This window comes from Xanthomonas arboricola (genome assembly GCF_002940665.1).
In the GTDB taxonomy this organism is placed as follows: domain Bacteria; phylum Pseudomonadota; class Gammaproteobacteria; order Xanthomonadales; family Xanthomonadaceae; genus Xanthomonas; species Xanthomonas arboricola_B.
The window spans coordinates 1132959-1190238 of the sequence record NZ_MIGY01000003.1 but is presented as its reverse complement, the minus strand read 5'-3'; the positions used below and the strand labels follow the sequence as shown (position 1 = coordinate 1190238).

50 protein-coding genes are annotated in these 57280 nt (G+C 64.7%); 29 read left to right on the top strand and 21 right to left on the bottom strand.

Going from position 1 to position 57280, the window contains the following annotated elements; all coding sequences use genetic code 11:
• Window positions 1-576: 576 nt before the first annotated feature.
• Complete coding sequence (gene glnE / locus XarjCFBP7645_RS18895; RefSeq protein WP_104538675.1) at window positions 577-3402, top strand: bifunctional [glutamate--ammonia ligase]-adenylyl-L-tyrosine phosphorylase/[glutamate--ammonia-ligase] adenylyltransferase; 2826 nt, start codon at window positions 577-579, stop codon at window positions 3400-3402.
• A gap of 140 nt (window positions 3403-3542) precedes the next feature.
• Here glnE and XarjCFBP7645_RS18890 read toward each other — a convergent pair whose 3' ends face one another.
• The 5 genes from XarjCFBP7645_RS18890 to XarjCFBP7645_RS18870 form a co-directional block, all read right to left on the bottom strand.
• The gene (locus XarjCFBP7645_RS18890; RefSeq protein WP_104538674.1) at window positions 3543-4100 is read right to left on the bottom strand and encodes a VUT family protein; all 558 of its coding nucleotides are present in this window, start codon (window positions 4098-4100) and stop codon (window positions 3543-3545) included.
• A 30-nt stretch (window positions 4101-4130) separates the two neighbouring features.
• Window positions 4131-5585, bottom strand: a complete 1455-nt coding sequence (locus XarjCFBP7645_RS18885; RefSeq protein ID WP_104538673.1) for a carbon-nitrogen hydrolase family protein — start codon at window positions 5583-5585, stop codon at window positions 4131-4133.
• A gap of 228 nt (window positions 5586-5813) precedes the next feature.
• A complete protein-coding gene (locus XarjCFBP7645_RS18880) occupies window positions 5814-6317 on the bottom strand; it encodes a hypothetical protein (RefSeq protein ID WP_104538672.1) in 504 nt (167 codons plus the stop codon).
• Window positions 6314-7177 (bottom strand): DUF2145 domain-containing protein, encoded by an 864-nt coding sequence (locus XarjCFBP7645_RS18875; protein ID WP_104538671.1) that lies wholly within the window; start codon window positions 7175-7177, stop codon window positions 6314-6316. Before XarjCFBP7645_RS18875 ends, XarjCFBP7645_RS18880 begins: the two co-directional genes overlap by 4 nt.
• Window positions 7178-7227: 50 nt before the next feature.
• On the bottom strand, window positions 7228-8175 hold the full coding sequence (locus tag XarjCFBP7645_RS18870; protein WP_047126159.1) for a mitochondrial fission ELM1 family protein: 948 nt from the start codon (window positions 8173-8175) through the stop codon (window positions 7228-7230).
• Between the two features lie 136 nt (window positions 8176-8311).
• Here XarjCFBP7645_RS18870 and XarjCFBP7645_RS18865 point away from each other — a divergent pair, with 136 nt between their 5' ends.
• Together XarjCFBP7645_RS18865 and XarjCFBP7645_RS18860 are read left to right on the top strand one after the other, a co-directional pair.
• Entirely contained in the window at window positions 8312-8902 is a 591-nt protein-coding gene (locus XarjCFBP7645_RS18865; RefSeq protein ID WP_047126158.1) for a malonic semialdehyde reductase, read from the top strand.
• 233 nt (window positions 8903-9135) lie between these two features.
• The gene (locus XarjCFBP7645_RS18860) at window positions 9136-9867 is read left to right on the top strand and encodes a YceI family protein (RefSeq protein ID WP_080959941.1); all 732 of its coding nucleotides are present in this window, start codon (window positions 9136-9138) and stop codon (window positions 9865-9867) included.
• Between the two features lie 406 nt (window positions 9868-10273).
• Here XarjCFBP7645_RS18860 and XarjCFBP7645_RS18850 read toward each other — a convergent pair whose 3' ends face one another.
• Entirely contained in the window at window positions 10274-11062 is a 789-nt protein-coding gene (locus XarjCFBP7645_RS18850) for a siderophore-interacting protein (RefSeq protein WP_047126157.1), read from the bottom strand.
• A gap of 486 nt (window positions 11063-11548) precedes the next feature.
• Window positions 11549-12097: a PadR family transcriptional regulator gene (locus XarjCFBP7645_RS18845; RefSeq protein WP_047126156.1), complete on the bottom strand. Its 549-nt coding sequence runs from the start codon at window positions 12095-12097 to the stop codon at window positions 11549-11551.
• Window positions 12098-12284: 187 nt separating this feature from the next.
• Here XarjCFBP7645_RS18845 and mdcA point away from each other — a divergent pair, with 187 nt between their 5' ends.
• From mdcA to XarjCFBP7645_RS18795, 9 genes are all read left to right on the top strand, one after another.
• Window positions 12285-13931 carry a malonate decarboxylase subunit alpha gene (mdcA, locus tag XarjCFBP7645_RS18840; RefSeq protein WP_104538670.1) on the top strand — a complete coding sequence of 549 codons (1647 nt, stop codon included), beginning with the start codon at window positions 12285-12287 and terminating at the stop codon, window positions 13929-13931.
• Window positions 13932-13940: 9 nt separating this feature from the next.
• Entirely contained in the window at window positions 13941-14258 is a 318-nt protein-coding gene (mdcC, locus tag XarjCFBP7645_RS18835) for a malonate decarboxylase acyl carrier protein (protein WP_104538669.1), read from the top strand.
• A 547-nt stretch (window positions 14259-14805) separates the two neighbouring features.
• Window positions 14806-15708 carry a biotin-independent malonate decarboxylase subunit beta gene (locus XarjCFBP7645_RS18825; protein ID WP_181126423.1) on the top strand — a complete coding sequence of 301 codons (903 nt, stop codon included), beginning with the start codon at window positions 14806-14808 and terminating at the stop codon, window positions 15706-15708.
• Window positions 15699-16403 carry a biotin-independent malonate decarboxylase subunit gamma gene (gene mdcE, locus XarjCFBP7645_RS18820; RefSeq protein ID WP_104538668.1) on the top strand — a complete coding sequence of 235 codons (705 nt, stop codon included), beginning with the start codon at window positions 15699-15701 and terminating at the stop codon, window positions 16401-16403. The genes XarjCFBP7645_RS18825 and mdcE overlap by 10 nt, the downstream gene beginning before the upstream one ends.
• A 2-nt stretch (window positions 16404-16405) precedes the next feature.
• Window positions 16406-17047 carry a malonate decarboxylase holo-[acyl-carrier-protein] synthase gene (gene mdcG / locus XarjCFBP7645_RS18815; RefSeq protein WP_104538667.1) on the top strand — a complete coding sequence of 214 codons (642 nt, stop codon included), beginning with the start codon at window positions 16406-16408 and terminating at the stop codon, window positions 17045-17047.
• Window positions 17048-17370: 323 nt separating this feature from the next.
• Window positions 17371-18216 (top strand): triphosphoribosyl-dephospho-CoA synthase MdcB, encoded by an 846-nt coding sequence (gene mdcB / locus XarjCFBP7645_RS18810; RefSeq protein WP_104538872.1) that lies wholly within the window; start codon window positions 17371-17373, stop codon window positions 18214-18216.
• A 178-nt stretch (window positions 18217-18394) separates the two neighbouring features.
• A complete protein-coding gene (gene mdcH / locus XarjCFBP7645_RS18805) occupies window positions 18395-19315 on the top strand; it encodes a malonate decarboxylase subunit epsilon (protein WP_047126150.1) in 921 nt (306 codons plus the stop codon).
• Between the two features lie 84 nt (window positions 19316-19399).
• Entirely contained in the window at window positions 19400-20755 is a 1356-nt protein-coding gene (locus XarjCFBP7645_RS18800) for an SLC13 family permease (protein ID WP_104538666.1), read from the top strand.
• Window positions 20756-20834: 79 nt separating this feature from the next.
• On the top strand, window positions 20835-21554 hold the full coding sequence (locus XarjCFBP7645_RS18795) for a GntR family transcriptional regulator (RefSeq protein WP_104538665.1): 720 nt from the start codon (window positions 20835-20837) through the stop codon (window positions 21552-21554).
• 119 nt (window positions 21555-21673) lie between these two features.
• Here XarjCFBP7645_RS18795 and XarjCFBP7645_RS18790 read toward each other — a convergent pair whose 3' ends face one another.
• The 3 genes from XarjCFBP7645_RS18790 to XarjCFBP7645_RS18780 are packed head-to-tail and all read right to left on the bottom strand — an operon-like array spanning window position 21674 to window position 24470.
• Window positions 21674-22093 carry an STAS domain-containing protein gene (locus tag XarjCFBP7645_RS18790; protein WP_104538664.1) on the bottom strand — a complete coding sequence of 140 codons (420 nt, stop codon included), beginning with the start codon at window positions 22091-22093 and terminating at the stop codon, window positions 21674-21676.
• Window positions 22090-22521 carry an ATP-binding protein gene (locus tag XarjCFBP7645_RS18785; protein ID WP_047126146.1) on the bottom strand — a complete coding sequence of 144 codons (432 nt, stop codon included), beginning with the start codon at window positions 22519-22521 and terminating at the stop codon, window positions 22090-22092. Before XarjCFBP7645_RS18785 ends, XarjCFBP7645_RS18790 begins: the two co-directional genes overlap by 4 nt.
• Window positions 22521-24470: a SpoIIE family protein phosphatase gene (locus tag XarjCFBP7645_RS18780; RefSeq protein ID WP_258079588.1), complete on the bottom strand. Its 1950-nt coding sequence runs from the start codon at window positions 24468-24470 to the stop codon at window positions 22521-22523. Before XarjCFBP7645_RS18780 ends, XarjCFBP7645_RS18785 begins: the two co-directional genes overlap by 1 nt.
• Window positions 24471-24767: 297 nt before the next feature.
• Between XarjCFBP7645_RS18780 and XarjCFBP7645_RS18775 the strand changes: the two genes are divergently transcribed.
• The 4 genes from XarjCFBP7645_RS18775 (at window position 24768) to aceE (ending at window position 31615) form a co-directional block, all read left to right on the top strand.
• Entirely contained in the window at window positions 24768-25367 is a 600-nt protein-coding gene (locus XarjCFBP7645_RS18775; RefSeq protein ID WP_181126385.1) for a hypothetical protein, read from the top strand.
• Complete coding sequence (locus tag XarjCFBP7645_RS18770) at window positions 25364-26686, top strand: XVIPCD domain-containing protein (protein ID WP_104538662.1); 1323 nt, start codon at window positions 25364-25366, stop codon at window positions 26684-26686. Before XarjCFBP7645_RS18775 ends, XarjCFBP7645_RS18770 begins: the two co-directional genes overlap by 4 nt.
• A 950-nt stretch (window positions 26687-27636) precedes the next feature.
• Entirely contained in the window at window positions 27637-28635 is a 999-nt protein-coding gene (locus XarjCFBP7645_RS18765; RefSeq protein WP_047126143.1) for an arabinogalactan endo-1,4-beta-galactosidase, read from the top strand.
• Between the two features lie 292 nt (window positions 28636-28927).
• Window positions 28928-31615 carry a pyruvate dehydrogenase (acetyl-transferring), homodimeric type gene (aceE, locus tag XarjCFBP7645_RS18760; protein WP_104538661.1) on the top strand — a complete coding sequence of 896 codons (2688 nt, stop codon included), beginning with the start codon at window positions 28928-28930 and terminating at the stop codon, window positions 31613-31615.
• A gap of 71 nt (window positions 31616-31686) precedes the next feature.
• On the opposite strand, the gene XarjCFBP7645_RS21480 is transcribed toward aceE, so the two are convergent.
• The 4 genes from XarjCFBP7645_RS21480 to XarjCFBP7645_RS21470 all read right to left on the bottom strand — a co-directional run bounded on the left by XarjCFBP7645_RS21480 (window position 31687) and on the right by XarjCFBP7645_RS21470 (window position 36226).
• Window positions 31687-32775, bottom strand: a complete 1089-nt coding sequence (locus XarjCFBP7645_RS21480; RefSeq protein WP_146096369.1) for a hypothetical protein — start codon at window positions 32773-32775, stop codon at window positions 31687-31689.
• A gap of 751 nt (window positions 32776-33526) precedes the next feature.
• Window positions 33527-34225, bottom strand: a complete 699-nt coding sequence (locus XarjCFBP7645_RS18745; protein WP_181126384.1) for a transposase — start codon at window positions 34223-34225, stop codon at window positions 33527-33529.
• 124 nt (window positions 34226-34349) lie between these two features.
• A complete protein-coding gene (locus XarjCFBP7645_RS21475) occupies window positions 34350-35174 on the bottom strand; it encodes a hypothetical protein (protein WP_146096368.1) in 825 nt (274 codons plus the stop codon).
• A 98-nt stretch (window positions 35175-35272) separates the two neighbouring features.
• Complete coding sequence (locus tag XarjCFBP7645_RS21470; protein ID WP_146096367.1) at window positions 35273-36226, bottom strand: hypothetical protein; 954 nt, start codon at window positions 36224-36226, stop codon at window positions 35273-35275.
• A 435-nt stretch (window positions 36227-36661) separates the two neighbouring features.
• Between XarjCFBP7645_RS21470 and XarjCFBP7645_RS18735 the strand changes: the two genes are divergently transcribed.
• The 10 genes from XarjCFBP7645_RS18735 (at window position 36662) to XarjCFBP7645_RS18685 (ending at window position 47463) form a co-directional block, all read left to right on the top strand.
• On the top strand, window positions 36662-37006 hold the full coding sequence (locus tag XarjCFBP7645_RS18735; protein WP_219842102.1) for a hypothetical protein: 345 nt from the start codon (window positions 36662-36664) through the stop codon (window positions 37004-37006).
• Window positions 37003-37416 (top strand): SymE family type I addiction module toxin, encoded by a 414-nt coding sequence (locus XarjCFBP7645_RS18730; protein ID WP_039579119.1) that lies wholly within the window; start codon window positions 37003-37005, stop codon window positions 37414-37416. The genes XarjCFBP7645_RS18735 and XarjCFBP7645_RS18730 overlap by 4 nt, the downstream gene beginning before the upstream one ends.
• Before the next feature lie 89 nt (window positions 37417-37505).
• The gene (locus tag XarjCFBP7645_RS22005; RefSeq protein ID WP_104538868.1) at window positions 37506-38135 is read left to right on the top strand and encodes a hypothetical protein; all 630 of its coding nucleotides are present in this window, start codon (window positions 37506-37508) and stop codon (window positions 38133-38135) included.
• A gap of 14 nt (window positions 38136-38149) precedes the next feature.
• Window positions 38150-39616 (top strand): XVIPCD domain-containing protein, encoded by a 1467-nt coding sequence (locus XarjCFBP7645_RS18720; protein WP_181126383.1) that lies wholly within the window; start codon window positions 38150-38152, stop codon window positions 39614-39616.
• Between the two features lie 59 nt (window positions 39617-39675).
• Window positions 39676-40161, top strand: coding sequence for a hypothetical protein (locus tag XarjCFBP7645_RS18715; protein WP_244812197.1), 486 nt, complete (start codon window positions 39676-39678; stop codon window positions 40159-40161).
• Window positions 40162-40327: 166 nt separating this feature from the next.
• A complete protein-coding gene (locus XarjCFBP7645_RS18710; protein WP_104538656.1) occupies window positions 40328-40741 on the top strand; it encodes a hypothetical protein in 414 nt (137 codons plus the stop codon).
• 465 nt (window positions 40742-41206) lie between these two features.
• The gene (locus XarjCFBP7645_RS18705; RefSeq protein ID WP_258079587.1) at window positions 41207-41779 is read left to right on the top strand and encodes an RNA polymerase sigma factor; all 573 of its coding nucleotides are present in this window, start codon (window positions 41207-41209) and stop codon (window positions 41777-41779) included.
• Between the two features lie 94 nt (window positions 41780-41873).
• Window positions 41874-42197 carry a DUF4880 domain-containing protein gene (locus tag XarjCFBP7645_RS18700; RefSeq protein WP_104538654.1) on the top strand — a complete coding sequence of 108 codons (324 nt, stop codon included), beginning with the start codon at window positions 41874-41876 and terminating at the stop codon, window positions 42195-42197.
• Between the two features lie 673 nt (window positions 42198-42870).
• Window positions 42871-45318 (top strand): TonB-dependent receptor plug domain-containing protein, encoded by a 2448-nt coding sequence (locus XarjCFBP7645_RS18690; RefSeq protein WP_104538652.1) that lies wholly within the window; start codon window positions 42871-42873, stop codon window positions 45316-45318.
• 69 nt (window positions 45319-45387) lie between these two features.
• The gene (locus XarjCFBP7645_RS18685) at window positions 45388-47463 is read left to right on the top strand and encodes an Atxe2 family lasso peptide isopeptidase (RefSeq protein WP_258079586.1); all 2076 of its coding nucleotides are present in this window, start codon (window positions 45388-45390) and stop codon (window positions 47461-47463) included.
• Between the two features lie 70 nt (window positions 47464-47533).
• Here XarjCFBP7645_RS18685 and XarjCFBP7645_RS18680 read toward each other — a convergent pair whose 3' ends face one another.
• From XarjCFBP7645_RS18680 to XarjCFBP7645_RS18650, 7 genes are all read right to left on the bottom strand, one after another.
• Window positions 47534-49267, bottom strand: coding sequence for a lasso peptide isopeptide bond-forming cyclase (locus XarjCFBP7645_RS18680; RefSeq protein ID WP_104538650.1), 1734 nt, complete (start codon window positions 49265-49267; stop codon window positions 47534-47536).
• The gene (locus tag XarjCFBP7645_RS18675) at window positions 49267-49941 is read right to left on the bottom strand and encodes a lasso peptide biosynthesis B2 protein (RefSeq protein WP_104538649.1); all 675 of its coding nucleotides are present in this window, start codon (window positions 49939-49941) and stop codon (window positions 49267-49269) included. The genes XarjCFBP7645_RS18680 and XarjCFBP7645_RS18675 overlap by 1 nt, the downstream gene beginning before the upstream one ends.
• A gap of 110 nt (window positions 49942-50051) precedes the next feature.
• Entirely contained in the window at window positions 50052-50198 is a 147-nt protein-coding gene (locus XarjCFBP7645_RS18670; RefSeq protein ID WP_006452333.1) for a benenodin family lasso peptide, read from the bottom strand.
• Window positions 50199-50246: 48 nt separating this feature from the next.
• On the bottom strand, window positions 50247-50387 hold the full coding sequence (locus XarjCFBP7645_RS18665; protein ID WP_104538648.1) for a lasso peptide xanthomonin 1: 141 nt from the start codon (window positions 50385-50387) through the stop codon (window positions 50247-50249).
• 246 nt (window positions 50388-50633) lie between these two features.
• The gene (locus tag XarjCFBP7645_RS18660) at window positions 50634-51449 is read right to left on the bottom strand and encodes a GntR family transcriptional regulator (RefSeq protein ID WP_258079585.1); all 816 of its coding nucleotides are present in this window, start codon (window positions 51447-51449) and stop codon (window positions 50634-50636) included.
• Window positions 51450-51581: 132 nt separating this feature from the next.
• Window positions 51582-52607, bottom strand: coding sequence for an alpha/beta hydrolase (locus tag XarjCFBP7645_RS18655; protein WP_104538647.1), 1026 nt, complete (start codon window positions 52605-52607; stop codon window positions 51582-51584).
• A gap of 134 nt (window positions 52608-52741) precedes the next feature.
• Entirely contained in the window at window positions 52742-54328 is a 1587-nt protein-coding gene (locus XarjCFBP7645_RS18650) for an SDR family NAD(P)-dependent oxidoreductase (protein WP_047126124.1), read from the bottom strand.
• A gap of 419 nt (window positions 54329-54747) precedes the next feature.
• Here XarjCFBP7645_RS18650 and XarjCFBP7645_RS18645 point away from each other — a divergent pair, with 419 nt between their 5' ends.
• The 3 genes from XarjCFBP7645_RS18645 to XarjCFBP7645_RS18635 all read left to right on the top strand — a co-directional run bounded on the left by XarjCFBP7645_RS18645 (window position 54748) and on the right by XarjCFBP7645_RS18635 (window position 57159).
• Complete coding sequence (locus tag XarjCFBP7645_RS18645) at window positions 54748-55527, top strand: SPFH domain-containing protein (RefSeq protein ID WP_104538866.1); 780 nt, start codon at window positions 54748-54750, stop codon at window positions 55525-55527.
• Between the two features lie 173 nt (window positions 55528-55700).
• Window positions 55701-56672 carry a glutathione S-transferase family protein gene (locus XarjCFBP7645_RS18640; protein WP_104538646.1) on the top strand — a complete coding sequence of 324 codons (972 nt, stop codon included), beginning with the start codon at window positions 55701-55703 and terminating at the stop codon, window positions 56670-56672.
• A gap of 91 nt (window positions 56673-56763) precedes the next feature.
• Window positions 56764-57159 carry a VOC family protein gene (locus XarjCFBP7645_RS18635; protein ID WP_047126122.1) on the top strand — a complete coding sequence of 132 codons (396 nt, stop codon included), beginning with the start codon at window positions 56764-56766 and terminating at the stop codon, window positions 57157-57159.
• The last annotated feature ends 121 nt before the right edge of the window (window positions 57160-57280 follow it).

Here is a 57280-nt window from a genome sequence, read left to right as displayed (position 1 = left end):
AGGTTTGTCTGCCGCTCGGCTTGCGATCGAGAAATGGTGAAAGTTGGGCGAATGCCGAGTGATCCAACCAGCGCACATCGTGCATTTCTTGCACTGCCTGCAAATAAAAACACCGATCATCTCGACAGGTTCTTGGCCGTCTACCGTCGCGGGACCTTACGCGGCATGGATGCCGCGCCAGAGCCTACAAGGACGTACTTGCGGCGTGTCCTGGGATGGTGGGCGGGCAAGGGCCCTGCAAGGAAGCCACAGATCACATGCGTTGCCGCTGCTTATCCACCTTGCCCAACCTGAGCTCAAGACAGCCGCCTTTCGAGCCCTGACGCTGTTTCAACGCGCGATGCCTTCGCCACTTTTGGGATCCGTCGTAAATCATCCGTGCAGGTCCCACGGTGGCATCCATGCGGCCAAGAAGCCCACAACCAGCGAGGACATCACGCCCGCCGATATGACCGCGTGCTGATGGGGCCACACGCAGGGCGGCGTTGAACCCAGTAGTTGTATTGCTGTCTCTAGACACCGCTGGATCGCCCGCATGCACGTGCCGCTATCGTGCAGGGATGCCAGAATCGGCGCATGTCGCTGCCTACCCCATCCGTGTCTCCTGCGCTTACCGCCCTGATCGAGCGGACTGTGGCGCGTGTCCGTCATGCCGTGCCGGCCGACCAGCGCTGGCCGGGCGATGACTTCGATCGGCAACTCGAACAGGTTGCGCTTGCCAGCGAGTTTGCGCTCGATACCTTGGCGCGTCAGCCGGCCTTGCTGCAGCACCTGGCGCAGCCGGATCCACCGCCGCTGCCACTTCCGGTGCTCGACCCCGCACAGCCCCAGGCCTGGGCGGCGCAGTTGCGGTGCTACCGCAGTGCGGAATCCACGCGCCTGGTCTGGCGCGACGTGCTCGATCTGGACAGCGTCGATGCCACCCTGGCCGGTGCCACCCGCCTGGCCGAAACCTGCCTGCAATGCGGGCTGCAGGCGCTGGAGCAGCAATTCCGCGACCGCCACGGCCAGGTGATTGCCGAAGACGGCAGCGTGCAGCGGCTGGTGGTGTTCGGGCTGGGCAAGCTCGGTGGCGGCGAGCTGAATTTTTCCTCGGATGTGGATCTGGTCTATGCGTATCCGCAGGGTGGCCAGTCCGATGGTGCCCGCCCGCTGGCAGCGGAGGAATATTTTGCGCGTCTGGGCCAACAGCTGGCCAAGCTGCTCGACGAAACCACCGCCGATGGATTCAGCCATCGCGTGGATCTGCGCCTGCGTCCGTTCGGCACGGCCGGGCGCGTGGCCCTGTCGTTCACCGGCATGGACCAGTACTTCCAGCGCGAAGGGCGCGATTGGGAGCGTTATGCCTGGCTCAAGGCGCGCGCGGTGGCCGGCGATATCGACGCCGGCGAAGCCTGGCTGGAAACGCTGCGCCCCTTCGTCTACCGGCGTTATCTGGACTTCACCGCGCTGGACGGCTTGCGCGAGATGAAGGCGGCGATCACTGCCGAAGTCGCCCGCCACGATCGTCTGGACGACATCAAGCGCGGGCCGGGCGGCATCCGCGAGATCGAGTTCCTGGCGCAATCGCTGCAGCTGATCCGCGGTGGGCGCGAGCCGAGCCTGCGCCAGCGTCGCCTGCTGCCTGCCTTGCAGGCGCTGGTGGCGGCAGGCCAGATCGATGCGGACAACGGGCATGCATTGACCGAGGCGTATCGCTTCTTGCGCCGGCTCGAAAATCGTCTGCAGATGTTGCGCGACGCACAGACCCATGCCTTGCCGCAGGCACCGCTGGATCGCGAACGCATCGCGCTGGGCCTGGGTTATGCGGATTGGCCGGCGCTGCTGCAGGCACTCGCTCCGCAACGCGCGCGCGTTGCTGCCGAGTTTGCCGAGTTGCTGGCACCACGCGTGCGCGCCACCGCGCCCGACGCACTTGCCGATTACTGGCGCGCCTTGCCGGGAGGCGATGCCGCGCCGTTGGCCGGCATTGGATTGCACGATCCCGGCGGTGCGCATCAGGTGCTGGCCGATTTTGCGCAGTCTTCCGGAGTGCGCGCGCTCTCCGATACCGCATGCGCGCGGCTGGACCGCGTCATGCCGGCGCTGCTGCATGCAGCCACCCGCGCCAGCCAACCGGATGCCGCCGTGCGCCGCATGCTTGGCCTGTTGCAATCTACCTTGCGCCGCACCAGCTATCTGGCCTTGCTGGACGAACAACCCAGCGCCCTCGCACGCCTGGTCGATGTGCTCTCGCGCAGCGCCTTGCTGGCCGAGCGCCTGGCTGCGTATCCGCTGCTGCTGGACGAACTGCTCGACACCCGCATCAGCGGTCCATTGCCCGACCGCGACGCGTTGCACGCTGCGTGCCTGGGCACCTTGCAGATCGAGGATACCGAGGCGGCCCTGCGCGAACTCAACGAGCGCCGGCTCGCGCTGAGCTTCCGCGTTGCACTGGCCACGCTCGATGGCCGCCAGCAGGCCGTGGACAGCACCCGGCAACTGGCCTGGCTGGCCGAAGCGGTGGTGCAGACGGTGCTGCAGCTGGCGCGCCGCGAACTGATCGCCGCGCACGGGCAGGTGCCGGGCGGGGCATTCGCCATCATCGGCTACGGCAGCCTGGGCGGCCTGGAGCTGGGCTTCGGCTCGGACCTGGATCTGGTATTTCTCTACGACCATCCACGCGAGGTAGAAGCCTCCGATGGCAAGCGAGCGCTGGACGCCGGGCGCTGGTTTGCGCGGCTGGCGCAGAAAGTGATGACCTTGCTGGCTGCCGAGACCGGCGCCGGCCGTCTCTACGATATCGATGTGCGGCTGCGCCCGGACGGCGGCAAGGGCGCATTGGTGTCCTCGCTGGCCAGTTACCGCGACTACCAGCGCGAGCGTGCCTGGACCTGGGAGCATCAGGCGCTGGTGCGCGCGCGTGCGGTGGCCGGCGATGCCGCGCTTTGCGCGGCCTTCGCGCAGGTGCGTGCCGACACGCTGACACGCGTACGCGACACAGCGGTGCTGCACGAGGACGTGCGCAAGATGCGCGCGCGCATGCGCAGCGAACTGGATCGCAGCGATGCGGGGCGGCTGGATCTCAAGCAGGGCGCCGGCGGCCTGGTCGATCTGGAATTCGTCCTGCAGGCCGGCGTGCTCGGCCAGGCCGCACAGCACCCTGAGTTGCTGCCGGCCTGCGCCACGCCCGCCTTGATCGATGCGCTGGTACGGGCGCAGTGGCTACCGGCAGAGAGTGCAGCACCGCTGCATCAGGCCCACGCCGCGCTGGTGGAGGCGGGCCTGAGTTGCACCCTGGATCGCCGGCCGCGGTTGATCGCTCCGACCCCGGCCATCCAGCAGGCACGGCACAGCATCTTCACCACCGCACACGCGCAAGGACTGGAGTTTCCGGTCGGCAAGGATGTGGCAGCGCTGTAGCCTTGGTCGGCCGGTACCCGGGCATTGCGATGCGAGGCGAGTGTGGCGCGCAGACCGGGCTGGCAGACGTACAGGTGCTGGAATCACCTCCATTCACCGCGCCTGTCTTTGGCCTGGTTGCCGGTGCGTAGGCGCGCCCATCAGCCGTGGGGGCGCGGCGCACTGCGCCACAGCAGTGCGCGGAACGGGCCGAGCAGGAACACGCCCATGCCCAGCTTCACCGCCAGGTCGCCGGCCGCCCAGCTGATCCATGGCAGCCCGACGCCGGCAAAGGCGATGCTCCAGAAGATCGCCGTATCCAGCGTGGCGCTGCAGGTGGTGGCCACGATCGGCGCACGCCACCAGTTGCCACTACGCAGCCGGTCGAACACGCTGATATCCAGCAACTGCGCCGCGATGAAGGCGGTGCACGAGGCCGCCGCGATGCGTGGGGTGGCCAGCCAGAGCGACAACGCCACCGCAAGCGCAAAGCCGCACCAGGCGACCTTGCGCGCCGCGCGTGGGCCGAAGCGGCGATTGATCAGGTTGCTCACCAGAAACGCCAGCGGGTATGAGAACGCACCCCAGGTCAACCAAGCGTTGATCGGGTACTGCACCAGGATGTTGGACAACAGCACCACCGCGCCCATGGCCAAGATCGCCCATGCCAATGCGCGCGCGGTGAGTGGGGTGAACAGGGTGGGGGATGGGGCGGACATGGCGGTGCGGCAGTGAGCGATCAGCGCGAATTATCCGCGCGTTGACGCATGCAGGCCAGTGCGCCGACGCGCCGCCAGGGCCAGCACCAACATCGCAAGCACGCACACGCCACCGAAGACATCGCCGAGCTGCGTATACAACGTTGCCACTTGCGGGGCGACCAGCGCGCTGACACTTGCGCTCGTTCCAGGCATCGGCGCGCTCCGGGTCTGCAGCTGCACACGGCCGTACGCATCGGTGACGATCAACAGCCCTTCGCGCGCATTACGCACCACGGTGTAGCCGTTCTCCACGCCACGCAGCGCGGTCATATGCGCCGACATCCAGGCATCGCGATAGGCGAAGTCCCAGGCCGGCACCAGCATGAGTGCGGCGTTGCGTTGGCCATTGGCGCGTGCCAGCCGTGCAAACAGCATGTCCTTGCAGATCGCCAGCCCCCAGCGCAGGTCATCGACGTGACGGATGGCGTAGTCCTGCCCGTGTGCGTAGTGCTGCGCGCGCTCGGGCGGGGCGAGAAACTGTTTCTCGTAGCTCTCCACGCGCACGCCCTGCGGATCGAACAACCAGGCAAGGTTGCGCGGCTGCACGCCGTGTTCGGCAATCCCTACCAGCAGCCACAGCCGGTGCTGCCGGGCGAGCGCGCTGTAGTGCTGTTGCCACTGCGTCAGTTGCTGCGGTGGCAGCACTGCGATCTTTTCTGGCAACACCACCAGCTGCGCACCCTGCGCGGCGAGCGTGCCGATCAAGGCGTCGTAGCGATTGCGGATCGGTTGCCAGTACGCCGGTGCAGCCGTCGGGCCGATCGCATCGTCGATGGCCGCCAGGCCGATGCGCAGCGGCGTGCCGGCGACCGGCGTCTGCAGCCGCCACAGGCCATAGCCGGTGCTTGCGGCCAAGGTCAGCGCCACGGCAGCGACGATCAGCAGCGGACGGCGCACAGCGTTGCCACACCACACCAGCAACGCCAGCAACGAGGGCAGCAGACACACCACAAACAACAGCCCGGACACGCCGCTCAGTGCAGTGAGTTGCAGCAAAGGCAGCACATCGGCCTGCGAGTAAGCAGGGCTGCCCCAGTTACCGTCCGGCAGCAACCGTGCCATCAACAAATCGGCGCTGACCCACAGCAGCGGGTACGCCAGTACGCTCCAGCCGCTGCGCAGGCGCTGCACGATCCGGCGTGCGCCCATCACCACCGCATACCACACCAGCGCGATGCCGCAGGCGGCCATTACCACTGCAGGCAACGGCATCGCCAGGCGGAAGTAAGGCACATAGTGCGTCGCGGCCATGCTGGTGGCGATCAGCACCGCAATACGTGCGTGCGCAGTGCGCTCGATCGTGTAGGCCAGCCACAGCAGCGGCGCCGGCGCCAGCCACACCCACCACCATGGCGGCTGCAGACCGACCCCGAACCACAAGGCCGCACCGGCGAACAGGGCGGCCAGCAGCATGCGCATGGGCGACAGCGGCGTGTGGTGCATTGCAGATCCAGTGGAAGACACGCAAGGATCATGCACTGGCGTGCTGGCGATCAGACAGTGACGATCGTCATCCAACTGCAGCGGTCATCAACGAACGTGGTGTTGCACTTCGGTAGACAATGGCCGATGTATCTGCCCACGCCGTGCGCAATACCTTACCTGTACACGTGAGGCGCCGTCAGCAACGCCCCATCGCAACCGCGGGTGTCTGTACGGCGTCTTCCATTATCACCAGGTGGTGCTGCTGTTCTGCGCAGCGGATTCTGCGGTCGGCACGAACGCCAGCGCCTGGCCTTGTGGCGACTGTACCGTCCAGCCCGCACCGGCCGGGCTCGGCTGGAAGCTCACCGTCTCGCCAACGTGGAAGCCCGCAGTCGGGTCGTCCTGGCGAGCCGGCCAGCGCAGCAGTGCCGTGTTCTCCGCTTTTGCGGGATCCTGCAACTGCACCTGGCAGCCGCCATCGGTGGTTTTTTCCACCGACTTCACCCGCATCGGCGGCAACGGCCCGGCCGAGGCCTTGTGCGATGCCTCGCTGAGCGCTTCAGAGCCTGCGATCGCACTATGGCCCAGCGCCAACGACACGAAGTACGGCGCGGAGATCACCAGGATCGCCGACATCGCCGAGGCGTCGCCGCGGGTGATCGTGGTCAAGCCTGCGTTGGCCTGCATCGGCTGGCCAAACGAGACGGCCAGCAACAGCCCAAGGCCGGCAGATCGAAGAGGGATGTTCATGGAGACGCTCCGTGCGTGGTGACGCTGCGTGGAATGGAATGATCCTGCTGCAGCATGTGTTGCTGCTGCAGGAAGTCGAACACCGACTCGACCGTGATCACCGAATAATTGCCGGAGAGGCGCTCGCTGGCGGGATGGTCGGTCACTGCAGCATTGGCGATGAAAAAACGTGCGCCGATGCGCTTGCTCAGGTCCAGGTGCAGGCGGGTGGGTTGGTAGCCGTTGCGCTTGAGCCAGGCCTGTGCGCTGCGTCGATCGCTCACCGGCGCAGGTGTCGCATCTGCTGCATTGGTCGCCGCCAATGCAGCCGCCAGCACTTCGAGCACCCACTGGTTGGAATTCTGATACTCGGTGGAGAACGGATAGGCGATCATGCTGTAGCGCGCCTCGTGCAGCGTGTGCGCCAGCGTGGCCGGATCCTGCAGCAACGTGCGCAGTTGCTGCTGCAGCGCCGGTGCCGGCACGCCGACGCGCAGATCGGCAGCGAGGGCACTTTCGCCGATGAAGTTGCTCAGGCCTTCGTGGTACAGCGCGGAGTTGTCCGACCTGCAGTGGTTGAGCAGGTGCTTCACCCGCCAGGTGCCGTCGTCCTCGCGCAACGCGAAGGCCAGATGGCTGTGTTTCAAGCCATAGCGGCTCAGGTCCTGGCCGCCGCGTGCCAACAGCACGACCTGCGCACCGTCCACTGCGTCCAGCGCCTGCTGGGTGGATTTGGCCAGGTCGAACATCGCCGCCAGCGTGGCGGGCGCCGGATAGTGCGGGGTGCACACCGGCGCGGCGATGGCGGGGAGTGCGCACGTCAGGGATGCGAGCAACAGCGCTGCTGCAGGCCAACCGCGCCGTTTGTGTACAAGTCGCATGGGGGATGCATCGTCCTTGTGTCTGCCCCGTGACATCGGCGGCGGCACCATCATACGTGCAGGCGCGCACGCACCAGCGCGGCGATGCGCTGGGTTTCGCGCAGTGGTTGACGCTGCGACGGCGTTGCCAAGACATCGCCGGCATCGCACAGACGGCCATGCGCCTGCAGTGCCCGTAGGTACGTGGCCACCCGTCCCTGCGCCTGTGCGGCAAACGCCGCTGCCACCGGTGCCCGCGTGGCGCAGGCTTCGGAGAGCAGGTTGACCGAGTCGGCACTGGCCACGATCGCATCGGCCCAGCCCAGCAGGCCGGCGTACGGATTGGGCCCGTCGCGCTCGTCGCACCACAGCAGGCCTGGCAGGCCTGCATGCGTCTTGCGCAGCGTTGCAATCGCCTCGGGTGGGGTGCGCCGGGAGGTGGTGACCAGCAGGCTGCCGCCGGCCGCGAGCACCTGCGCGCGCAGTTGCGTGCACAGTGCCGCAAGCGCCTGGGTGGTCCAGGGCAGCTGCGCGGTGGGGCCGCCGATCAACAGCGCCACGCGCGGGCCGGGCAGCGCGCCGAGCGCGGCGAAGGCCGCGCGCCCGGCGGCCAGCCAGGCATCGTCCACCGGATGCAGGCTGCCGAGCAGGGTGAGCACGTTGGCGCCACGCAGCCCATCGTGCTCGGGCACGATCAACAGATCCCAGTGGCGCGGGTCCAGGCGTGGGTCCAGCAGTTGCACCACCCGGCTGCCGCGCGCGCGCAGCAGCCGGGTGGCCAGCGCGGCCTGGCGCCCGCAGCCGATCGCCAGCACCGGCGGCTGCTGCAATTGCCGGGCAAAGCCGGGTCCAAAAGCGGCCTGCGCCCCCGGCAACAGGCGCGGTGCGGCCCAGCGCCACGGCGTGCGGGCCTGCAGATGCAGCGCAGTGACCGGTGCGGCGTGCAGCGCCTGCGCCAAGGCCTCGGCCTGGCGGGCATTGCCGGCGCGGCCGTCGCTGACCGCCCAGGTCAGCGCCATCGTTTCAGATCCGACATAGATTTGTTTCAGATAGAGCGCGTGTTGCAGCAATCGCCTCACTCTACACTGCGGGTCTTCACGCTGGCGCCGGTGCTGCATCCTACTGTCGCCCATTCCCTTGCTTCCCGGAGTTTCCATGTCCGACTCGCTCGACGCTGCCGCGCTGGATCAGCTGTTCCGTACCGCCCGCACGCAAAACGCCTTTCTCGACAGGCCGGTCAGCCAAGCGCAGCTGCGCGAGCTCTACGATCTGCTGAAGTGGGGCCCGACCGCGGCCAACGGGTCGCCGGCGCGTTTCGTGTTCGTGGCCACGCCGGAGGGCAAGCAGAAGCTCAAGCCGGCGCTGTCCGAGGCCAATGCCGCCAAGACGCTGGCCGCGCCGGTCACGGTGATCGTCGGCTCCGATGAGGATTTTCACGAAAAGCTGCCATACCTGTTCCCGCATGCCGACGCCAAGAGCTGGTTCGAAGGCCCGCGTGTGGGGCGCGCGGCCGGCGCATTCCGTAACAGCTCGCTGCAGGGCGCCTACCTGATCCTGGCCGCACGTGCGCTGGGTCTGGATGCCGGCCCGATGTCCGGCTTCGACAATGCCAAGGTGGATGCGGCGTTCTTCGCCGGGACGCCGATCAAGTCCAATTTCCTGGTCAATCTTGGCTATGGCGATCCGGCCGGGCTGTTTGCGCGGCTGCCGCGGCTAAGCTTCGACGAAGCCGCACGTATCGAGTAACGGCGGCCGACACGGCGGCTGCGCGCACCGTCGGGCGCGCGCAGCCGGGCCCTCCGGCACGCAGGCAGCCACGTACACTCCGGCTGCGTAGCGCGCCACCCGCACCACCTGAACACCGTACGCCTTGTCCAATCCGCCCCAGGCGCACGTTTCCGCTTTGCTGCAGTCCTCGTCCGTCTGCGTCTGTTCCATCCGCGTTGATCCAATGCGGTCCCTCATCTCAAGGAGTTTCAATGAAGACCACCCACAAACTGTTGCTGCCGCTCGCCCTGACCCTGGCCATCGCCGCCTGCTCCAAGCCGGCCGACAATGCCGCCGCGCCGGCCACCGAAACCCCGGCCGCCACCGCACCGGCCGATGCCGCTGCCACCACTCCTGCCCCGGCTGCTGCGCCGGCCGCCTCGACCGCGCCGGCCGTGGAAGTGGCTTCGGGCACCTACACGCTGGACCCGAGCCACACCGACGTGCTGGCGCAGTGGAGCCACTTCGGCTTCTCCAACCCGACCGCGCACTTCGGCAATGTCGACGGCACCCTGGTGTACGACGCGGCCGACGTGACCAAGTCCACCGTGCAGGTCACCCTGCCGCTGTCTGGTCTGAACAGCTTCACCGCCAAGTTCGACGAACACCTCAAGAGCGGTGATTTCTTCGACGCGGCCAAGTTCCCGACCGCCACCTTCAAGAGCACCAAGGTCGAAGCGGCCGGCCCCAACAAGCTGACCGTCACCGGCGACCTGACCATCAAGGATCAGACCAAGCCGGTCGTGCTGGACGTCACCCTCAACGGTGCCGGCGAGCACCCGATGAAGAAGGTACCGGCAGCCGGTTTCGACGCCACCACCACCATCAAGCGCACCGACTTCGGCGTGGGCCAGTACGCCCCGAACGTCAGCGACGAAGTGAAGATCCGCATCACCACCGAAGCCCTGCAGGCCAAGGCCGGTGACGCTGCTGCTGCCAAGTAAGGCGCAGCGCAGTCGATGCATCGGTGCGAGCGATCGCACCGATGTGCGGAACGCAAACACCCGCCGATCGGCTTAAGGCTGTTCACTGAAGAAAACGGCGCCTCTCCACCTTGGTGGGAGGCGCCGTTTTTTTATGGGCGTTGCGATCGAGCGCGCGAGCGGCGGGCACACCGCACCAGACAGTTTGTTGATCGTTTTATTGAAAGCCATGCGCACCGATCGACTCGACTGGTCCTTGGCCGTCCACCGTCGCGGGGCCTTACGCGGCATGGATGCCGCGTAAGAGCCTACACGGACGTACTTGCGGCGTGCCCCGCGATGGTGGGCGGCCAAGGGCCCTGCGGAAAAGCGACGGATCAACTGCCGTTTGCGTGGAACCCTTCACCCAGCGCCGCCATGCTGTCAGTTAGTGCGGGGCTGATTCAGCCTTCCAGTAGCCCTTCGCGCGCACCGAGTCCTTGTCCACGCCCATGTGCTCTTCGAGAAACTTGCGCATCGCACGCGCGCGCATGGATTCGGTACCGATCCAGTAGAACGTGTCGCCGTCGTGCGGCTCGTAATCGCGCAGGCTGTCTTCCAGCAACGTGCTGCTGGCGGCATCGAAGCCGTTGCGTTCCAGCCAGTACACCTCTACCTCGGCGGCGCTGAGCAGCTCCTGGCGCTCGGCGGCATCGGCGATTTCGATAAAGACCTCTACATGCATGTCGGCGGGCATGGCTTCCAGCCAGCGGCCGATCGCGGGCAGCGCGGTTTCATCGCCGATCAGCACGTAGTGGTCGTAGTCGTCGGCAACCAGGAACGAGCCGCGCGGGCCACCGATCTTCAGCGTCTCGCCGGGCTGTGCCTGCGCCGCCCAGCTGGAGGCCACGCCGTCGCCGTGCAGCACGAAGTCGATGCTCAGCTCGCCGCTCTGCGGATCGAATGCGCGCGGGGTGTAATCGCGGCCGGGCGAGGGCAGCGCGCCTTCGGCATAGCGCGGACCGTCCGGCGTCATCGTCGGCAGCACGAAGGCGCCATCGGCATTGGGGAAGAACAGCTTGACGTGATCGTCCGGTGCCTCGCTCTGAAAGCCGGCAAGTTCGCTGCCGCCGAACACGATGCGGCGCATCTGCGGGGTGAGCGACTCGCAGCGCACCACCTGCACGGAGCGCAGGCGCGGATCGCGGCGGAGTTGGGTGTGGGTGTGGATGGCCATTGTGCTGCGATTCCTGGATATGGCGCGCAGATGCGCGGCGGGGGAGTGACTGCAAACGATGATGCGACGATCTAGCCAGCCGACTGGCGAAAAACAGCGGTTGTTGCCCACCCTGCTCCCATCGGAGAAGGTGCCCCGCAGGGGCGGATGAGGGGACGAGCGAAGCCTCGTGCAGTTGCAATGACACGTGGCTTCGCCCTTGACCCTCACCCCAATCCCTCTGCCGAGGGAGAGGGGCTCAGTTACCGACGCCTGAAGGTGTGTTGACTCTGAGACTGCATTTCGATCAGAACAGGCAGCTACGCCGCTGCAAAATAAGCAAGGTCGATGATCGGCAATTTGCAGACTCACGAATTCGCAGAACACTGCATGCATCGGGGCTGCACATCACTGCGCCTACAACGTCGACACTGCGATGACATGCAACTACCGCAAAGGGTGATCAGGCGGCATCGGCTTGTCTAGGAGTTGCAGCAGCACACGCACTCAGCCGTCGTCGTGCTCCATGCCGTCAGCGGCGGCGTTGAGTAGCGCGGCAATGCGTGTGGTTTCTGCATCCGTCCATTGCCCGTGCCGTGCAAACAGCCCGTGCTTGATGCGGTGGATGGCCTCGCGAATCGGCGCCGGTGTCTGCGCCTTGATCAGCGCGCGCGCGCGGCGGTGGGTGCGCGCCAGCGCCGCATCGAGTGCGTCGCGGTGCTGTGCCGCATGCATGCGGCCGGCCGCGCTGACCTGGTAGCGCTTGCGGCCCTCGTCCAGCACGGTCTGCACCCATCCCTCGGTTTCGAGTTGCGCCAGTGCCGGATAGATGGCGCCCGCACTGGGCGTGTAGAGGCCTTTGAACAGCGCAGTGATCTGCCGCATCAACTCATAGCCATGGCGCGGCTGTTGCTCGATCAGCGCCAGCAGCAGCAAGCGTAGGTCGCCATGTTCCAGTGGTCGCGCGCGCGCACCGCCGCCGCGGCGCGTGGCGCTGCGCGCAAGGGACGGATCGAGGTCATTCGGCAAGTCGTGGTGGCGAGAGCGCACTGTCATTCGATATAGCGAAGCATGGCGAAAAGATATATCGAAGTGGGATCGCCCGCAAGCACCTGCCGGTTGCCGGGCCGACCAGCCTGGCGGTTTCTGCGGCCCATGCTGCAACGCGGCTAGACACCACGGCTCTCCATAATTACGATGTAATTACTCCGACATTACGGGCTTTGCCCGGTGAGGCAGATGCATGAGTCGACAGTGGGACACCCAGGCCGAGAGCCGGCGCCAGCGCCTGCAGCGCGCCGCAGCCCTGGCACCGCACGGGCGCGTGGTGGCCGCCGACGACGTGGTGGCGCTGCTGGAAGCGGTGATCGAGCCGGGCGACCGCGTCTGCCTGGAAGGCAACAACCAGAAGCAGGCCGACTTCCTGGCGCGCTGCCTCACCGAGGTGGACCCGGCGCGCGTGCACGACCTGCATATGGTGCAATCGGTGTTGTCGCTGCCCGCGCATCTGGACGTGTTCGAGCGCGGCATCGCCAAGCGGCTGGATTTCTCGTTCTCCGGCCCGCAGGCCGCGCGCCTGGCCGGGCTGGTTGGCGAGGGCCGCATCGAGATCGGTGCCATCCACACCTATCTGGAATTGTTCGGCCGCTATTTCATCGACCTGACCCCGCGCATCGCGCTGGTCACCGCGCAGGCCGCCGACCGCCACGGCAATCTCTACACCGGCCCGAATACCGAAGACACCCCGGTGATCGTGGAGGCCACCGCGTTCAAGGGCGGCATCGTGATTGCGCAGGTCAACGAAATCGTCGACACGCTGCCGCGCGTGGATATTCCGGCCGACTGGGTGGACTTCGTCACCCAGGCACCCAGGCCCAACTACATCGAACCGCTGTTCACCCGCGACCCGGCGCAGATCTCCGAGATCCAGGTGCTGATGGCGATGATGGCAATCAAGGGCATCTATGCCGAATACGGCGTGGACCGGCTCAACCACGGCATCGGCTTCGACACCGCCGCGATCGAACTGCTGCTGCCCACCTACGCCGAGTCGCTGGGGCTGAAAGGCAAGATCTGCCGGCACTGGGCGCTCAATCCGCACCCGGCGCTGATCCCGGCGATCGAATCGGGCTTCGTGCACTCGGTGCACTCGTTCGGCTCGGAACTGGGCATGGAGGCCTACATCGCCGCGCGCCCGGACATCTTCTTTACCGGTGCCGACGGCAGCATGCGCTCCAATCGGGCGTTGTCGCAGACCGCCGGTTTGTATGCCTGCGACATGTTCATCGGCTCCACCCTGCAGATCGATCTGCAGGGCAACAGCTCCACCGCCACGCGCGACCGCATCGCCGGTTTCGGCGGCGCGCCCAACATGGGTTCGGATGCGCGCGGCCGCCGGCACGCCAGCGCCGCCTGGCTCAAGGCCGGGCGCGAGGCGGCGCGCCCCGGCGAGATGCCGCGCGGGCGCAAGCTGGTGGTGCAGATGGTGGAAACCTTCCGCGAACACATGGCGCCGGCCTTCGTCGACAAGCTCGATGCCTGGGAACTGGCCGAGCGCGCCAACATGCCGCTGCCGCCGGTGATGATCTATGGCGACGACGTCAGCCACGTGCTGACCGAAGAAGGCATCGCCAACCTGTTGCTGTGCCGCAGCGCCGAAGAGCGCGAACAGGCCATCCGTGGCGTGTCCGGTTACACCGCCGTCGGCCTGGGCCGCGACAAACGCGCGGTGGAAAACCTGCGCGATCGCGGCGTCATCAAGCGGCCGGAAGACCTGGGCATCCGTCCACGCGATGCCACGCGCGACCTGCTCGCCGCGCGCACGGTCAAGGACCTGGTGCGCTGGTCCGGAGGGTTGTACGACCCGCCGAAACGTTTTCGCAACTGGTAGGGGCACGGCATGGAAACCCTGCGGTATCGCTTCGATGGCCAGCATGGCGCGCGCGCCGGGCTGGACCATGCGCTGGTCGGCGTGGTCGCCTCCGGCAACCTGGAAGTGCTGGTCGAGCGCGTGCCGCTGGACGGCGCGATGGAGATCGAGATCCTCACCGCCGCACGCGGTTTCGGCACGATCTGGCAGGCGGTGCTGGACGATTTCGCCGCGCGCCATCCGTTGCGCGATGTGCGCATCAGCGTCAACGATGTCGGCGCCACGCCGGCGGTGGTGAGCCTGCGCCTGGAGCAGGCGCTGGACGTCCTGCAGGGAGCCGCCGCATGAGCCACCCGTCTCACCCCGTAGGAGCGCACCCGGGCGCGACGGGCGTTCCCGGTAACGCTTCGGTCGCGCCCAGGTGCGCTCCTACGCGAGTCGTCGGGAGCACCACTGTCGGTAGTGCCGAGCGCAGCCACGACAAACCGGCACACCACAGCGATTTCGTAGCAGCGCACCCGGGCGCGATGGGCGTTCCCGGTAACGCCGCAGTCGCGCCCAGGTGCGCTCCTACGCGAGTCGTCGGGAGCAGCACCGTCGATAGTGCCGAGCGCAGCCACGACGAACCGGCACACCACAGCGATTTCGTAGCAGCGCACCCGGGCGCGATGGGCGTTCTCGGTAACGCTGCAGTCGCGCCCAGGTGCGCTCCTACGCGAGTCGTCGGGAGCACCACCGTCGATAGTGCCGAGCGCAGCCACGACAAACCGGCACACCACAGCGATTTTGTAGGAGCGCACCCGGGCGCGATGGGCGTTCCCGGTAATGCCGCAGTCGCGCCCGGGTGCGCTCCTACGCATGTCATTGGAAGGCTTGTATGAGCACCACCATCCCCATGGCCGAGCGCAGCTATTACGAGGCCGATGCGCGCGAGCGCATCGATGGCGTGCTGGATGCCGGCAGCTTCGGCGAATTCGTCGGCCCGCGCCGTCGCCTGATCAGCCCGCATCTGGCCCAGCTCGACACCCCCGGCGCCTTCGATGACGGCATCGTCGTCGGCGAAGGCACGCTGCGTGGGCGCAACGTGCTGATCGCCGCGCAGCAAGGCGCCTTCCTGGGCGGCGGCGTCGGCGAGGTGCACGGTGCCAAGCTCATCGGCCTGCTCGAACGCGCCACCGCCACGCAGCCGGCGGCGGTGCTGTTGCTGCTCGACACCGGCGGCGTGCGCCTGCACGAAGCCAACGCCGGCCTGATTGCCATCTCCGAAATCATGCGCGCCACCTTGGACACGCGCGCCGCCGGCGTGCCGGTGCTGGCCTTGATCGGCAGCGGCAACGGCGCCTTCGGCGGCATGGGCATCGTGGCGCGCTGCTGCAGCGCGGTGATCATGTCCGAAGAAGGCCGCCTGTCGCTGTCCGGCCCGGACGTGATCGAAACCGTGCGCGGTGTGGAGGAGTTCGACGCACGCGACCGTGCCCTGGTGTGGCGCGTCACCGGCGGCAAGCACCGCTATCTGCTGGGCGAGGCGCAGACGCTGGTGGCCGACCGTATCGCCGCATTTGCAGATGCCGCCGTGCAGGCGCTGGACACGCTGACCGAGCCGGCAGGCGAGGCCGCGCTGCAGGCGCTGGAAGCTGCACATCAGCAATTGTCCAGCCGCATCGCCGCCTACGGCGATTGCCGCGACGGCCTGGAGATCTGGCAGCGCCAGGGCATTGTCGATGCGCAACGCCTGCCGTTGCTGGACACCGACGCCTTCCTCGCCGCCACCGCCGACCGGAGCACGCCATGGAACTGAGCCAACTGCTGGACCGGCTGTTTCCGCGCGGCCACGCCATCGCCCGCAACGACGATGTGCTCACCGGCAGTGCCACCACGGCCGCGGGCGAGGTCACCGTGATCGGCACCGCCAACAAGCTGGAAGTCGGCGTGGACCACGCGCTGGCACTGGCGGCGACCGTGTTGGCGAGCACGCGCGCGCATCCGCAGCGGCCGATCGTGATGCTGGCCGATACCGCCGGGCAACGGCTGGCGCGCCGCGACGAACTGCTTGGCATCAACGGCTATTTCGCGCATCTGGCACGCGCGCTGGACCTGGCGCGCAAGCGCGGCGCGCGGCTGGTCACGCTGGTGTACGGCGAATCGGTCAGTGGCGGCTTTCTGTCGTTCGGTCTGATGGCCGACCATATCCACGCATTGCCGGATGCACAGATCCGGGTGATGGATCTGCGCGCGATGGCGCGCGTCACCAAGCAGACCGTGGACACCCTGCAGGCGCTGAGCAGGAGTTCGCCGGTGTTCGCGCCTGGCGTGGAGAACTACGTGCGCATGGGCGCGGTGGAGTCGCTCTGGGAGGGCGATCTGGCGCAGGCGTTGCTCGATGCGCTGGCCGCGTCCAGCGATGGCGATCAACGCCGCGCACTCGGCGCGCAGCGTGGCGGGCGCACCCTGGCGCGCGATGTCGCTGCCGCAGTGGCTGCGGGCGAGGCCTGAGCATGCCCGGCCGCCACGCATTGGTGTGGTTGCAACCGGACGCGCGCTGGCAAGCGCTGACGCCGGGTGCGCAGCCACGGCTGCAGCAGTGGTTTGCAGCGGGTCTGCCGGCAGTGGTGGCACGCGGCGATGGCAGCGAGGCACCCGGCAGCCTGCGGCTCGGCGTGCCGTTGCCGCCAAGCGAAGGCAAACAGCGCCTGGCACTGAGCGCCGGCCTGGACGAGGTCGCGCGCAGCACCGCGCCATTGGCGCTGGACGCCGTGATCGCAGCCGCACCCTCCGCGACGCAGCCTGCACTGCAGGCCTTGCTGACCCAGTGCAATGCCAACGCCCTGCAGCCGCGCGTCTTCGGCAGCTTCGCATGGCAGGCCCTGACCGGGCTTGCGTATGTGCATGCGCAATCGGATCTGGACCTGTTGTGGTCCATCGCCACACCCGAGCAGGCGCAGGCAGTGGTGACAGTGCTGCAGCGTTGGGAACAGCGTCACCGGCTGCGCGCAGACGGCGAACTGTTGTTGCCCGACGACACCGCGGTGAACTGGCGCGAATACGCCGGCAGCGCACAGCAGGTACTGGTGAAGTCCACCAACGGCTGCCGCCTGCTGCCGCGCAGCGCGCTGTTTCCGGTATGGAGCGCGGCATGAGCACGCTGGCCGAACGCACCGCCGATGCCGGGCGCTCCGTGACGCATTGCAACGCGGTGGAGCGGCAGCGGCCAATGACAAGGGCGAAAGAGGCAGGCATCGCAGCATCCCTGGTTGGTACAGACAGCCAAGCGATGCATCTGGTTCGTGCGGACACCCAATCGACACCGACATCGACACTGGTACCGGCAGCACCGCACGACGTACCGTCGCAGCCGCTACTGCGCCTTGCCCCTGCAGGCACTGGTTCGAACCGCGTGCATGCGCCATCGCGCGCTGCACGCACACATGGCGAGCTGCAAGACAGTGCAGCGCGACAAGGCATATCGCATCCCGAAGCCGGCACCGCCAGCGCACTGGCGCATCGGCTGGGGCGGCTGGCGGTCGCCGCCCTGCATGCAGAACTCTGCTGCGCACCCAAGCCCGGCCTGGTCACTCCGTTCGACAGCGGCAGCCATGCCGATATGGATGCGTCGACGTTCCTGCGCAGCCTGTTCGCCTTGCGCGGCTACTTCGTCGCGATTGCACAGGCCGGTATCGACAACGCGCCGTTCGAGCAATTGCGCCAGCTCGGCATCGCGGCCGAAGCGGCGATGCTGCGCGCCACCGGCGGCATCAATACCCATCGTGGTGCGATCTTCAGCCTGGGCGTGCTCACTGCGCAGGCGGCGCGCGTGCGTGCCGTGCACGGGCATGCCCCTGCCGGAGAAGCAGTCTGCACTGCGGTGCAGGTCTGGCGCGATGCATTGCGGGCCGCGCCGCTGGATCCACACAGCAATGGCCAGCGCGTGCGCGCGGCATTTCGGATCAGTGGCGTGCGCGAACAGGCTGCAGCCGGGTATCCATTGCTGCGCGAGATCGCATTGCTATCTCTGCGTGGCGCACTGCACCGCGGCGCCACGCGCGAGGCCGCATTGGCGCAGACCTTGATGCACCTGATTGCCGAGGTCGACGATCTCAACCTGCTGCACCGCGGCGGGCAGGAAGGACTGGCTTACGCCAAGGCGCAGGCGCGTGCGTTTCTGGCCGATGGCGGCATCGCACACCCGCAGTGGCGCGCGGGCCTGCACGCCATAGGCGCGCAATTTGTTGCGCGTCGCCTGAGCCCGGGCGGCAGCGCCGATCTGCTGGCCTGTGCCTGGTTCCTGCACTGCCAGGAGATGGCATGAGCCGGTGTCGACCACTGGCAACTGCGAAAGCAACGTCCACGCAGGCGTGCGGCGGCGCCGCTCTCTTTATTGCCTCAGGCAACGGCCTGCTTCGCCTGGATACGGAACAAAAGGCTTGCAGCGCGAATAAGGGCTACGCTCGCACAAGGCATAGCATTTTCTGCAAGCAGGTCACCCAATGAGCCTGGCCGTGCTCTGTCCAGGCCAGGGTGGGCAGCACGCCGCGATGTTCGCGCGGGTTGCCGATGCGCCGGCCGCGGCCGAGGTGATCGCCGCCGCGAGCAAGGTGCTTGGCGCCTCGGCGCAAACGCTTGCCGCAGACAACTCCCGCTACACCAATGCCATCGCACAGCCGCTGGTCTGCGCCGGCACGCTGGCGCACTGGCAGGTGCTGCGTACACAGCTGCCCACGCCGGTGTTGGTGCTGGGCTACAGCGTCGGCGAGCTGGCCGCGCATGCGGTCGCCGGCAGCATGGAGATCGCCACCTGCTTGCAGCTGGCTGCCACCCGCGCGCGCCTGATGGATGCGGCCAGCCCGCAACAAGCCGGCTTGATGGCGGTGCTCGGGCTGCCGCTGCGCACGCTCGAGGCGCTGTGCCGGGCGCATGGCGCGGCCATCGCCATCGTCAATGGCGACGACCACGCCGTGCTCGGTGGCCCGCAGGCGGCGCTGCAGGCACTGGGCGATACAGCGCAGGCGCAGGGCGCACGCGTCACGCCGTTGCCGGTGAGCGTGCCGGCGCATACGCCGTGGTTGCGGGCGGCTGCCGACGCCTTCGCCGTCGAATTGAACAATGCAGCCGTGCAGGCGCCCAGGCTGCGCGTGCTGGCCGGCATCGATGCGCGTGCCGTCACCACGCAGGCCCTGGTGGTGGACACGCTGGCCGCACAGATCGCGCAGACCGTGCGCTGGTACGAGGTGCTGGTGCAGGCCGCCGAACGCGGCGCGCGCGTGTTTCTCGAACTGGGGCCCGGCAGCGCATTGGCGCGCATGGCACGCGAGCGCGTGCCCGGCTGCGAAGCGCGATCGGTCGACGAATTTCAGAGCACCCACGGGGTGGTCGAGTGGGTCAACGCCGCATGCGAGCGCGCGGCATGACGGTCGAGGTGGTGCACACGGCGTGACCCCTGGGTGGCGGGTGGCCATCCGTGATGTACGCGTATCAGGTGTCTGGGAGGGCGCATGACCCCGCAAATTGCAACGATTCTTGGCTTGGTGATCATGTTCATCGTCGCCACCGCATTGCCCATCAACATGGGCGCGGTGGCCTTCGCGCTGGCCTTCATCATCGGCGGCGTGTGGGTGGGGCTGGACGGCAAAGAGGTGCTGGCCGGCTTTCCGGGCGACCTGTTCCTGACCCTGGTCGGCATCACCTATCTGTTCGCTATCGCGCAGAAGAACGGCACCATCGATCTGCTGGTGCATTGGGCGGTGCGCGCGGTGCGCGGGCGCATCGTCGCCATTCCCTGGGTGATGTTCGTCATCACCGGCCTGCTCACCGCCTTCGGTGCGCTCGGGCCGGCGGCGGTGGCCATCATCGGCCCGGTGGCGCTGCGCTTTGCCAAGCAGTACCGCATCAATCCCTTGATGATGGGCCTGCTGGTGATCCATGGCGCGCAGGGCGGCGGGTTTTCGCCGATCAGCGTGTATGGCGGCATCACCAACAAGGTGGTGGAAAAGGCCGGGCTGGACGTCACCGAGATGGCGGTGTTCCTCACCAGCCTGGGCTTCAACCTGATGATGGCGATCATCTGCTTCTGCGCCTTCGGCGGGCTCAAGCTGATGCGCCGGCAGGAGGTCTCGCTGGCCGATGCGCAGTATGTGGCGGTGGCCGACGACCAGGCCTCCAAGCGCCCGTTCGCGATCGAAGGGCATGGTTCGCTGGTGGCCGCCGGTGGCGGCACCCTGTCGACCAATCCGCTGGCGCTGGAGGCGGTCGCCATCACGCGCGATCGGGTGATCACGCTGGTCGGCCTGCTCGGCCTGGGCATCGCCGCGCTGGTCTACAACCTCAACGTCGGGCTGGTGTCGATCACCGTGGCGGTGGCGCTGGCGCTGATCTCGCCCAGTGCGCAGAAGGGCGCGGTGGACGGCATCAGCTGGTCCACGGTGCTGTTGATCAGCGGCGTGGTGACCTACGTGGCGGTGCTGGAAAAGGCCGGCGCGGTGGACTACATCGGCACCGGCGTGTCGCAGATCGGCATGCCGTTGCTGGGGGCGTTGCTGGTCTGTTACGTCGGCGGCGTCGTTTCCGCGTTCGCCTCGTCGGCGGCGGTGCTGGGCGCCACCATCCCGCTGGCGGTACCGTTCCTGATGCAGGGCCAGCTCGGCGCGGCCGGGGTGATCTGCGCGCTGGCGGTGTCGTCCACCATCGTCGATGTCAGCCCGTTTTCCACCAACGGTGCGTTGGTGGTGGCCTCGGCCGCCAAGGAAGAACGCGACGCGCTGTTCCGCCGCTTCCTGGTCTACAGCGGGCTGGTGGTGTTGCTGGGGCCGCTGGTGGCCTGGCTGCTGTTCGTGGTGCCGGGCTGGCTGTGATCCGGCCCGCGTCCGGCAAGGTCTTGGGGCGCCCCAGTAGAATGGGCGCCCCCACGCCAGCATCGACGACCCGCCTGCCATGACCCTCGCCCCTGATTCGCGCAGCGCCAAGAAGCGCGTACCGCTGTACGAGGAAGTGGCCGAGCGCCTGCGCCAGAAGATCTACGACTACGCGCTGCCGCCGGGCGAATGGATCGACGAGCCGGCGCTGGCCGAGGAACTCGGCATCAGCCGCACCCCGCTGCGCGAGAGCCTCAAGCTGCTCGCCGCCGAAGGCCTGGTGCAACTGGACGCCGGCCGCGGCAGCCGGGTCACGCGGCTGACGCTGGAAGACCTCAACCAGTTGTTCCCGGTGATGGCGATGCTAGAAGGCCGCTGCGCGCACGATGCGGTCAAGCGCATCGACGCGGCCGGCGTGCAACGCCTGGAAGACCTGCACGCGGCGATGGAAGCCGCCGCCACCGCTGGCGACCTGGCCGAGTACTACCACAACAATTACCTGATCCACGAGACCGTGCAGCAGTACGCCGGCAATCCGTGGTTGATCCGCGTCACCCACGACCTGCACCGCATCCTCAAGATGCACCGCGGCCGGCAGCTGTTGACGCCCGGGCGCATGGCGCAGTCGCTGGCCGAGCATCGCGAGCTGATGGCATGCGTCCGCCGCAGCGACGCCGAAGGCGCGGAGCGCACGATGCACGGGCATCTGCTGAGCCAGGGCCAGGCGTTGGCGGCGTATGTGGCGGCCGGGGGCATGTTGAACGTGCCGGCGCCCTTGCCGAGGGTAGGCGGGAGGTAGGCGTTGGCGCTGTCCGGCGCATCATCACGTGCACCATCGCATTTGCCTTCTCCTGCCGGGGTGCACTGCTGCCGTCCGCATCCAGCCGGCGGCGCTTCGCTGCGCGGCGTTGGCCGTTCTCAGGCCTCGGCGAAATGCGGCACGATCGGCCTATCGCCTTGCGCATGCTGTTCGATGACCTTGCGCTGCATCGCCGCCAGGTAGGCATCCAGCTCTTCGGTGGAGGCGAAGACATCGCTCAGCGGCACTGCCTTGACCATGTCGAAGACCTTGCGGATCTGCGGCTGCGGGTTGGTCACCAGCACCTTGCCCTGGCGCGTGGCCAGTGCCTTGCGCGCCTTGAAGATGCAGCGGATACCGGCGCTGGAGATGTATTCCAGCGCGGTCAGGTCCAGCACCAGCGTGGTGATCAGGGTGCCCAGCAGCGGCGACAGCGCCGTATCCAGATCCTGAGAGGTGTGGGTGTCCAGGCGCCCGGTCAGGATGACGCGTTGACGGGTGTCCTGCGGCGGGTCGATCTGGATGGCGAGCGTGGTCATGACAGTGCCTCGGGGAGGGGGGCGTATGGGTGCAGCAAGGTGACGCGCACCACGTTGTATGCACCATCGCGGCGGTAGTCGATGTGATCGGCGAACTGATGCACCAGGAACAGCCCCAGCCCGCCGATCGCGCGCTCGTCGAGCTCGGCACTCAGGTCCGGCATCGTGGCGGTGCTGGGGTCGAACGCGCTGCCGGGGTCATGCATCTCCAACACCAGCGCCTGCGGGTCCAGCTGCAGTTGCAGGCGTAGCGGCTGCTCGGCGCACTGGCCGTGGGTGAGCGCATTGCAGCCGAGCTCTTCCACGATCAGCCGCACCTGGCCGATGCGCTCGGCGTGCAGGCCTTCCAGCGTGAGCGAGTGTTCCAGCGCGTCGTTGGCGCCGGCCAGCTGGGCCAGCGAGGGCGCGATGGCCAGGTCGAGCTTCATCAGGTCGTTGCCTTTCCGGGGGCATCCCGGCCAGCGTCTGCGACCGGTCCAGCATGCTCCTGGCGCAGCCGGATCGCCAGCAGGGTGATGTCGTCGTACGGGTCGGCCTGGCCGGTGAAGTGGGCAATACTGGCGATCACCGCCTTGCACTGCGCCGCCGCGCTGCGGCGTGGCCGCAATGCACCGAGCAGGCGCTCCAGCCCATAGCTGGCGCCCTGCTCGTCCATCGCCTCGGTCACCCCGTCGGTATAGCCCAGCAGCGTCTGCCCGGCGCACATGCGGCCCTGCAGCACCGGGTAGGCGACCTGCGGCTCGATCCCCAGTGGCGCACCGGTATCCAGCGGCAACGGCCGCGCGCTGCCGTCGATGTCGATCAACACCGGCGGCTCGTGGCCGGCACTGGCCAGCCAGTAGTCGCCGCTCACCACATTGATCACCCCGCACAGCACCGTGGCGAACATGCAGGTGTCGTTGTTTTCGGCCAGCCGCGTGGAGGCGGCGATCAGGATGCTGTCCGGGCGCGTATGCCGGCGCGCGGCGATTTCCAGCACGCTCACCGCGCGCGCCATGAACAAGGCGGCCGGCACACCCTTGTCGGACACATCGCCCACCACGAACCACAGTAGCCCCGGCTCGGTCTCGACGAAGTGGTAGAAGTCCCCGCCCACCGCCTTGGCCGGCTCCAGCCAGGCGCAGGTTTCCAGATGCGAACCGGCGCGGTCGAAGGTGCGCCCGGAAGGCAGCATCGCCTGCTGAATCTCGCGCGCAATCTGCAGTTCGCTGTGCATGCGCTCGCGGGCGGCGGTCATCTCGCCGATCTGCACGATGTGGTCGCGGATCGCATCGCGCGCGCTGTCGAACGCACGCGCCATCACGCCCACCTCGTCGCGGCGTTCGATGTGCGGCAGCGGGTATTCGAATTCGCCACGGCGAAAGTGCTCTGCGGTATCGGTCAATTCCTCGATCGGGCGCGTCAGCTTGCGGGTGATCCGCCCCATCAGCCACCACCACGCCACCGCACCCAGCAACGCCGCCAGCGCCACCCACGCGGCCAGCCAGTTCAGGCCCGCCAGCACATAGCCTTCCGAGGCGGACAGCACAAAGGTCCAGCCACTGCGCCCCACTACCGCGCTATGGGTCAGAAAGCGCTCGCCATCCGGCGCGGTGTGCGCAAACGAGATCGGCTGGCCCGCCGCCACCGCGCGCTGCAGCGGCAGCAGGTCGGGCCGCGAATGCGCCACGTAACGCTCCAGCGTGTAACGCAGGTTCAACGCCGGGTCGGGACCGAACAACAGCATGCCTTCGGGCGACAGCAGCATCGGCCGGATGCCGATGTCGCGCGGCAACTGGTCGATGATGTCGCGCAGGTGCTGCAGCGGCAGGTCCACGCTGACCATGCCCACCGGCGCGGCATCCACCGCATCGCCCGGCCGGCGCAGCGGCAGGTTGTAGCTGGTGTATAGCGCGCTGCCGCCATCGGTGGTGAGATACGGCTCGGACCACCACGCGCGCCCGTCCCGCTGCGTGCGCAGATACCACGGCATCGCGCGGTAGTCGTAGCCCAGGTCCTGCACCGATTTTTCCAGCACGCGCGCGCCGTCGCGATGCACGTACCAGACAAACCCGGCGTCGCGCGCCTTCTGCGTGCGCGGCTCGATGATCAAGCGCGCCGCACCGATATCCGGGTCGCCGCTGAGCGTGGCCAGCAGCAGGGCGCGCAGATTGAACGGCTGCAGCCCCACCGCGCTGCTGCTGGCCGCCAGCGTGCGGCCGCTCACCTGCACCGAGTCGAGCATCGCCGCCAGGCTGCGCGCGGTCTGCTCGGTCAGGCCATCCACCTCGGTGCGCGCCGCCTCCACCAGCTCGGCGCGTGCGCCCAGGTAGAACACCGTGCCCAGCAACGTCAGCAACACCACCAGCACCGCGGTGGCGGCCAGCAACACGCGCATGCGCAGGCTGTGCCGCCAGTGCACCCGCGCAGTGACGGCCACGCTGTCGGCTGGCGATGTGGGACCTGTGGCGATGGCGCGCTTCCGTGGTGGCGGATGGCCCCGATCATGGCAGTTTTGCGGCGGCCGGCAACCGGCTCACGGCCGCCTCATCCTCAGCTGCCGTAAATTGACCCCAGCGGGTCAAGCAAACTAGATTGACTCCCCCTATCGCCATGGAGGCCGGCCTTGCGCCAGATTCTGACCCCGAGCCTGCTGGCCCTTTTGCTTACGGCCTGTAACGCCCCGGAGACCAGCATGACCCAGACCCAATCCCCCGCAACCGAGGCCGCCGCAGAAGCCGACGTCGAGGCCGGTGGCCGCGGCCTTGCCAAGCTCAATCCCAACCCGCGCAAGGCCTACGAGGTCACGCTGACGCTGGACAAGGCGCCCGGTGCGTTCGGCCTGGTGCAGGGCGCGGCGCAGTACGACGTCAGCAACGAAGCCGAATGCGGCAAGATCCAGCCCGAAACCGGCACCGCCGGGCGCATCACCAGCCAGGAAGACTTCGCACTCAAGAAGATCTCCGACACCGAATACCGCGGCACCGTCTATCTGGACCTGATGCAGGACGAGGACTACTACGGCCGCGGCGTCTGCCACTGGGAATTCAGCGGCGCCAGCGTGCTCTTGAAAGCCACCGGTGCCGAGGAAGAAACCCGCTTCCTGTCGTTTATCGAAGGCAAGACGGTGACTGCGCAGCAGCCGCAGACAAAGCACTACTGGAAGAAAGGCTATCCGCGCTCGGAGTCCGAGAGCTTTCTGGACACCGGTGAGCTGAGCCCGGACAAGTTCAAGCCCGAGATCCGCGACAATCTCTTCACCATCACATTGGCTGCCAAGGAAGTTGCGCCATGACCGTCCCATCGCAGCACTACGCCAACTTGTCCGAGGACACGTACAAGAATCACGCGGTTGGGCGGCGCGCGCCGGGTCATGAGGAATTGGTTCCGGTCGGAAACGAGACGTACGCCATCCTGGAGCATGTCGACAACAAGGCCACCGGCTATCAGGGCACGATCTACCGCCGTGAAAGCACTGGCGAAATCGTTGTCGCGCATCGCGGCACCGAGGGCAAGATCGACGACATCCTGACCGATGCATCGATGGTGCGCAGCCGCCACAACCCGCAAGCCGACGATGCGCTGGCGCTGACCAAGCATGCACTCGACTACGCAAAGGACTACGGCAACCGGACCGGGCATCAGCCGGAAGTGACGATGACGGGCCATTCGCTCGGTGGTGCGCTCGCGCAGATTTCCGCACACCACTACGACCTCAAGGGCGAAACCTTCAATTCGTATGGTGCAGCCAGCCTGTCCTACCGGATTCCGGAGGGCGGTAACACCATGGTGAACCATGTGATGGCGTCCGACCCGGTGAGTGCAGCGTCGCCGCATTTCGGCCAGGTGCGCATCTACGCAAAACCGGACGAGATCAGTACGCTCGGTCACGCCGGTTACAGCAACAGCAGAGCGAACTTTCTGATTCCGGATTCTCCGGTGCTCGCTGCAGGAACCTCGTTAGGCGCGCACAAACTCGACAATTTCTTGAAGGAAGGTTCCGTCCTCAGCGATCCGAGTGCGCGTACGCTTGCGGAAACCAACAAGCGCATGATCAACGAGTACCGCACCGATCTGGATCAGATCCGTGCCGGCATCACCGTCATCAGCCGCAGCGGTCGCGGCCTCGGCCAGGACGCCATCGACGCCATCCGCGGCCCGCTTGCTCCAGGCGAGCCCGCCAAGCGCGACGCACGCGAACACGGCAACGACCACACCTCGCTGCGCATCGATCAGCCGGGGCATGTGGGCAACACCTTGTTCCAGGACGCGCAGCGTGGCGTGCACGCACAGGACGCACGCGCAGGGCGCACGCCCGACCAGCAAAGCGCCCAGTTGTCCGGCTCGCTCGCCTCGGAAATGCACGCCGTCGGCGGCCAGCGCATCGACGCGGTGATGATGAGCCCCGATGCCGCACGTACCTTCGCCGTGCAGGGCCGCGTGGACGACCCCGCGCAGCTGCGTGTCAGCGTGGAGACGGTGGCCGCCATGAACACCCCGCTGGAGCAGAGCAGCCAGCGCGTGGCCGACAACGCCGCACGCCAGTCGGTGGCGCTGGAACAGCAGCAAACCCAGACCCAGCAACAACAGCAGGGCGCACGCGCGCTGGGCTGAGTACGCTCATGCATGCGTGGCGTTGGGCAGCCGACAAGACGGCTGCGCAGCCGTCAGGCGGGCGCGGCTGCTCCTCGGAATCGGCGTGGACCACGCACGCACTGCGGTGCTGGGTGCGCCGCCCGCATCATCTGACGGCCGCTCGCTACGTGCTGGTAGGTTGCTCTTGATGCGGTGACTGCGCCCGACCTGCAGGCCTGACGCGGCGACGCTTCGAGTTGCCAATTGCCGCCATCGCGTGGTGCACAGGAAAAACGCCGGCTTGCCCGGCGTTTTTTCGTTCGGCCGCTGTCCATCTATGGCCGCTAGCTTGCCGAGTGCGCCGAGCGGGCAGGGCAGCTGGAAGGCGGGCGGTCTTCACCCGTCGGCTGCTGCTGTCGAGCTGGAATCGCAGCTTGCCGCGTAGCGCCGGTGACGGTGATCGAGCCAGGGGTGTCGTTCCAGAATCAGCTGTCAGCCACAGCCACAGCCACAGCCACAGCCACAGCTACAGCTACAGCGCGCGGTGAGCGGCGTACGTACGGCGAGGGTGTGCGCTTCCAGCAACGCGTCCCGGTGCCGGGAAGTCGGCAGCGCGTCATCGCAGCGAGCCCGGATACATGCGCTGTCGCTAACAGTCCACCACGCCACTCGCCGCAGCGACGGATCGCCAGTCGCAGACCCGCTGCGCACTAGCGCGCCGGTTTTCTGTTGCACCCGCACAACAATGCGCTGGCGGAAATATCGCCAGTTCGCTGGCGCAAGGTGTTTGCCGCCGCGAGATATGCCGCAATGGCGCAGCAGCTATAGCGAGCGCGGCCGCATTGCGCCGCCGTGCTGCAATCGCCACCGTTTCGCGGCGTGTCTGGCCGCTGCGGGCAGCGCCGCATCGCCACAGGCATGCGGCGAATTCAGGGGGATCAGGCAGGGCGCCACGTGGCGCGACATCCAACCATCAAGGGAGAGGGTTCATGCACGTTCTTCGCAAGGGGTACCACTGTGTGCTGCTGGTGCTGCTGGGCGGCCTCAGCGCCGGCGCCGGCGCACAGGGCATCGCCAAGGGCGCCGATGTCAGCTGGCTCAACCAGCAGGCCGCGGCCAACCCGCCGCAGGTGTTTCGCAATGCGGCCGGCAACACCACCGACTTCATCAAGCTGTTCAAGGACGTGGGCGGCAACGCAGTGCGCCTGCGCGTGTGGGTCAACCCGTCCGGCGGCTGGAACGATGGCCGCGACACCCTGGACAAGGCCAAGCGCGCTGCCGCGCAGGGCATGCGCATCATGATCGACTTCCACTACAGCGACAGCTGGGCCGACCCCGGCAAGCAGACCAAGCCGGCCGCCTGGGCGGGCCACTCCGTCGCCCAGCTCAATACCGATGTCTACAGCCACACCCAGGGCATCCTCAGCTACCTCAAGGACAACGGCATCACCGTCAGCTGGGTGCAGGTGGGCAACGAGATCAACAGCGGCATGCTGTGGAACGAGGGCAAGACGCCCAACTTCGCCACCCTGGGCCAGTTCATCAACAGCGGCTACAACGCCACCAAGGCGGTGTACCCCAACGCCAAGGTCATCGTGCACCTGGCCAACGGCTACGACAACGCCAACTTCCGCTGGTTCTTCGACAACCTGCGTTCGGCCGGCGGCAAGTGGGACGTCATCGGCATGTCGCATTACCCGCCGGTCGGCAGCTGGCAGGACTACAACAACCGCCTGGACACCAACATGCGCGACATGATCTCCCGCTACGGCAGCGACGTGATCGTGGCCGAGGTCGGCATGGACTGGCAGCAGGCCGCCACCACCCGCGCCATGCTCACCAACCTACTCAGCCGCAGCAGCGCCATCGGATCGCGCGTGCTCGGCATCTTCTACTGGGAGCCCAACGCCTACCCCGGCTGGCAGGGCTACACCATGGGCGCAGTCAACAACAACGGCCAGCTGACCGAAGCGCTACAAGCGTTCTGATCAACACCCCCACCGTAGGAGCGCACCCGGGCGCGACGGGCATTACCGATAAACCCCCTCGCGCCCAGGTGCGCTCCTACGGGGCATGCACGTCGCGCTGGCCTTATCCTTTGGTCGTACGCCGGCCGCGCCCGCAGCCGCGGCACCCGCCACCAGCACACCCACGCACGACACCGTCCCATTCCATACGCACCCGTAGCGAGGAATGGCAACAGGTGCGTGCGGTACACTTGGGGGTTCACGAATTCACGATGTCGACACACCCGCGGGGTGTGTCCCCCCGGGAGCGCTAATGAACTGGTTGAACGAAGTGCTGCACAACGATCCGAACCCGCTTGAGACGCAGGAGTGGCTCGAATCGATCAAGGCCGTCATCGACGTCGAAGGCCCGGAGCGCGCCCATCAGCTGCTGGAAGGCATGGTCGAACAGACCCGCCGCGCCGGCGCCTACCTGCCGTTCTCGCCCACCACCGAGTACGTCAACACCATCGCACCGGCCAACGAGGCCAAGAACCCCGGCGACTCTGCGCTGGAGTGGAAGATCCGCTCGATCATCCGCTGGAACGCCATGGCCACCGTCGTGCGGGCCAACCGCAAGCCGGGCGACCTGGGCGGCCACATCGCCTCGTTCGCCTCCAGCGCCACGCTGTACGACGTGGGCTTCAACCACTTCTGGCGCGCGCCCAGCGACCAGCACCCGGGCGATCTGCTGTTCGTCCAGGGCCACAGCGCACCGGGCATCTACGCCCGCGCCTTCCTGGAAGGCCGCATCAGCCAGGCCCAGCTGGACAACTTCCGCATGGAAGTGGACGGCCAGGGCATCTCGTCCTACCCGCACCCGTGGCTGATGCCCGAGTTCTGGCAGACCCCCACCGTGTCGATGGGCCTGGGCCCGCTGGCCGCCATCTACCAGGCGCAGTTCATGCGCTACCTGGAAAACCGCGGCCTGATCGAGAAGTCCGACCGCAAGGTGTGGTGCTTCATCGGCGACGGCGAGAGCGACGAGCCGGAAACCCTCGGCGCCATCGCGCTGGCCGGCCGTGAAGGCCTGGACAACCTGATTTTCGTGGTCAACTGCAACCTGCAGCGCCTGGACGGCCCGGTGCGCGGCAACGGCAAGATCATCCAGGAGCTGGAAGGCGTGTTCCGTGGCGGCGGCTGGAACGTCATCAAGCTGCTCTGGGGCGGCTACTGGGACGCGCTGCTGGCCAAGGACACCGACGGTGTGCTGCGCAAGCTGATGATGGAAACCGTCGACGGCGAATACCAGAACTGCAAGGCCTTCGGCGGCGCCTACACGCGCGCCAACTTCTTCGGCAAGTACCCGGAGACTGCGGCCATGGTCGCCGGCCTGTCCGACGACGACATCTGGCGCCTGAACCGTGGCGGCCACGACCCGCACAAGGTGTACGCCGCCTACCACCAGGCCGTGAACACCACCGGCATGCCCACCGTGATCCTGGCCAAGACGGTCAAGGGCTACGGCATGGGCTCGGCCGGTGAGGCGCTCAACCCCACCCACCAGACCAAGAAGCTGGACGACGCGGCGGTCAAGCACTTCCGCGACCGCTTCAACATTCCGGTGACCGACGCCCAGCTGGAAGACGGCCAGGTGCCGTTCTACCACCCCGGCGAAGACTCCCCGGAAGTGCAGTACCTGAAGGAGCGCCGCAACGTGCTGGGCGGCTTCCTGCCGTCGCGCCGTCCCAAGGCCAGCAAGTCGTTCGTCGCGCCCACGCTCGACAAGTTCGAGCGCCTGCTCAAGGACAGCGGCGAGCGCAGCTACTCCACCACCATGTCCTTCGTGCAGAGCCTCAACATCGCCCTGCGCGACAAGGAACTGGGCCCGCGCATCGTGCCGATCGTGGCCGATGAGGCGCGCACCTTCGGTATGGAAGGCATGTTCCGCCAGATCGGCATCTATGCCCCGTTCGGCCAGAAGTACAAGCCGGTCGACGCCGACCAGCTGATGTACTACCGCGAAGACCAGACCGGCCAGGTGCTGCAGCAGGGCATCAGCGAGCCGGGCGCCATCGCCTCGTGGATGGCCGCCGGCACCAGCTATTCGGTCTCCGACGTGCCGATGCTGCCGTTCTACATCTACTACTCCATGTTCGGCTTCCAGCGCGTGGGCGACATCGCCTGGCAGGCAGCGGACATGCGCACGCGTGGCTTCCTGCTCGGTGGTACTGCCGGCCGCACCACGCTCAACGGCGAAGGCCTGCAGCACGAAGACGGCTTCAGCCAGGTCATCGCCGGCTCCATCCCGAACGTGCGTAGCTTTGATCCGACCTTCGGCTTCGAAGTCACCGTCATCATGCAGCACGGCATGAAGGCGATGATGGAAGACCAGATCGACGAGTACTACTACATCACCCTGATGAACGAGAACTACGCCCACCCCGGCATGCCGGACGGCGCAGCCGAGGGCATCATCAAGGGCATGTACCTGCTCACCGACGCCGGCAAGCCCAAGAAGGGCGAGCTGCGCGTGCAGCTGCTGGGCAGCGGCACCATCCTGCGCGAGGCCATTGCCGCGGCCGAGCTGCTGGACAAGGACTTCGGCGTCACCGCCGACATCTGGTCCTGCCCCAGCCTCAACGAAGTGCGCCGCGACGGCTACGCCGTGGAACGCTGGAACCGCCTGCACCCGGAAGCCGAACAGCGCAAGCCCTACGTCACCCAGCTGCTGGAAGGCCGCCAGGGCCCGGCCATCGCCGCAACCGACTACGTGCGCGCCTTCGCCGACCAGATCCGCGCCTTCGTCCCGATGACCTACACCGTGCTCGGCACGGATGGGTTCGGTCGTTCGGATACGCGTGCCAACCTGCGCCGGTTCTTCGAGGTCGACCGTTACTACATCGCACACGCGGCGATTGCCGCGCTGGCGAAGGATGGCAAGATGACGGGCAAGGATGTGGCCCGGGCGATCAAGCAGTACAAGATCGATCCTGAGAAGGCGAATCCTGTAGGGGTTTGAGATTTACTTCTCGATTAACCAAAATGGGCGGCCCGATGGTCGCCCATTTTTGTGTGTGCCGAGAAATTTTTTCAGATAGAGCTGAAAAACTTAGTGAATATAACGTTTGAAAAAACTCCCGCCAAGATGCTCACTGCTACTGAAAGGTAGAACATCGCCCAGTCTCGACGAATTCGATCTAGCATCTTCTTGCGCCGTAGGTCGGCTTGTTTTGAAAGCAGAACGTAGCTGCAGGGGGTAGTATTAGCTTTGGCCTCGATCCATAGCCCGACGACAAGGCTTGCAATCAAGGAAATAAAAAGAAATATGACTGATGTAAATGTGAAGCGAGGCCATGCTCCCGTCGAAATTACTGTAAGAATAAGCTCGACCTGCTCGGATATAACTCTGTCGGCTTGAGCTCCTTTGGCTCCGGCTTTAATTGCATTAATTTTTTCAATGTAGGAGTTCGTGAAGTCCTTTGCTGTAAAGTAAACGCCAAAAATCGATCCGAGCATGAATATCGAGCTTGATAATATCCCAATTCCGCCGCTCCTTTTTCTTGCAAATCTCTTGGCCCAGGATTCTTGTTGAAGGAATGTTTTTACGTGCCCGGTAAGGAGTGATTCGATATCTATCCCCCATGTTCGTTCAGTGTGAGCAATCCGAAAAATACACGCGGCGGGCGTCCAGTGCTGTGATCTTTTTGTCGGAAAGCCATCGCCATAATTCATGGAGTCGATATCATTGCGAGTGCCTTGAAAGGAGAGGTTTATCTCCTGTTTCTCGGGAGTCGCCCTTCCCCGGAACTGGATGAGATATGTCCAGGATAGCGCGACGCCGACTGATGCGATTGGTCTGACTTCGGCATAATTCTCGAAATCATCGATACTATTAAGTAGAACGGAGGAGTCGTCATCGTAAAAGACACGGGTGGTAAACTGTATGAGTGTGGCTTGATTTTGATGGCTGATGCGTTGCTGAACTAAATGAAACGTGTTTATCACATCATTGCGCGTGATCTCGAATGCGCCAAATATTATTTTTTCAATTGTCTGTGGCTTTCCCAGAAGTCCGGATATGAAATCTCCAAATTCTGCAGGCGTGCATGGGACCATGACTTCGAATTCAGGCCGCACGTGATCGGCTCTGCCCCGCTCGGGTTCGATGTTTCCAGTCAAGTGATTTCTCCCCAGGTTGAATTTTAAGAATCTTTAGAAGCTTTCTTAGCTTCCACGGTAATGTACAAAAAAAGCGGAGGTAGGGCGAATAACGAGGTCAGGTTCACTTATCAGTCGACGACGCTCGACTTGTGTGGCCGATGAGCGGGCCTGACACTCGCAAAGCGGCCTGCCTTGGCTTCGACCATCGCGCGGAAGGCGTCGGATCGCTCAACCAAGTCGTTGCCAGGCGCAAGCCAACAGGGATGTGGCGTCAGTGCAGAGTGCCCGCGCTGGCCAAGATTGGCTTGATAACTGGACCAACGATACGCCACCGGGTCGGCGTCCAGGCGTGCACGTACCGGATTGGTTCTAGAAATTTGCTAAACCATTGGGGGACTAATGGCCTGAGCATCGGGTTCCATTGAAGGCTGCGCAGCAGCATGTTGAGCCAGCGCTGTACTGGAATGTTCGGGGATGGGCGGCTGCTCGCCAGCTAGTACCGATGCGCGGAATCTAGGAGTCGTCCCTACGACGAACACGTCGCCTTCGCGCTCAATGACCCGGCTCACCTTTGACATGTCATTGATTCCAGATTCGTATGCACGCTGAGCGGCGAACGCGACCCGCTCATCGGAAATGTACGGAGGTAATCCCTCCCTCGCAGTCCAGCGAAGAGGTGATTGCCAGCGTGCTCTGGATCAGTCATTGCCTTGGTTGAAGGACTGCTACCTTCTTCCGACGACTCGAATAACGGGGTCAGGTTAACTTATCAGTCGGCGGCGTTCGGTTTGCGTGGCCGATGAGCTGGCCTGACGCCTGCGAAGCGGTGGGTCTTGGCTTCGACCATTGCGCGGAAGGCGTCGTGGCCCAGGGCTCGCTGCTGCTGTAGATGAAGACGAATGCTGGTAAGCAGTTCGTCGGAGAGGGCTTCATCGAGCAGAGCACGGTAGGCGTTGGATCGCTCAATCGGGTCGCTGCCAAGCGCAAGCGAACAGGGATGTGGTGTCAGTGCGGAGTGCTTGCGCTGGCCTAGGTTGGCTGGGCAGCTGGACCAACGATACGCTGCCGGGTTGTCGGTCAGGCGAGCACGCACCGGATTGAGCTCAATGTAGCGATAGCAGCGAAGGACGTAGTCCGCACTGTCCACAAGACACGCTTTGTACCGCCCCTCCCATAGCGTACCAGTGCGCCCGTGGCGGCCATTGAACAATGCGACGTAGTTTCGCCCACGCCGCTGCATCAGTTGCCCGATCCGTCCTGTTGCAGGCGGCGTGGCAAGCAGGTGCACATGGTTGTCCATCAATACATAGGCATGCAGCTGGCAACCTGTGGCGTGCAGGGCTTCATGCAGCAAGTGCAGGTAGCGCAATCGGTCGCCATCATCCAGAAAGCACGGCAAGCGGTTGTCCGCGCGCTGCACGATGTGCTGCGAGATGCCAGGGAAGTCGATGCGGGGAAGTCCGGCCACTTGGCAAGACTCGCAGCAAGGCATTGGTTGTGATATCGAGGACACCCTCCCGAAAGATAAAGCCGCAGCCTGAAATATGTATAGTAAAGTGAACCTGACCCATTAGCGCCAATTAATGGCGCGGCTAATCCCTTGGTGTATCTGATAATCGCGAGATGGCGGGTGCCCAATCGCAAACAATATTTCCTGCTTTTGTTAAGCTCGTTTGTCCACAGCTTTCCAATTTTTCTATTTCAGAAAGGGAGTGGGCGGAAAATGAGCCGTCTTTAAAAACGCCACACCAAAGAGGGCTGCAGTCTATGACTATGGCTACCTCACTTTCCGATGATTTCCCTTTGATGTAGGCTAGCGTTTGATGCCCAAAATACGTGCCGTTTTTAGGGTTCATGAGCTCTTGTAGATGCTTGCTCGCATCCCTTTCTCCTGCATTTGAAGATATTCTAATTGGGACATAGACCGTAATTAGAAGGAGAAATATTGCATACATCGCTGTAACGCAAATAACTGCAGTAAGCTTGAAGCGCTCAATGAAAGTAAATATTTCTAGGATTATTCCATCGTTCCAATGACGCAAATAGAATGCTTTGCGCTCACTCCATTTTCGTGTGCGCTTTCCATTTCTTCTAAAAACAAGGAATTCAAGTGCTGTTGGTATAAGGACTATGAGCGCGAGGAGCATTACTAATGCAACAGGTAGCCCGCCAGGAATTTCACTAACTGTTTCTAGAAATGCGCTGAAGGCGACAATGAAACCCCAGCGGACATAGCTCTCTAGCGTGTACCCCGGAAGTTCGTTAAGGCCAAGCGTCAACCAAAATTTGTCACGATAGATCCACCCTACAAAGTAAAGTATCGGTATTGCAATAGCGCTTGTTTTAGCAAAAATCTCAAGGAGGCCTGTTATGTTGAGCTCGCTTAGAGAGCTGCGTTCGGTAAATTTATCTCGCAATTGATTTACTCATTGGTGGGGTGGGGAGTTAATGTTATAAGTTGAAAATATGTATCTTGGGTTCGGAAGTTTGAGGTGCCGCTCGGTTTCGCTTCAGGTCAAAGAAGCTTCGGTTGGTCTTGAGTATCAGTTTCGAGCTGAACTATTTGATGGATAATCAGTGTCGGCCGATGGTCTAGCCTTGTGAGTGAACCCACGTGACGATTTACTGTTACCTTTACACGGCAATGCAAAAACATTGCTGATTTGTACTTGCGTACATTTCCGGTCTCTGGTATGCAATTAAGAATATGCCCCATATACTGAAATCCGATGGAATTGGTCGATTGATTTCCTCGAGTTATCAGTCCTTCTAGTTCTATCTCGTCGGCGTGTTTAAGGTCAGGGAAAAGGAATTCGTCTTCTTCAGCCTCTTCGCCGCCGTCTAAAAGGTGGCATTCACTTGCGTTGATCGTGACTTCAAAGATGCTGCCGTCTGGCTGCCTTGATCCAATCTTCATAAATCTATTTTCAGCTATCGGCGCAGATAGCCTCTTTAATGTACTTTGTGGTATATCCCGATACCATTTCAAGTAGTCAGAGGGTATTTCTAATTCATTCCCGTTTTTGTCTGTAATGATTGCTTTTGTCGCATCTTTGGACCATCTTATTTTAGTTTTCTCCAAATCTAACGGTTTGCCTGTCTTTTTCATTATTTCAATAAGGTGGACGAGAGCATCCATGGAGCGCCTAGCAATATCTTTGAATCCAAGTTCAGAGAAATCGCGTTCCGCCATCTTCTCTGCGGCCTTTTTGGCGTACGCTGCCGCAAAGGTTGTAACTGGTACGCTTAAGATCCCGATCACGACGGCTAACCATGAGCCGTCCCCTGTACGAACTGGTATTTCGTAGTTCGTGGTGGACAGTGACTTTGCTTGACGGCGATTGAAATATCGTATGGCCTCATCGAGTCCGATCAGTGCTGTTCCACCTGCATACGCATCAATTACTCCGTCAGGTGCGCTGAGCCACTCATAACTTAAATATCCAACTTCTCCAAACTTATCTTCCATGCTCATCTCCGGAGGGGGGCGTAATTATTTTGGCGTATCGGCTTCGTACCCAATATCTTTAATGCTGAATAAGATGAAACTGCGATCCAGCTCACTTTTCCTGGCAATAGATTGCGTTGTTATCCAAAAAACATAGCTCCACTGTTGCTGCTAAGCCCGCTTGGGTGGGCAGAAGTAATTGAAGGTCCCTTCGAATGACGGGGGAATTCAGTTACTTAGTGTCTCTGCTTTTTTTGATGTTCCTCGGCTGTTGACATCAAGGCGCATCAGTAGCAACCTCCTGTGCAAGGAGCGTCGAAACTCCATACATAGCGGTACCCACCTCCGTCAAACCGGTGGGTTTTTTGTGCCTGCACTTCGCAGGTGCAACCGACGCGATGCTGCGTCGGGAGGGTGGCTAATACAACACCCGCAAGGGGAATATGCCCGCCGACTATGTACGGTTTCGAACCTCCCGACATCCCGTCGCCGTTGGCGGCGGTTCTTGGGTTGTTCCAGGAGGGCGTTGCCATGTCTATCGCACCATCCATGCCGGCATTTGTGCCGGTTGATCTGTTGCCAACCTTCGCTCACCGCCTGCGGTGGGATGTGCGTGAGGTGCTGCGCCGGCTCGCCGCACGCGCAGCTGCTAAGCAGGTGAGCGAGCATCTCGCGCATCCGCTGAGTCGCCAGCTTGGTGCGTTGCTGCACACCTTGCGCCGCCGGTTCGCGCGCAGTGCCATGGAGTTGCAGCAGCGCGTTGCCGCATCCACCACCCACCATCACCCGGAGGTGCCATGACACGCCGCCGCCCACCCACGGCATCTGCCAGCGCACGACCCACCCGCACGCGTACGCGCCCCACGCCGCCCAAGCGGGTGCAGTGGGTTGTTGTGGAACCCGACCGCACCAAGCTGCCACCGATGCTGCCACCCGACCCGGACGCCTCCCCACAAGGCCCCGGCACGCTACGCGCACCCCGCCGAGCCCGCCGCCCGCGCCAATGCACCGTCAGCTACACCCATTACCCCGGTGCCCACGACCACGCCGGCGACCAGCACGTGCCCCATGTCCGCCTCAGCGGCCTATGGCTGGAACAACTGGGCTTTGCCATCGGCACCAAGCTACGCATCACCGCCAGCGAAGGGCAGTTGCTGATGGAGGTGTTGCCGCCGGTGGAGGTGCCGGCCAAGGCGCGCAGCGTGCGGTGATGATGGTGCGGCTGCCAGACCCCTTGCGATTGACCTCGGTGCCGGATGCCACTAGCGTCGCAGCCACACCAGCGCACAACGGACGCTTCATGATCGCGCGCCCCCTCTACGCCTTGCTCGCCACCCTCGCTCTGGGCGCATGCGCCCACACGGCGGCCACCCCAGCACCGGCAACCGTCACGGAGACATCTGCCATGAGTTCCTCAGCCGATCACGTACCTGCAGATCCTTCCAAAGGTGGACCACGTACCGCGCAGGAAGCATTGGAGCGGGTACTGGAGCTGATTCGCACAAGCACCAGTATTGAATCGTTCACCGCCGACCATGTGTCTCGAGCGATGGGCCAGTCGGTACAGCACCGCAGTGATGGTTCCGGCCGGTTCGGTGCCAGCGGAGTGCTGACCCAAAACTGGAACTACGGGTTTGGTGTCAACAAAACTGAAATAAAGGGTGCATGGTTCGAGTTCCTGTTCCTGCCTAATCCGCCAGAAGTGTCTCCGTCTATGTCGGATATCTGCCAGATCGACTTCGAGGCATTTGCGGCGCACCTCGAAAAAATGGGTTTCTCGCGACAACGCAATCTTGTCGAAGATGGGCGATGGATGAGCGATATCTTTCAACGCCCAGGGATGCGCGTAGAGCTCTTCCCGCGTGGAGAGGCTGACGAACCTTTAGCGCGCACCACTCATCAGTGCGTCGAGTGGGTTCAAATTCGCTAGTCCAAGGAGCGGACATGTTGAGCCAAGAAGCAAGTGCTGTGGTGGCGTCATTCGGTCAGCAACCAGGTGTCACACGTGAGCATCTGGACAACTTCAACCGGGTCCTGAACGATTCGCCCGAGTTGACCCGGCAGATCAACGAGGCGGTGCAGAAAAAGGTGCTGAAAGGCTTCGCGCCGTTGAACGATCCGCATGCGGGAGGCACCTATGATCCACGCGATCAGGAAATTCACCTGCCGCTTGCAGCGCTGGTGAATGATGCCAACGGCAAGCATGCAGCAGCAGGCGATTTGACTTTCGTCTTGGGACATGAAATTCAGCATAGCCTTTACAGTCCCACTGCTGCGCTTGCGCGGGAACAGTTCAAAACAGAGGCAATAAAAATTGCCCGTAGCACGCACGATTACACTGCTGCTGGCGAGAAGGTGCTGGCCAGTAACCGTGCGGACGAAGCAACGGCCGAAATAGCCGGATGGAACGCTATCGTGAGCGCGACCAAGAGTCGTAACCCTAATCCTACGCTTGAAGATGTGTACCTATTTGCGGATGGTCGGGCCAGAGATTTTGTCACGCGCAGCGGTTATCCAAGTGTCTATACGCCCAAGGCAAACCTGACGTTCAATAGCGACCTGACGTTGTCGCCCACGGCGGGTAATGTCGAGGCAATGGGAGTGAATTACTTCGACAAATCGGTCAAGGACACCCGTATCGGTCATGCGGGCCAGTCCGACTACGTCAACCATTACGGTCCGTGGGTGGTCGGCACAGCCGCCATCTACGAGCGACACTACAACAAGTCAAAGCCCGGCGAGCCGGAGCAGCCAATGATCCTGGACATGCAGCGCCTGGGATTCAAAGAAGAAATTTTGGAGCACAACGGCATTGACCTGGGCAGCGATACCCGCCCCATGCCATACCTGGACAGTAGTACGCAGCCGCCAACCCCTGGGCTTTTCCAGCACAGCAAGGACACTCACCTGCACGTCTCGCCGATTTCTGCCCAGTCGCTGGAGCAGGAGCTGCGAGAGCGCGACCCACAATCGCCACGTCCCCCAGCGCAGACGCCCTCACAGCCAGGCCACCCAGACCACGCGCTGTATCAGCAGATCAAAAGTGGTGTGATGCAGCTCGACGCCCAGCACGGCAAAGAGTGGGACGGGGCAAGCCAGCGCATGACTGCCAGCCTGCTTGCGCTGGCAAAAGAGGAAGGGTTGTCGCGGGTGGATCATGTAGTGCTCAACAACCCAACAGGTCAGCTGGCCGGCGGCGAGAAGGTCTTTGTCGTCCAGGGTGCGCTCAATGACCCGGCCCACCAGCGTGCCTATATGCCGACCCTGGACGCCGTGCAGGCGCCAGAGACCCAGTCGTTCGATCGCCTGCAGGCAATCAACCAGACTCAGGCCCAGGCGCGCGAACAGCAGCAGGCGCTGGAGCAGTCGCAGCAAGCTGTTACTCAGACAGGACCATCAATAGCGCGCTGAGACATTCCATGTCGTCGGTATTGGCTGTAACCGAATACGACGGAGGCTGAGAGGTGCCCGTGAAAAATTCACTGACTAATGTCGTGTTCTGGTTCCTCGCTACAACGGGTTGCACCTGGATATTCGCTCAGATTGGTGTGGACAAGCCGTCCGGCTCATCGCTGTGTGCGGAGGTCTTGGACTGGGAGAGCGCAAACACAACTCAGGCGCTGCGAGTGACACCGCAGATTTTCGAAGACGAGAACGGGCGCTCTTATCACTTTGATCTGGATGGGCGAGGCGGGCTGCGCTACCTGGATGCCAGCTGTGGCTTCGGTGCATACGCCGAATGTAGCTTTGACGTTATTCAATCTAATGGAGAAATTTTCCGATTTTCAGAGATGTCGACGTTTGGTCTTTGGGAAACTCGGCAAGGGTTCTATCTCGTCTACCGTGTGGTTGCACCGAAAGAGAAATATGAGAAGGGGCTACGGAGAGTCGTCAAGGTGGGTAACCCGCCGTCACAGATATGCAATCAGATCGGCGACTACTCAAATCTCCTGTAATTGCCTGATCAGAACCTCAACGGCTCCACAGCACCCTGCATTCGTGCATCCGTTATGTGGGTAGGGCTAGCGTTTAGTGGAATAGGGAGTTGCCACCTTTGCAATGATGCGGAGGCTGGCCGCTTCTGGTAGACCATCGCTCTACCGCTGGAAGGAGCCGCGTCATATGCGATTTGCTATCTTCCCTTGTCACTTTTCCGCATCGGCTGCACTTGTAGTTGCCACCTTTGCGGGATGCGCCAAGATCGAGCCGCCGATTTCCGAGGAGCGGTTTTCCGAGCAAGTTGTGGCGCTGCTGGCCGGCAAGGATTCGGCTGTGGTCGAAGCCGGCGGGCTGACCGATTTCGCGTGGAAGCGGCTGTGCTTCGAGCGTGATGACAGGCTGTTGCTGAAATTCGATCGCGGCAAGGAGACGTCCGTGCTGCCCTTGCCTTACGAAGAGTTCTTCGTGGATGAGGCACATGTGGCCGGTTCGCTGCAGGACAGCTGTGTCAGGCCGTCCGATCGCATCTTGATCAAGAAGAAGTATCCGGGCGCTCACGGGCCCGTCAAGTTTCAAAAGGCGACACACAGAAGCTGAGTAGTGGTCGACGTTGCAGACACGCACGCGCCAGTCGTCAGGTGAGCACATGCATTGGCCTGGTACACCTTTCGCAGCAAGCGGCGTATTCGTTGTAAGTAACTGCTGCAGCGTTCCGCTTTGCTGTTTGCATGGAGTGCGCGGGGGAAAAGCGTTGTAACCGTGCGATGCCGCGGGCAGGACCGCGCCTCCAGCGACCAGGTGTGGAGTGCGTGGTGATCTCGACCGAGGCTGACTAACGCGCAAGACGTAGGGGGTTAGCATCGCTTGCCGTCATAGAGGAAGAGGTGGGGCTGCGGTTCGGGGTGCGGCGCCCACCACCCACTCTCCCTCTTTCGGCTGCACTGCTCATGTTCAGATCCACTTGCATGACCCTCGCGCGCGCGTTGCGCTGGTGCGTCGTGTCGCAAGATGCGTGGGGGAGTTGGTGGGCAGCGGCACTTGGCCGAAGGCGCGGCGATCACAATGAGCTCGCGTGACGGGCCGCCCATGGCGCGCGGGCAGCCGTCGCTCGCCGAGAGGGACCGTCTCCGCGCCGAGTTCGACCAGGCATTGGCCGCACTGCATGCCGAGCTGTTGGTGTACCTGCGCCGCCGTACGCGCGATGCCGAGACCGCTGCAGACCTGGCGCAGGAGACCTTCTCGCGAATGATGGTGTACCGCGATGCGCCCAACATCGGCGACCGCCGGCTGCTGATGTACCGCATCGCGCACAACCTGGTGATCGAGCTGCGGCGCTCGCGTCAGCGGCGGCTGGCGGCGCTGCACGTGTCGCTGGACCAGGTTGCGCCGATCCGCGCCGACGAGGCCGGCGTGGACGAAATCGCCGATGCGCGCCAGACACTCGATGTGCTGCTCAAGCGCACCTTGCTCGAACTGCCGCCGAAGTGCCGGCTTGCGTTCAAGCTCAGCCGGTTCGACGGGCTCACCTATCCGCAGATCGCCGCGACGATGGGGATTTCCACCAAGATGGTGGAGAAGCACATCAGCCGTGCGCTACTGGCGTGCCGTGCGGCCGTGGGGAAATTGCCGCAGTAACCGGGCTGCAAGGCTGCTGGCTGGCGCCGCCGGAAGATGCTGGTAGCATCGTGTACGAGGGCGCAGGCAGACGGCCCGTCGGGAGTGACCAGCCATGCGTGCAGAGTCCGGGCGCATCCACGCGCAGGCGGCCGCCTATCTCGTTCGACGCGGCAGCGAGACTGCTGCCGAGCGCGCTGCGCGTGAGGCATGGCTGGCTGCCGATCCGCGCCACCGTGTGGCCTACCAGCAGTTGCTCGACGTGGACGAACACGCGTCGGCGGTGCTGGATGGTGCCGAGTTGCAGGCCGCTACTGCACGCGATCTGGAACTGCTGACGCCGCCCTCTGGCCGGCGGCGTCGCTGGCCCTGGCTGTTGCTGGCAGCGATGCTGGTTGCCGCAGTTGGCTATGCGGTGCATCACCTGCTGAGGCAGTAGCGCGCCCTCCGCACGCCGCACTGCGTGTTGCATAGACCGTTGGATGTGCGCGCTGTTGCAGCGCTGCCTGCATGTTGCAGACGTCGTTGGTAGGGCATTGCGCTTGTGCAACGTCACTTGTTGTCGGGGGACGCAATGGCGATGGTGCCGCGCCCAGGACGCGAAGGATGCACATGCAAGCACGACGGGCAGTATCGGGGAGCAGTGCCGGTTTGGATCATGCACGCAGCAGACTGGCATTGGCGGTTGTCTCGCTGGTGTCGCTGCACAACCTTGGGGCACAGCAACGCACGGCCACGCAAGGCGTGCAAACCCCTGCAGGTCACGTCGATGCGCAGCGCGGTGATGCGCTTGTGCCCGTGGCCACGGCAAGGCGCGCACGGGTGATGGCGATGCGGGTGTAGCGCGTCGGACGCGTAGCAGGGGGTAGGAGCAGGGCGACCGCGGACACAGCGATGACGTGTCGGACCCGGATGGGTACCGAGCCACTTTGCGTGCGCGATGGTTGCCAGAAAATCAAACAGTTAGCGATACTGGTCACTGCCTGCCGCGTTGCGGTGCCCGTGTTTCAGCAGTCGGGTGCAGGACCGATCTTGCTCAGCTGACGATGCGCGCCGGGTCGCCCCGGCGTGCGCCGCCGGCGGGCCAACCCAGGCAAGCCAAAGGATGCAGCATGAAGACACGCACGTTACGCAACGCCATTTCCCTCGCCCTGCTAGCCGCGGCGAGCGGGGCGGCAGGTGCGGTGGGGGCACAGGCCGCGACAGCGCAGGTGGCGACGCAACCTCCGGCAGCGGCGCAGAAAACGCCGGCAGCCGTAGCACCGGACGCCGGCGAGCCGCCCAGGCCCGGCTCGCCGGAGGCTGCGGTTGCGGCGGGCCCGCCGGCGCCAACCGCCACGACCGAGTTGGAGTCCATCGAAGTCACCGGCACGCGCATCAAGGGCGGTGCCGTTCCGTCGCCGGTGATTTCGATCAGCGCGGCGCGTATCCAGGAAGAGGATTTCAGCGATCTGGGCGAGGTAATCCGCAGCGTGCCGCAGAACTTTTCCGGCGGGCAGAACCCGGGCGTGCTGAGCGGCAATCTGGCCGGGGCCGGCAATGCGAACCAGAACATGACCGGCGGCGCGAGCCTCAACCTGCGCGGGCTGGGCGCCGATGCCACGCTCACCCTGCTCAATGGGCGCCGGCTGGCCTATGGCGGATTCACCCAGGCGGTGGACCTCAGCGCGATCCCGGTGGAGGCAGTGGAGCGGCTGGAGATCGTGGCCGACGGTGCGTCGGCAATCTATGGGTCGGACGCGGTGGGTGGCGTCGGTAATGTGATCCTCAAGCGCGACTACGACGGGGTGAGCGTTGGCACGCGCTTCGGGCGGGCCACGCAAGGCGGGCTCACCTCGCGGCAATATAACGTTACTGCAGGCACCACCTGGCGCAGTGGTGGGGTGATCGCGACCTATCAGGACGTGTCCGCTGACCCCATCTACAGCCATCAGCGTGGTTACACCGCACAGCTGGTGGACCCGTCCACGCTGTATCCGGGCAGCGACCTGCGCAGCGGGCTGCTGAGTGCCTACCAGGCGCTGGGCGACAACGCCGAATTGCGCCTGGATGCGTTACGCACTGAACGCGACCAACTGCACTTCTACGCTGTCAGTGGCCGCAACAGCCGGGTCACTCCGACCACCACCAGCCTGCTGCTGTCGCCAAGCCTTGCGCTGTGGTTGCCCAACGACTGGACGCTGACATTGGGCGCCACCGACGGCAACAGCAAGCACGATCAATACCGCCAGGAAACGGCGCTGGCCAGCGGTGCGGTGAGCGTGACCGACCTGTGCTACTGCAACGACAGCCGCAGTTACGAGCTGGGCGCCGAAGGGCCGCTGTTCGCGCTGCCGGCAGGCGATGCGCGCCTGGCCACCGGGGTGGGGTATCGCAGCAACACGTTCCGTAACGTCGACCACGTCAGTGGCGTGGAGACGATCGACGGCAGCGAAAGCGCGCGCTTCGCCTATGCGGAGCTGAACCTGCCGGTGGTGGGCCCGGCGCAGGGCGTGCCTGGTGTGCAGCGGCTGACGCTGACAGCGGCGGTACGCGGGGAGGACTACAGCAGCTTCGGCGGGGTGACAACGCCCAAGTTCGGTGTGCTGTATGCGCCTGGCAGCGATGTGACGCTCAAGGCTTCGTGGGGCAAGTCGTTCAAGGCGCCCACGCTGTTCGAGCGCAACTACGCGCAGGAGGTGTGGCTGTTCCAGCCGGGCGCGTTCGGCGGGGTGGGCTTTCCTGCCGGCACGACGGTGCTGGTGGCCGATGGCGGCAACCAGGATCTGCAGCCGGAGCGCGCCATCACACGCTCGGTGTCGCTGGCCTGGCACCCCGAGGCGCTGGATGGCCTGGAGGCGGAGCTGACCTGGTTCGGGGTGGACTACAGCAACCGTGTGCTGCAGCCGATCGCCAATGCCAGCCAGGCCTTGCGCAACCCGATCTACGCGCCTTTCGTGGACCGCACGCCGACGCCGCAGGCGCAGGCCGATGTGATCGCGCTCGCCAGCCGGTTCTCCAACTTTGCCGGCGTCGCCTACGACCCGAGCCGGGTGGCGGCAATCATCTACACGCAGTACGCCAACGTGGCGCAGCAGGACATCGAGGGTCTGGACCTGAGCGGTAGCTACCAGGTGGCGTTGGCGCGCGGCACGCTGACCCTGCGCGGCTCGGCGAGCTGGCTGGACAGCACGCAGCAGACGTTGCCCATGCAACCGGCGTTCGATCTGGCCGGCACGCTGTTCAACCCGCCCAAGCTGAGCAGCCGCGTGGGTGCGGTGTGGAAGCAGGGCGGGCTCACTGCCTCGCTGTTCGGCAACTATCGCGGCGGGGTGCGCGACCGCGCCGATGGGGTGGAGTCGGCATCGTTCACCACATTCGATATCGCGTTGCGCTACGCCACCGGCACACGCCGCGGTGCGTGGGCCGGGCTGGAGTTCGGCGCGTCGGTGGACAACGCCTTCGATCGCGATCCGCCGTTGTATCGGGTGACCTCGCCACTGTACGTGGCGCCGTACGACTCCACCAACTATTCGGCGATTGGTCGCTTCGTGAGCGTGTCGGTGTCCAAGCACTGGTGATGCGTCGGCTGGCTGCTGCAGCCGCTGTACTGGCGATGGGCCTTGAGCGTTGCTGAGAGGAGTGTGAGCGTGAGGAATCACAAACCATGGCGCCTGCTGTTTGCAGGCGTGCTGATGGCGGCCGGTGCGTGCGTGGGCCACGCGCAAACGGTGTCGCCCCAACGATTGCTGGAAGTGGTGGATATCGGTAGCCCCACGCTGTCGCCGGATGGCCGCAGCGTGGCCTTTCGCACCGAGCAGGCAGCGGTGCAGCGCAATACCTACGACAGCGTCTGGTATGTGCAGGGCCTGCAGGACGCTGCGCCCAGACGCGTCGCCGACGGTGGCGTGCCGTTGCGGGACTCGGCTGGCGGGTCCTTGCCTGCAAAGGTGCTGTGGTCGCCGGATGGCCGCTGGCTGTACTACCGCGCATTGATCGATGGCGTGATCGCGGTGTGGCGCGCGGCAGCGGACGGTTCCGGCGCGCAAGCGGTGACCCACGATGCGGCGGACGTGCAGGAGTTTTCGCTGGACGCGGATGGGCGGGTGCTGCGTTACCGCGTCGGTGCCACGCGCGCGCAGGTCATGGCGGCCGAACAGGACGAGTATGCGCGGGGCATCCGGATCGACGAGACGGTGCCGCTCGGGCAAGGCCTGTTCCGCTCGGGCAATGTGCAAGGACGGCTGGCGACGCAGCGCTTCGGCACGGTGTGGTTCGATCGCACCGGGTTGTCGGCGGATGTGCCGGAGCACTGGCTGGCGCTGGATCTGGCGACGGCAACTACGCGGCCACTCGCCGCTGCGCCGGTGCCCGCGCAGGAATCGCCCGTCAGTACGCACGGTGTCGACGGTGACGTGTGGCAATCCGTGCCTGCGCCCGGTGGGGCGGTGGCGGTGCTGTCGCGTGTGGGCGATGGCAACGGCCAGCTATTCCGTCCGCAGGTGGCGCTGTCAGTCTTGCCCGGTGCACATGCGCCTAAGGCCGTGCGCTGCACGGCGGCGGCCTGCGTGGGCAAGGCAATCAGTGCAGTGCAGTGGCGCCCGGGGAGTGCGGAGGTGCTTTTCACCATCACCGATCCTGCATTGGGCCTGGCGCAATCCATTCAGCGCTGGAATCCGGCCACCGGGCAGGTGCGGTTGGTGGTGCAGGGGCGCGGTTTGATCAATGGCGGCCGTGACCCGGCGGCACGCTGCGGTGCCTCGGCCGTTGCGCTGGTGTGCGTGACAGCCGAAGCCGATCGCCCGCCGCGTCTGGAACGTCTCGGCCTGGACGATGGCACGCGGCAGGTGCTGTTCGATCCCAACGCGGAGCTTGCGGCGGACATGGCGCGTGCAACGCCTGCGCGGTTGTTGCAGTGGAGCGATGCACGCGGGCGGCGATACAGCGGCCAGTTCTTCGCGGCACACGGTACCGGCGCGGGCAAGCTGCCGTTGTTCGTCACCTACTACAGCTGCCCGGGCTTCGTGCGCGGTGGCGTGGGCGATGAGTGGCCGCTGGCCACTTTGGCGCAAGTAGGCATCGCAGCGTTGTGCATCAATCAGCTGCCCGGCTACACCATGGATGCGGTGGAACGGCACGGCGAAGGGCTGGCGGCGGTGGAAAGCGCGGTGGCGTTGTTGTCGTCGCAGGCCGGCATCGACCGCACGCGGGTGGGCATGGGCGGGCTGAGCTTCGGCGGTGCGGTGACCCTGTGGACGGCCACCGAGTCGAACCTGCTGGCGGCCGCTTCGGTGGCCAACCCGGTGGTGTCGCCGTCGTACTACCTGTTCGGCAGCATGAAGGGCGAGCCCTTCCTCAAGGGGCTGCGCGACATGTGGGGCCTGGGTGCACCGGAGCAGACGCCCGAGCGCTGGAAGGCGCTGTCGCCGGCGTTCAAGCTGGAGCGGATTCGCGCGCCCATCCTGTTCCAGCATTCCGAGCAGGAATATCTGTACGCGCTGGATTACCTGATTCCACTGCTGCGTGCGCAACGCGCCGAGTTGTACGTGTTTGCGAACGAGCCGCACCAGAAGTTCCAGCCGCAGCACAAGTTGGCCGTGTATGCGCGCAACGTCGATTGGTTCCGCTTCTGGTTGCAGGACTATCAGGACGCTGCGCCGGAAAAGGCCGCGCAGTACGCGCGCTGGCGCGCAATCAAGGCGGCACTGCCGGCGCGTGGCCACTAGTGTGCGTGGTGCAGTTTCCGTGTGGCATGTTGGCACGCCGACGGCACGCATCTACGCAGTGCAGGCAATGTCAGCGCTGATGACGAACCCAGTTCTCGACTGCACACAGCTCGAAGATGCGCATGACGCTGTGGTCGCCGTCGGCCAAGGTGTGGTCGAAATGGTGGCGCAGGGCATCGGCGTCCAGCAGCCCCTGGGCTGCAAGCCGACCCTGCAGCAGATAATCGCGGATCTGCTGCCTGCCCTGACGATAGACCGCGCCGGAGTAGTTCATGAAGGTGCCTTTGCTGCGGCGATGCAGGATCTGCGCAGGCAGCACGTCAGCAAACGCATCGCGTGCGACGGCGCGATTGCGGCCGCCAGCGATCCACATCCAGCTCGGCACTGTCAGGCAGGCTTCCACCACCGGTTGCGACAGCAGCGGCATGCGCAGGTGCCACGACGCACTGCGCGCCAGCCCATCGCGGAACACCTGGGTGCCGGCCAGATCGACGATACGTTCGCGGTCACCGGGCAGGCTGTCGGGCGGGGCATCGAACCAGGGATGCGATTGCAATGGAACCGCAGCCTGCGTGCTTGGCAGAAACGATCGCTCCGGCTTGCGCGGCGGTCCGGCCTTGGCGAGGAGTTTTTTGATCGTCAACCTGCCTGCTTTCCAGAGCGTGCACTGGTGCAGTTCGGCAAGCGCATGGACTGCGCTGAAGCCGGCGCGCAGGCCACCTGCACGGAAGGCATCTGCGGCGGGCGCGGCGGTTCTGGTGTTGCAGAACACGGTGTCGCCGCCGCCGCCGGAAAAGAAACTGGCGATGGCCAGCTGCGTGCCGACCGCTTCTTTCAGCGCATTGGAGGCATGCTGCAGAAACCAGGTACTGGGCGCGACCGCATGTGCCGGCGGTGCGAAATCGACCGGTGCAGCGTCGAATCCCAGGGTGCGTATGATCAGCTCGGTGCCCAACAGATCGCTCATCTGCCGGGCATAGCGCCGCTCGTCGGCGCCAGGCACCGGCGTGACCAGATTGCAGCATGCCACGCGCGCGGTGGTGTCTTTCAGGCATGCGGCGAGGATGGAAGAGTCCAGGCCACCAGACAGTTCCAGTAGCACGGACGCATCGGTCCGCGCCCAACACGTGACGCTGGAGGCCACCGCCTGACGCACCTGTGCCTGTGCGTCGAGTGGGTCGTGCCGGCGCCGAGCGGCTGCGACAAAATCCCAGGGGTTCCAGACCTGTTCGACACTGCTGCGGTTGGACTGCAGACACAGCTGGCTGCCCGGCAGCAATTCGCGCACGCCGACAAGCCCGGTGCGCTCGGTCTTGAGGTGCGGGTAGTGCAGATGATGGGCGATGGAGTCCCAGTCGATCTCACGCGCGTACACACCCGCATGCGTGGCGATCGAGATATCCGAAGTGATGAAGCCATGCGGCAGCGCGTAGACGCATGCCACGCCGCCGGAAGGCTCGCGCATGACGGTGACGGTGTACGGATCCGCGTGCGGTGCATGCAACAGCAGGTACTCGCCCCAGTGCGTATCGATCAGGTGCCGCGTGCGCTGTGCTGCGGACAACGCATGCAGCGATGCGCCGTCCACCAAGCGGGCGTTGTCACGCTGCGAGAAGACATGGCCGATCAGTGCGCCACCACCAGGGATGGCAAGCACGGGCGTGTCGTCCGATGCATACAGATCGATGTGCCCAGTGCGCTGCCGTAGGTGTAACCCGATCTGTCGCAGCGACGCATCGACACCGGCGCGGTCGCCATCGCGGTGTGCCTGCGCATGGTTGAGCAAGGCGATGTAGCGGTACATCACACCACCCGGATGGGGGTATGCGCGTGGACGTTGCCGACCGTGTCGTTCAAGACCAGATCGCCTGTCTGTACCCAGCAATGGGCCGAAAACGGATCGAGCGCGACCCCGAACACAACCTGGGCGTCGAGCTGGCGCCTGTGCAGGAATCTTGCCAATGCGACCGAATCGAGCAGGCAGCGCATCTCCACCGGCACCCACACGCGGGAGCGCCGGAAGACGGCTGCCGCATCGGTGAGCCGTTGCTCGAGTCCGGCAAGCGAGCATTGCTGCATCCCCCGACGCTGTGCTCCAGCGGAGAGGCTGCCAAGTACCCTGCCAAGCGGGGTGCGCTTCAACGCCAGGCGTGTGGACAGCACAAGTGCCAGCACTTCGAGCGTTTCAAACAGCTGTGGTCGCCGCGCTGGTATGCGCATTTCCATCGCGCTACGCGCAACAGGCATGACGGAAGGCTGTGGGCCGGCGGTCGCTTGCGACCGTTCCACCAGCAGGCCCCGTTCGACAAGGTCGTTGATCTCCAGGTCCGGCACCGGGTCTTGCGCCAGGTAGGCAAGCAGGGCGTGCTCCAGTGCCTGGGGCAGACGGAAGTAGCGGTCGTTGCCGACATCCAGAAACACCAGGCGCTGGCCAATGCGGCAGAACGCTAGGTCGTCGCGCAATGTGTAGCGGTGCATGGCGCTGTCCTTGAGAGAGAAGGGGCGCACCGTTGCAGTGCGCCCCGTGGCCTGGGAAGTTGCCCGTCGGCATGTACAGCCCAGCGGCGACTGTCGCGCGTTGGCAATGCCTAGTCCTGGCTGATGCCCAGCGTGGTGATGCCGCCCATTTCTTCGCCTGCCAATGGCCCGCCCTGTGTGTCCAGGCTTGCGACGCCGAGCACGATGAGATCCTGATCCAACGCCGTGGTACGAGCGTCGTTGTTGCTGGTATCCATGGTCTCTACTCCTGGTGGGAGAGGCGTGCACATAGGCACGCCCCGGGTTCACTCTTCGGAAATGCCAGGCACATTGAAGCCGCCGATCTCTTCGCCAGCCAGCGGGCCGCCTTTGGTATCGGTGCTGGCGACGCCAAGCACCGTGATCTCGCTGGACGCATCGCTGTAGGTGGTGTCATTGATGTTCATCGCTGTCTCCTGGTTGCGTCATGGGGATCCATGACGCAGACAAGGTAAAAAGCGGGCTTATTGATTTTCAAATGATTAAGTCGTAACACCGTCATAATTAAATGCACTGTGTGACCGCCATCGAAGATGGCTGTGGAAACCTGGCCGGTGGCGTCGCATCGCACCTTTCACGCCACATCAGGCACACGTTGCCGGCAGCTCGCAAGCACAGCATGCAGGTCCCGCAATGTGCTGCGCTGACGACACTCAGTCGCCGAAGCTGGAAGCCTGATTGATGCGCTCATTCATAATCGCCACGATGCGCGGCACGGCCTGGATGCGGCGTACGTGATAGGCATGCAACGCTGTTTGCAACGTCGCAAGGTCGCGCCGCTGCCAGTGCAGCGTGAGCTCTACCAGTTCTTCTTCGAGGGAGTCGAGCAGGCCATGTTTGGCACGTCGCACCGGTGCCAGCCGGTCGTTGGCCTGCCTGACGGCATGATGCAGCGACCAATGCGCAGTGGCGTGGGCAATGGCGTCGAAGAGCTTCCAGGTTTGCTTGACCATGTCCGCAGGTGCGGTGGTGGGCTCCAACTGGCCAGGGGCATGCGGCGTCGATGCAACGCCGATATCGCAGGCCATCCGCAACAGGCGGTCCATCCAGTCGTAAAGATCCCGCAGCGCGACCTCGGTGAGCAGCGGTACCTGCAAGCCAAAGCGTGCGTGATCGATGACCAGGCCTTCGCCGACCAGGCGATACAGGGCAAAGCGCACCGGCGTGGGGCTGATCTTGAACTCGGTAGCCAGCTTTGCCGGGTCGATGCGCTGACCGGGCGGATACTGCCCGGATTGCAATGCGCGCCTGACCTGCGCATAGGCAACTGCACGTTTGGAGTGGATTTCACTCATGACGAACTCCTTGTCTGACCGCGACGCCTCCCTGGCTGGATCGTACATGCAATGGCTGCGGCAGGAGCTGCTGCGGTAGTCCTTTTTAGTCCCAGGCTTGTCACATCGTGCCGTGTACGAGGCAGGCTTCGAGCCAATACCTGTCCCGGCAGTAATAGTTTTAATAACGTACAAATTGAGGCCAGAAAAAACACAAGGGCCGCCTGGTATGCCAGGCGGCCCTCGTCTTTGTACGTTATCTGTTTTGTACGTTATCTGTCCCTGCTATCGCGGGGCATAACGGTCGTGCCAAACAGTGTGCCCTGCTTAGCGAAACGACTCACGCAGCCGCTTGCCCGCATATTCCTGCGCGGCCTTCGCCTTGGCAACCACTGCCGCACAACCGAAGAACTCGTGCGTCACGCCGGTGTAGACCTCGCGCTCGACCGGTACGTTGGCCTCCTTGAGGGCGTCTTCCAGCTTGGCGCCGTCGCTGCGCAGCGGGTCGATGGTGGCGTTGATGATTGTCACCGGTGCCAGGCCGCGCAGGTTGGCATTGACCAGGTCCAGACGCGTATCCGCCTTGTCGGCGTCGCTGCGGATCAGGTGCCCCACGAACCATTCGATCATGGCCTTGTTCAGGGGCTTGGCGATGGCGTTCTCGATGTAGGACTCGGTGTGCAGGCTGCCGGTCTGCCCGACCGGGTAGACCGCCAGGATATGCGTCGGTGCCTGCAGCCCCTTGTCGCGCGCGGCTACCGCCGTGGCGATGGCCAGGTTGCCGCCAGCGCTCTCGCCGGCCAGGGCAACGCGCTGCGGGTTGCCGCCGATGCTTGCCGCGTTTGCCAGCACCCATTCGTAGGCGGCGAGCGCGTCGTCCCAGGCGGCGGGGAACTTGTGTTCGGGCGCCTGGCGATAGTCGACCGAGACCACGATGGCGCCGGTTTCCTTGGCCAGCCCGCGCGCGCCGCCGTCATAGACTTCGGCATTGGCGATCACCCAGCCACCGCCGTGGAAATAGACGATGACCGGCAGTGCGGTACCGCCCTGCGGGGTATAGACGAAGGCCGGGAGATTGCCGGCGGGCGTTTCCAGGATGTGGGAGGTGCGCTTGACGCCGGGCACCAGCACTTCCGGGTCGGCGGACTTGTCTTGGTCATGCAGGAGCTTCTTGACCGCATCGGCGATGGTCGGCTGCTGCCGGGCTTCGGCTGGCGTCAGCTTTTCGATGGCCTTGGGTTCGAGCGCATCGTGCGCCTGGGCCAGGTCGTGCATGTCGTCATCGGTACGGATGGCGCCGATGACGTTGGAGATGGTGTCGATGATCGGATTGGGCTTGCCGTGCTCTGTCATGTGTGCGCCTCGGTTGATTGACCCCGACGCTAGCGGTGGCACAGTCAATGGGGCGACAAGGGAGCTCGGCCATTCTGCACATGGCGGCAACATTTGCGGCAGACGCCGGTACAGGCGCCTGCCGCTGAAAGCCCTTACCAATCCGTCGGCGCATAGTCCTTGAGGAACTGTCCCCACACATGCTCGCCGGTGTTGGCGCCGTGGATGATCGGGTCGACGATGCGGGCGGCGCCGTCGACGATGTCCAGCGGCGGGTGGAAGCGTTCCTGCTGGACCTTGAGCGCGGCGATGTCGGCCGGATCCTCGTCGGTGACCCAGCCGGTGTCGACGCTGTTCATGTGGATGCCGTCGTTCTGGTAATCGGCCGCCGAGGTGCGCGTCATCATGTTCAACGCGGCCTTGGCCATGTTGGTATGCGGATGCCGGGTGGTCTTGAAGTTGCGGTAGAACTGCCCTTCCATCGCCGAGACGTTGACGATGTGCTTGTCGCGCTCGGGCGTGCGCAGCATCAGCGGCTTCAGCCGCGCGTTGATGATGAAGGGCGCGATGGCGTTGACCAGCTGGGTCTCCAGCAGCTCCACCGAAGGCACTTCGTCCAGCAGCAGGCGCCAGGAGTTGCGCCCGCGCAGATCCACCTGCTGCAGGTCCTGGTCCAGCCGTCCTTCCGGGAACAGATGCTGCTGGCCAACCAGCTCGTCGTCCAGCAGCGCCACCTGCGACAGCTCGGCGGCGCGGGTGAGGCCGTCGGCGCCGTCCAGGCCGCGGCCATGCACCGCCGGCAGCGCCATCGCCGAGGCATCGCGCAGCGGTTCGGGCGTGCGCAGGCCTTCGTAATGGCCGACCAGGTTGCGTACGGTGTCCGGCAACTCATGCAGCGCGGCGGTTTCGCCGGCCATCATGTGCGCGTAGAACTGCGGCGGGCGGCGCACGGTCTGGCAGGCGTTGTTGATGATGAAGTCCAGGCGGTCGCGGGTGGCCAGCAGCTGGCTGCAGAACGCTTCCACGCTGGGGGTGTGGCGCAGATCCAGGCCGAACACCTGCAGGCGATGGCCCCATTGGCTGAAGTCCGGCTCCTGCGCATACCGCGCGGCCGAATCGCGCGGGAAACGTGTGGTGACGATCAGTTCCGCACCGGCGCGCAGCAGCTTCAGGCCGGCCTGATAGCCGATCTTGACCCGTCCGCCGGTCAGCAGCGCCACGCGTCCGCGCAGGTCGGCGGTTTCGGTGCGCTTGAAGAAATTGAGCTCGGCGCAGGCCGGGCACATCTGGTCGTAGAAGTGATGCAGCTGGGTGAACTTCTGCTTGCACACGTAGCAGTGGCGCAACTCCGGCGAATGCGTGGGCTCCGGTGCGGCAGTGGCGTTGTGGCCGTTGTGCGCGTCGTGCAGGCCGGCGGCATGTGGCGGGAAGAAGTTCGGCGTGCTGAACACCGGTTTGCGCCGAAGTGCGCGGATGCCGCGCTGCTCGAGCAGCGCCTCGGCCTTGCGCACCTTCTCCTGGTGCCGCTCGCGCTCGCGCTGCTTGAGCAACTGTCGCCGCGCCTTCGGCTCGGGGTGATAGACCCTGGCCACCACCTGGTGCAGCCGCACGCGGTCGGCCTCGGGCAGCGTGTCGAGCACGCTGCGGTCGGCCTCGATGGCCTCCAGCAGGTCCAGCGCCGCGCGCAGGCGGTCGGTCAGGGGCAGGTCGTCGGCGGGCAGGGGCGGGGCGTTGGTGTTCAAGATGGATCCGGAAAAGAGCGGCAGAAGGCGAAGCGCATGCAGCGGGCGGCGCGGTGGACACGATGGATGGCGGCCAGCGGCCGCGCTGGCCAGGACCGCTGCCGCCGCAGGCCGGAGCGTCCGGACCGCGGCTATTTTCGCCGATCCTTGGGTGCGCGCGCCAATGACAGGGCTGGACAGGTTGCGGCGGTGAGGGCGTCGCTGCTGCGGATGCAGCCAATTGCCGCGCAGGGCGTGCGCCAGGTTCAGCTCTCAGCACACGGCTGGAAGATCTGTGTGCACGTGTTTGCATGCAGCGGCGTGTTGCCGCCCGTCATGCGGGAGGCCGGGGTGCGATCGCATCCAGGATTGGATAATCTTCCCCACACACGGAAGGGCATCATGCCCGTCCATTCAAGGGGACCTTGATGAAGAATTCCATGCTGGCTTTCGGGCTGGCCGGCTTGCTCTGTGCGTGTACGGTGGTCTCGCCTGACCCTGGTCAACAGGCTGTGCTGGTGGATAAGCCCCTGTTCTTCGGCAAGGGGGGCATCCGCCTGGACGATGTGCGCGATCCCGGGCGCACGTACACCTGGGTGACCACCTCTGCGTCGTATGTGGATGTCACCCCGCAAACCGTGCAGGTGGCGTTCGACGATTTCTCCTCCAGCGACAATATCCTGTTGGACTTCTCGACCCAGATCCAGTACCGGATCACCGCGCCGGCCTTGCTGCTGTCCGGGTTTGGGCAGGACTGGTTCAAGAACAATGTCGCCAGCCAGTACGCTTCCATCGTGCGCGATCAGGTCAAGCGCTATGACATGACCAAGATGATGAGCGACCCGGATACCGCCAGGAAAATCGACGAGTCGGTCACCCAGAACGTCAGTGCGCTGGTCAAGCAACAAGGCTTGCCGATCCAGATCCAGAACATCACCCTCGGCCGTGCGCGCCCCAACCCGGACGTGTTGCAGCAGATGAACCTCACCGCTGCGCAGCAACAGCGCGTCAAGACGCTGGTCGAGGCGACGACCGCAGAGCGGCAGCGCGAGCAGGAACAGGTCGCCAAGGCCGATGCCGATAATGCATACCGCAACCGCATGGGCCTGACGCCCGAGCAGTACCTGGCCAGCCAGATCGCCGAACTCAATGCCGATGCCTGCAGAAAAGCGCAGGCCTGCTACATGGTGCCTTCCGGTACGTCGGTGATTGCCAGGTAGCGTGCGCTGCCGGCCGGCTGCACGGCGGGGCAATCGTTGCCTGGCAATGGTTGGTTGTTGGTCTGCAGGCGCTGCTGGCTGCTCGCGTCCACTCACGCCAGCAAGGCCGCTCACGCACTCTCCAGACCGGCTGGGCTAGGGTTGCGGCCTACTGTTGTAGCGGAGAAGGCAGCATGGGCCTGTTGGTCGACGGCAAGTGGCAGGACAGTTGGTACGACACCGACAAGAGCGGTGGGCGTTTCGAGCGCTCGCAATCGCAGTTCCGCAACTGGGTGACGCGCGACGGCAGCCCCGGCCCGCACGGGGAGGGTGGCTTTCCGGCCGCTCCCGGGCGCTATCACCTGTATGTGTCGCTGGCCTGCCCGTGGGCGCATCGCACGCTGATCTTCCGGCGCCTGAAAGGTCTGGAGTCGATGCTCGACGTGTCGGTGGTGCACTGGCTGATGGGCAAGCAGGGCTGGACATTTGCGCCAGGGCCGGACCTGGTGGGCGATGCGCTCTACCAGGCGCAGCATCTGTACGAGGTCTATCTGAAGGCGGATCCGCGGTACTCCGGGCGCGTGACCGTGCCGGTGCTATGGGATCGCGAGCGCAATACGGTGGTCAGCAACGAGTCGGCCGACATCATCCGCATGTTCAATAGCGCCTTCGACGAAGTCGGTGCTGCGGCTGGCGATTTCTATCCGGCGTCGCTGCGCGAGCAGATCGATGCGATCAATGCGCGCGTGTACGACACCGTCAACAATGGCGTATACAAGGCGGGCTTTGCCACCACGCAGGCTGCGTACGAAGAGGCGGTACTGCCGTTATTCGAGAGTCTGGATTGGCTCGATGCGCGCCTTGGCCAGCAGCGCTACCTGTGCGGCGACCGGCTCACCGAAGCGGACTGGCGCCTGTTCACCACGCTGGTGCGTTTCGATGCGGTGTATGTCGGTCATTTCAAATGCAATCTGCGGCGCATTGCCGATTATCCGCAGTTGTCCGGCTACCTGCGCGAGCTGTATCAGATGCCCGGTATCGCAGACACGGTGAACTTTCAGCACATCAAGCATCATTATTACCAGAGTCACGACATGATCAATCCCACCGGCATCGTGCCGCTGGGGCCGGTGCTGGATCTGCAGGCACCGCATGGGCGTGGCTGATGCGGCTGTCCGCCGGACGCTGCCGCGCTTACGTACGCTACTGCGTGGCTTGCACTAAGCTGTGCGCCTTCGATACGAACAGGAGCGAGGCGTGCTGAATCATGTGATGGTGGGATCGAACGATATTGCGCGATCCAGGCAGTTCTACGACGCAGTACTGGGCGGCGTCCTCGGTGCCGCCGAACCGTTGGTCAACCCTGCCGGCTCAGGCCATGTGCGCCTGTTCTATCGCCATGCCGGCAGCACCTTCGCCGTCAGCGAACCGATCGACGATGCGCCCGCGACCAGCGGTAACGGCGCCACCGTGGGCTTCAGCTGCGGCTCGCCCGAGCAGGTGCAGGCCTTCCACGACGCTGCGGTGGCGGCAGGTGGCGTGTCCATCGAGGATCCGCCGGGCTTGCGTGAGAGCCGCATGGGGCCGGTCTGGCTGGCCTACGTCCGCGATCCGGATGGCAACAAGCTCTGTGCGATCTATCGGCCTGCGTAGGCTGTGAGACTTGCGCCGCTGCGACTGCCGCAGCGCGACCGCGCACCGGGTTATCGCTTCGCTATGGCGACGGTGGAACAGCCGTCGCCATAGCACGCCCTGTGGTTGCAGTGGGCGACAG

Bases quoted from the DNA above. Each gene is read 5' to 3' on its own strand.
- glnE (WP_104538675.1), top strand. From the start codon at position 577: ATGTCGCTGCCTACCCCATCCGTGTCTCCTGCGCTTACCGCCCTGATC.
- XarjCFBP7645_RS18890 (WP_104538674.1), bottom strand. From the start codon at position 4,100: ATGTCCGCCCCATCCCCCACCCTGTTCACCCCACTCACCGCGCGCGCA.
- XarjCFBP7645_RS18885 (WP_104538673.1), bottom strand. From the start codon at position 5,585: ATGCACCACACGCCGCTGTCGCCCATGCGCATGCTGCTGGCCGCCCTG.
- XarjCFBP7645_RS18880 (WP_104538672.1), bottom strand. From the start codon at position 6,317: ATGAACATCCCTCTTCGATCTGCCGGCCTTGGGCTGTTGCTGGCCGTC.
- XarjCFBP7645_RS18875 (WP_104538671.1), bottom strand. From the start codon at position 7,177: ATGCGACTTGTACACAAACGGCGCGGTTGGCCTGCAGCAGCGCTGTTG.
- XarjCFBP7645_RS18870 (WP_047126159.1), bottom strand. From the start codon at position 8,175: ATGGCGCTGACCTGGGCGGTCAGCGACGGCCGCGCCGGCAATGCCCGC.
- XarjCFBP7645_RS18865 (WP_047126158.1), top strand. From the start codon at position 8,312: ATGTCCGACTCGCTCGACGCTGCCGCGCTGGATCAGCTGTTCCGTACC.
- XarjCFBP7645_RS18860 (WP_080959941.1), top strand. From the start codon at position 9,136: ATGAAGACCACCCACAAACTGTTGCTGCCGCTCGCCCTGACCCTGGCC.
- XarjCFBP7645_RS18850 (WP_047126157.1), bottom strand. From the start codon at position 11,062: ATGGCCATCCACACCCACACCCAACTCCGCCGCGATCCGCGCCTGCGC.
- XarjCFBP7645_RS18845 (WP_047126156.1), bottom strand. From the start codon at position 12,097: ATGACAGTGCGCTCTCGCCACCACGACTTGCCGAATGACCTCGATCCG.
- mdcA (WP_104538670.1), top strand. From the start codon at position 12,285: ATGAGTCGACAGTGGGACACCCAGGCCGAGAGCCGGCGCCAGCGCCTG.
- mdcC (WP_104538669.1), top strand. From the start codon at position 13,941: ATGGAAACCCTGCGGTATCGCTTCGATGGCCAGCATGGCGCGCGCGCC.
- XarjCFBP7645_RS18825 (WP_181126423.1), top strand. From the start codon at position 14,806: ATGGCCGAGCGCAGCTATTACGAGGCCGATGCGCGCGAGCGCATCGAT.
- mdcE (WP_104538668.1), top strand. From the start codon at position 15,699: ATGGAACTGAGCCAACTGCTGGACCGGCTGTTTCCGCGCGGCCACGCC.
- mdcG (WP_104538667.1), top strand. From the start codon at position 16,406: ATGCCCGGCCGCCACGCATTGGTGTGGTTGCAACCGGACGCGCGCTGG.
- mdcH (WP_047126150.1), top strand. From the start codon at position 18,395: ATGAGCCTGGCCGTGCTCTGTCCAGGCCAGGGTGGGCAGCACGCCGCG.
- XarjCFBP7645_RS18800 (WP_104538666.1), top strand. From the start codon at position 19,400: ATGACCCCGCAAATTGCAACGATTCTTGGCTTGGTGATCATGTTCATC.
- XarjCFBP7645_RS18795 (WP_104538665.1), top strand. From the start codon at position 20,835: ATGACCCTCGCCCCTGATTCGCGCAGCGCCAAGAAGCGCGTACCGCTG.
- XarjCFBP7645_RS18790 (WP_104538664.1), bottom strand. From the start codon at position 22,093: ATGACCACGCTCGCCATCCAGATCGACCCGCCGCAGGACACCCGTCAA.
- XarjCFBP7645_RS18785 (WP_047126146.1), bottom strand. From the start codon at position 22,521: ATGAAGCTCGACCTGGCCATCGCGCCCTCGCTGGCCCAGCTGGCCGGC.
- XarjCFBP7645_RS18780 (WP_258079588.1), bottom strand. From the start codon at position 24,470: ATGCGCGTGTTGCTGGCCGCCACCGCGGTGCTGGTGGTGTTGCTGACG.
- XarjCFBP7645_RS18775 (WP_181126385.1), top strand. From the start codon at position 24,768: ATGACCCAGACCCAATCCCCCGCAACCGAGGCCGCCGCAGAAGCCGAC.
- XarjCFBP7645_RS18770 (WP_104538662.1), top strand. From the start codon at position 25,364: ATGACCGTCCCATCGCAGCACTACGCCAACTTGTCCGAGGACACGTAC.
- XarjCFBP7645_RS18765 (WP_047126143.1), top strand. From the start codon at position 27,637: ATGCACGTTCTTCGCAAGGGGTACCACTGTGTGCTGCTGGTGCTGCTG.
- aceE (WP_104538661.1), top strand. From the start codon at position 28,928: ATGAACTGGTTGAACGAAGTGCTGCACAACGATCCGAACCCGCTTGAG.
- XarjCFBP7645_RS21470 (WP_146096367.1), bottom strand. From the start codon at position 36,226: ATGGAAGATAAGTTTGGAGAAGTTGGATATTTAAGTTATGAGTGGCTC.
- XarjCFBP7645_RS18735 (WP_219842102.1), top strand. From the start codon at position 36,662: ATGTACGGTTTCGAACCTCCCGACATCCCGTCGCCGTTGGCGGCGGTT.
- XarjCFBP7645_RS18730 (WP_039579119.1), top strand. From the start codon at position 37,003: ATGACACGCCGCCGCCCACCCACGGCATCTGCCAGCGCACGACCCACC.
- XarjCFBP7645_RS22005 (WP_104538868.1), top strand. From the start codon at position 37,506: ATGATCGCGCGCCCCCTCTACGCCTTGCTCGCCACCCTCGCTCTGGGC.
- XarjCFBP7645_RS18720 (WP_181126383.1), top strand. From the start codon at position 38,150: ATGTTGAGCCAAGAAGCAAGTGCTGTGGTGGCGTCATTCGGTCAGCAA.
- XarjCFBP7645_RS18710 (WP_104538656.1), top strand. From the start codon at position 40,328: ATGCGATTTGCTATCTTCCCTTGTCACTTTTCCGCATCGGCTGCACTT.
- XarjCFBP7645_RS18705 (WP_258079587.1), top strand. From the start codon at position 41,207: ATGAGCTCGCGTGACGGGCCGCCCATGGCGCGCGGGCAGCCGTCGCTC.
- XarjCFBP7645_RS18700 (WP_104538654.1), top strand. From the start codon at position 41,874: ATGCGTGCAGAGTCCGGGCGCATCCACGCGCAGGCGGCCGCCTATCTC.
- XarjCFBP7645_RS18690 (WP_104538652.1), top strand. From the start codon at position 42,871: ATGAAGACACGCACGTTACGCAACGCCATTTCCCTCGCCCTGCTAGCC.
- XarjCFBP7645_RS18680 (WP_104538650.1), bottom strand. From the start codon at position 49,267: ATGTACCGCTACATCGCCTTGCTCAACCATGCGCAGGCACACCGCGAT.
- XarjCFBP7645_RS18675 (WP_104538649.1), bottom strand. From the start codon at position 49,941: ATGCACCGCTACACATTGCGCGACGACCTAGCGTTCTGCCGCATTGGC.
- XarjCFBP7645_RS18670 (WP_006452333.1), bottom strand. From the start codon at position 50,198: ATGGATACCAGCAACAACGACGCTCGTACCACGGCGTTGGATCAGGAT.
- XarjCFBP7645_RS18665 (WP_104538648.1), bottom strand. From the start codon at position 50,387: ATGAACATCAATGACACCACCTACAGCGATGCGTCCAGCGAGATCACG.
- XarjCFBP7645_RS18655 (WP_104538647.1), bottom strand. From the start codon at position 52,607: ATGACAGAGCACGGCAAGCCCAATCCGATCATCGACACCATCTCCAAC.
- XarjCFBP7645_RS18645 (WP_104538866.1), top strand. From the start codon at position 54,748: ATGCTGGCTTTCGGGCTGGCCGGCTTGCTCTGTGCGTGTACGGTGGTC.
- XarjCFBP7645_RS18640 (WP_104538646.1), top strand. From the start codon at position 55,701: ATGGGCCTGTTGGTCGACGGCAAGTGGCAGGACAGTTGGTACGACACC.